At 70.4% G+C, this 57,671-nt stretch carries 23 protein-coding genes and 5 pseudogenes (1 of these 28 running past the window's edge); 14 read left to right on the forward strand and 14 right to left on the reverse strand.

Features of this window, described 5'->3' with window-relative positions; translation table 11 throughout:
• Positions 1-452: 452 nt before the first annotated feature.
• Together ACWD4J_RS35735 and ACWD4J_RS35740 are read left to right on the forward strand one after the other, a co-directional pair.
• Positions 453-25,373 (forward strand): hypothetical protein, encoded by a 24,921-nt coding sequence (locus ACWD4J_RS35735; RefSeq protein WP_451399672.1) that lies wholly within the window; start codon positions 453-455, stop codon positions 25,371-25,373.
• 242 nt (positions 25,374-25,615) lie between these two features.
• Positions 25,616-26,168: pseudogene (locus ACWD4J_RS35740) on the forward strand (Tn3 family transposase); the annotation flags it as partial.
• Between the two features lie 6 nt (positions 26,169-26,174).
• Here the strand turns inward: ACWD4J_RS35740 and ACWD4J_RS35745 are convergent.
• Both ACWD4J_RS35745 and ACWD4J_RS35750 read right to left on the reverse strand, forming a co-directional pair.
• On the reverse strand, positions 26,175-26,399 hold the full coding sequence (locus ACWD4J_RS35745) for a hypothetical protein (protein ID WP_451399673.1): 225 nt from the start codon (positions 26,397-26,399) through the stop codon (positions 26,175-26,177).
• A 174-nt stretch (positions 26,400-26,573) separates the two neighbouring features.
• The gene (locus ACWD4J_RS35750; protein WP_451399702.1) at positions 26,574-27,551 is read right to left on the reverse strand and encodes an aldo/keto reductase; all 978 of its coding nucleotides are present in this window, start codon (positions 27,549-27,551) and stop codon (positions 26,574-26,576) included.
• A 349-nt stretch (positions 27,552-27,900) separates the two neighbouring features.
• On the opposite strand from ACWD4J_RS35750, the gene ACWD4J_RS35755 reads away from it, so the two are divergent.
• Together ACWD4J_RS35755 and ACWD4J_RS35760 are read left to right on the forward strand one after the other, a co-directional pair.
• On the forward strand, positions 27,901-28,779 hold the full coding sequence (locus ACWD4J_RS35755) for a helix-turn-helix domain-containing protein (protein WP_451399674.1): 879 nt from the start codon (positions 27,901-27,903) through the stop codon (positions 28,777-28,779).
• Between the two features lie 141 nt (positions 28,780-28,920).
• Positions 28,921-29,766 carry an aldo/keto reductase gene (locus tag ACWD4J_RS35760; RefSeq protein ID WP_451399703.1) on the forward strand — a complete coding sequence of 282 codons (846 nt, stop codon included), beginning with the start codon at positions 28,921-28,923 and terminating at the stop codon, positions 29,764-29,766.
• 286 nt (positions 29,767-30,052) lie between these two features.
• Here ACWD4J_RS35760 and ACWD4J_RS35765 read toward each other — a convergent pair whose 3' ends face one another.
• Together ACWD4J_RS35765 and ACWD4J_RS35770 are read right to left on the reverse strand one after the other, a co-directional pair.
• Positions 30,053-30,331, reverse strand: a complete 279-nt coding sequence (locus ACWD4J_RS35765; protein ID WP_451399675.1) for a hypothetical protein — start codon at positions 30,329-30,331, stop codon at positions 30,053-30,055.
• The gene (locus tag ACWD4J_RS35770; protein WP_451399676.1) at positions 30,325-30,501 is read right to left on the reverse strand and encodes a hypothetical protein; all 177 of its coding nucleotides are present in this window, start codon (positions 30,499-30,501) and stop codon (positions 30,325-30,327) included. The genes ACWD4J_RS35765 and ACWD4J_RS35770 overlap by 7 nt, the downstream gene beginning before the upstream one ends.
• 544 nt (positions 30,502-31,045) lie before the next feature.
• Between ACWD4J_RS35770 and ACWD4J_RS35775 the strand changes: the two genes are divergently transcribed.
• A complete protein-coding gene (locus tag ACWD4J_RS35775; RefSeq protein WP_451399677.1) occupies positions 31,046-32,530 on the forward strand; it encodes an aldehyde dehydrogenase family protein in 1,485 nt (494 codons plus the stop codon).
• Between the two features lie 130 nt (positions 32,531-32,660).
• On the opposite strand, the gene ACWD4J_RS35780 is transcribed toward ACWD4J_RS35775, so the two are convergent.
• The 4 genes and pseudogenes from ACWD4J_RS35780 to ACWD4J_RS35795 form a co-directional block, all read right to left on the reverse strand.
• Entirely contained in the window at positions 32,661-32,954 is a 294-nt protein-coding gene (locus ACWD4J_RS35780; protein ID WP_451399678.1) for a hypothetical protein, read from the reverse strand.
• Positions 32,955-33,269: 315 nt separating this feature from the next.
• On the reverse strand, positions 33,270-33,719 hold the full coding sequence (locus tag ACWD4J_RS35785) for a carboxymuconolactone decarboxylase family protein (protein ID WP_451399679.1): 450 nt from the start codon (positions 33,717-33,719) through the stop codon (positions 33,270-33,272).
• Between the two features lie 37 nt (positions 33,720-33,756).
• Entirely contained in the window at positions 33,757-34,227 is a 471-nt protein-coding gene (locus ACWD4J_RS35790; RefSeq protein ID WP_451399704.1) for an NAD-binding protein, read from the reverse strand.
• Positions 34,213-34,692, reverse strand: a pseudogene (locus ACWD4J_RS35795) (NAD(P)-dependent oxidoreductase); the annotation flags it as partial. The pseudogene ACWD4J_RS35795 and the gene ACWD4J_RS35790, both read right to left, overlap by 15 nt.
• A gap of 369 nt (positions 34,693-35,061) precedes the next feature.
• Here ACWD4J_RS35795 and ACWD4J_RS35800 point away from each other — a divergent pair.
• The 4 genes and pseudogenes from ACWD4J_RS35800 (at position 35,062) to ACWD4J_RS35815 (ending at position 39,307) form a co-directional block, all read left to right on the forward strand.
• On the forward strand, positions 35,062-36,249 hold the full coding sequence (locus ACWD4J_RS35800) for a CaiB/BaiF CoA transferase family protein (protein ID WP_451399680.1): 1,188 nt from the start codon (positions 35,062-35,064) through the stop codon (positions 36,247-36,249).
• A 148-nt stretch (positions 36,250-36,397) separates the two neighbouring features.
• A pseudogene (locus ACWD4J_RS35805) lies at positions 36,398-36,556 on the forward strand (alcohol dehydrogenase catalytic domain-containing protein); the annotation flags it as partial.
• 58 nt (positions 36,557-36,614) lie between these two features.
• Positions 36,615-38,087, forward strand: a complete 1,473-nt coding sequence (locus tag ACWD4J_RS35810; RefSeq protein ID WP_451399681.1) for an iron-containing alcohol dehydrogenase — start codon at positions 36,615-36,617, stop codon at positions 38,085-38,087.
• A gap of 44 nt (positions 38,088-38,131) precedes the next feature.
• Positions 38,132-39,307, forward strand: a complete 1,176-nt coding sequence (locus tag ACWD4J_RS35815; RefSeq protein WP_451399682.1) for an FAS1-like dehydratase domain-containing protein — start codon at positions 38,132-38,134, stop codon at positions 39,305-39,307.
• A 225-nt stretch (positions 39,308-39,532) separates the two neighbouring features.
• Here the strand turns inward: ACWD4J_RS35815 and ACWD4J_RS35820 are convergent, their stop codons facing one another.
• The 6 genes and pseudogenes from ACWD4J_RS35820 to ACWD4J_RS35845 form a co-directional block, all read right to left on the reverse strand.
• On the reverse strand, positions 39,533-41,977 hold the full coding sequence (locus ACWD4J_RS35820; RefSeq protein ID WP_451399683.1) for a SpoIIE family protein phosphatase: 2,445 nt from the start codon (positions 41,975-41,977) through the stop codon (positions 39,533-39,535).
• 8 nt (positions 41,978-41,985) lie between these two features.
• Complete coding sequence (locus ACWD4J_RS35825) at positions 41,986-42,234, reverse strand: hypothetical protein (RefSeq protein WP_451399684.1); 249 nt, start codon at positions 42,232-42,234, stop codon at positions 41,986-41,988.
• Between the two features lie 484 nt (positions 42,235-42,718).
• Positions 42,719-44,554, reverse strand: a complete 1,836-nt coding sequence (locus ACWD4J_RS35830; protein WP_451399685.1) for a PEP-utilizing enzyme — start codon at positions 44,552-44,554, stop codon at positions 42,719-42,721.
• Between the two features lie 42 nt (positions 44,555-44,596).
• Complete coding sequence (locus ACWD4J_RS35835) at positions 44,597-45,676, reverse strand: PEP/pyruvate-binding domain-containing protein (protein ID WP_451399686.1); 1,080 nt, start codon at positions 45,674-45,676, stop codon at positions 44,597-44,599.
• Positions 45,677-45,966: 290 nt separating this feature from the next.
• Positions 45,967-46,183 (reverse strand): annotated as a pseudogene (locus ACWD4J_RS35840) (alcohol dehydrogenase catalytic domain-containing protein); the annotation flags it as partial.
• A pseudogene (locus ACWD4J_RS35845) lies at positions 46,179-46,566 on the reverse strand (DeoR family transcriptional regulator); the annotation flags it as partial. The pseudogenes ACWD4J_RS35845 and ACWD4J_RS35840, both read right to left, overlap by 5 nt.
• A gap of 1,241 nt (positions 46,567-47,807) precedes the next feature.
• On the opposite strand from ACWD4J_RS35845, the gene ACWD4J_RS35850 reads away from it, so the two are divergent.
• The 5 genes from ACWD4J_RS35850 to ACWD4J_RS35870 form a co-directional block, all read left to right on the forward strand.
• Positions 47,808-48,425 carry a response regulator transcription factor gene (locus tag ACWD4J_RS35850; RefSeq protein ID WP_451399687.1) on the forward strand — a complete coding sequence of 206 codons (618 nt, stop codon included), beginning with the start codon at positions 47,808-47,810 and terminating at the stop codon, positions 48,423-48,425.
• A 46-nt stretch (positions 48,426-48,471) separates the two neighbouring features.
• A complete protein-coding gene (gene eccCa, locus ACWD4J_RS35855; protein WP_451399688.1) occupies positions 48,472-52,434 on the forward strand; it encodes a type VII secretion protein EccCa in 3,963 nt (1,320 codons plus the stop codon).
• 88 nt (positions 52,435-52,522) lie between these two features.
• Positions 52,523-53,929 carry a type VII secretion integral membrane protein EccD gene (gene eccD, locus ACWD4J_RS35860; protein ID WP_451399689.1) on the forward strand — a complete coding sequence of 469 codons (1,407 nt, stop codon included), beginning with the start codon at positions 52,523-52,525 and terminating at the stop codon, positions 53,927-53,929.
• A 10-nt stretch (positions 53,930-53,939) separates the two neighbouring features.
• On the forward strand, positions 53,940-55,283 hold the full coding sequence (gene eccB, locus ACWD4J_RS35865; RefSeq protein ID WP_451399690.1) for a type VII secretion protein EccB: 1,344 nt from the start codon (positions 53,940-53,942) through the stop codon (positions 55,281-55,283).
• Between the two features lie 10 nt (positions 55,284-55,293).
• Positions 55,294-57,671, forward strand: the 5' portion of a protein-coding gene (locus ACWD4J_RS35870; protein WP_451399691.1) for a hypothetical protein. It continues 622 nt past the right edge of the window; the window shows 2,378 of its 3,000 coding nt (coding positions 1-2,378); its start codon is at positions 55,294-55,296; its stop codon lies beyond the right edge, outside the window.

Raw genomic sequence — 57,671 nt, forward strand, 5'->3', positions numbered from 1 at the left:
TCTGGACCTGGACGCGCTTCGGTGCCGACGGCACCGAGCGGCTTTCCGGCACGCGGCGCTGGAACTGGATCCGTTCCGGCTACAAGGACGTCCACGTCGATCCGGAGACGGGCCGGGAGGTCGTCGCCCGGCGCAGCGACGACGCGTGGCCGTTCGTCGCGAGGACTGAGGAGCACCCCGGCCTCTCGGCCGACGATCCCGCCGAGCGGCATGTTGCCGAACAGGCCGGCGACAGTTCGGAGCAGGAGCAGGAGCAGGAGCAGGAGCAGGAGCAGGAGCAGGAGCAGGAGCAGGAGCAGGAGCAGGCCGGACAGCCGGATACGGCGGAGGACCTCGAACTCACCGCAGAGCAGCCCGCGAGCGCGCCGGCCGCCGGCGCGCCGCCCGCCAACCGGACGCCCGGTGCTGGACGCGACGGCCGCCGGCGCGCCGCCCGTCGTGGATTCCGCCCGGTGCTGGACGCGATCCCGGAGAATTCCGAGGACCCGTCCATCGAGGAGACGCGGCTCTCCGGTGTCGACCAGGTTCCCGAACTCGTCGGGGCGAAGGTCGAGTTCAGGTATCCGCAGGGCTTCGTCCTGGTGGACCGTGAGGGGGAGCCCCTGCCCGGCGTGGTCGTCACGTCGCGCGAGGAAGGCGGTTTCAAGGTTGCCGGGCTTCGGACGGGCACGCTGCACTTCTCGGCGGCCTGGCAGTTCCAGTTCCGCACGGTGCGGTTGCCGGGCACGGACCGGCTGCTGCGGTTCTATACCCCGGTGGGGGCGGACGGCGGGGTTCGCCCGGCGGGTCCGGACGGCGCGCCCCTGATGGACGTGCCCGGGCTGGAGATCGCCGCCGGCGCCGACCGTGGCCTCACGGTGCGGATGCCCGCGGCGGGCGGGCCCGACGAGGCGGTGCTGGAGTGGCACCTCGACGCCAACGTGGAGGTGTACGCGCTGGAGGTCCCGCTGCGGGGCGACGGGATCGACGGGCTCTCCGGGGTGCGGGTGCGCACCGACTTCCTGCCGGGCGCGGACGGGGTCGCTTGGACGCGCACGCTGAAGGGCCGGTTCGGCGCTCTCCGCAAGTTCCAGCTGGAGGAGCCGGCGTCCTCGTCGGCGGAGCGGCTGGACGGCGGCATCACCATGACGGAGGTGGTTGGCGGACGGGCGCATCACTTCGACGCGCTGGGTGTGCTTCGGGAGGTTACGCAGGCGACGCAGTCGACAATGGCAGCGGAGCCGGGCGCTGGGCAGGAGGTGGTGTCCGAGGTGCCATCCGAGGGGGCGGTTGGCGTCGGGCTGCCGCTCCGCGAGGACCTGCCCCGTGAGACTTCCGGTGACGCGCCGGACACCGAGGGCGTGCACGTGGAGACCTCCGCTCCCGAGGAGCCGCGCACGCAGTCACCGATGGCTGACGCGGCAGTCCCGCTGCTGGAGAGGCGAGGGATCGGCTCCGAGTCCATCTCCGTACAGTCGTACGGGCTCGACGGGGCAGGGGAGACCCTGGACATGGCCCACGTCGAGCAACTGGTCGTGGACTCCAGAGCGGGGCTGGCCGGGACCGGCGTGGATTCAGGTGACTACGTCAGGGCGGTCGAACAGAGGGATGCCGCCTACGACAAGCTGCTCCAGGACGCGGCCGCTGCGGCGCGGAAGTGGCTCGATTCGTCCGGGCAGTCGCAGGGGGCGCACGTCGACGGCTTCACCATCGCCTCGCTGGAGGCGGGCGGCGTCGCCGCGGTGCGTGACGCAACCGGGCTGCGCACCACCTTCGACCTGGTCGACGGCAGGCTCGAGTGGACGTCGCGCGAGTTCCGGCTGGTGGACGCGCCGGCGGAGATGGCCTCGCTGAAGGTCGTCGTCCACCGGGAGTTGGACGAGGACGGGGGGGAGTCGCTGTGGAACGACCTGGCGGGTGAGCCCGGAGCAGGGGCGAACGCGCGGTTCTCTGCCCACGTATCGGAGGAGACGAGCGGGCTCCCGGCAGGATGGCTCGAGATCGTCGACGGCGTGTACGGCCACCGCTACACGGTCGACGCCACCGCTGTGGTGATGGAGCGTCAGGTCAGGATGGGCGGAGGACTGGGCCGTCTCTGGTACGACGCGACGCGCCCGGGCGAAGCCCCCGAGGTGCTGGAGGCGGACGGTACGCCGTCGCAGGACAGGAGCGCGAGTCTCTCGGACGGCGGCCGGGTGAAGCTCGTGCGTTCCGGTGCACCGGCCGGCTCGATCGAGCACCTGGAAGTCGACGGTCTCACCGGCAAGCTGTTGAAGGAGACTGTCGCGATCCGCGGCAAGCGAGGAAAGATCACCGGCATCTGGGAGATCGACCACCAGCGCTCTCGGGCCGTGCGCATGGATGAGGCGGGGCACCCCGTCATGGAGGACGGCTCCTCGAATGCTTCGGCGGTCACAGAGCAGGATGGCGGCCTCAAGCTGCTGGGTGTGCCGGAGGAGGACATCCTCTTCGAACGACCTCCGCTGGGAGACGTCACCGCGGAACGCAGTCTGCCGGTCGGTCCGGGATCGTTCGGCTTCCATGCCGGGTTCCCGGGCGGCGACCGGTTGGTGCGGATCGACGCGCCCCTGGGGGCGTCGGAGGCGTTGCGCCTCGTGGACCAACACAGCGGCGAGCGGATCGACGTGCCGGTGGAGTTCTCGCGGGCGCACGTTCTGACCGTCTCAGTCGACGTGCCCGGCGCGAGGAGCGGCGCGAAGGCGCTGTACCAATTCGGCCTGGACGGCGAGCCGCGCTCGGAGAAGCTGCCGCTGTTGGTCGGCGGGGACGCGGAGGCGCTCGGCGATCTGTGGCTCGTCGTACGGCACACCTCAGGGGGGACGAACTTCACACTGGGCGGCTCTGACGCCGCGCTGGAGCGGTTCAGTATCGGGCCGGTGCCCGAGGACATGGAACGTGACCCGGGGGTCGAGTTCACCGTCACCGACTCCCAAACGGGCATGCGCTACCACTACAGCCGCGGTGCCTGGTTGGTGGCGCAGGACATGCCGCTGCGTCTGGGGGCGGCCGGCGAGCGCGTGCTGGACGGCCGGGAACCGCTGTTCCTGCGGCTCGGTGAGAACGCGGAGGCGAAGCTCGTCGGCTCTCGCGGGCCACTGCCTGGGGACCTACGGCTGAGGACCGAGACGCTGGGCGGCGGCCGGATGGCGGTGATCCGCACGGACCGGTCGGGGCGGGAGGAGGCCCGGCTCACGGTCGACACCGGGAGTCAGCGCGTACTGGAGGAGACCGTCGCAGGTCCGCGCGAGCGCGGCGAACTCCTCGGTTACCGGCTCTGGAAGTTCGACTACCAGTCTGGGACCGCCGTGCGTCTGGGCGACGAGGAAAGGCCCGCGGGCGGTGAACTCGACCACGGCCTGCTGGAGGTCGCCGACGACGGCAGGCTGAGGGTGGTGCAGCCGGGCGGGAGCGGCGGGGCACCCCGGGTCTTGTTCGAGCGGCCCGGTACGGTGGGCGGCTCTGTCGCCTGGCTGCAGTCCGAGCACCTCAGCGCGCAGGCTTCCGACGAGGCGGTCGCGCACGTCCCGGAGAGCCGGGCCGACCGGGAGCGACTGGCCTTCCAGCGGGAGGCCGACCGCTTCGAACGCAGGCTGGGCGCCTATCTGGTGCAGCACCCCGAGGTGCGGCGGCAGGTCGAGAAGTTCGTCAAGCTGGCCTGGGAGCACGCGGATCCCTCAGAACGGTTCAAGTTCGCCACCGAGCGTCGTACATCGGTCGGTGCCGTGGGCCCGGGTGAGGAGAGCGCAGAGGAGGTCATGCACCACGGCAATATCCGTGAGCGCATGGGGTTCCTGATGAACGGCAGCTACAACGGCGTCATCCCGCAGAGCCTGGACATCGACTTCGAGGACATCCGGGGTGGGAAGGAGGCCGAGGAGCGTTGGGAGGACAAGAACCCCACGGTTCCGGATCCAACCCATGCCGCATACAGAGAGACCGTCCCGCTGAGCGAGCAGGAAAACGCCTGGTCGGACGGTGGAAAGTCGTGGAAGAGCGGCGCCCAGAAGCTTGGCATACGCTTCCTGCCGTCTGGCGATGACGGCGAGCTGGTGCCGTTTGATGACAAGGCGTTCGGTGAGGGGCTGCACGCAGAAGCCCAGCGCACCGGAGGACTCGTCGCGTCCGGGATCTCCGGTACAACCCAGATCTTCTTGAAAGAGGCCGATGCGGCCAACCGTGTCTGGGACGCGGGACTGGACCTGCAATGGATTCTGCTTGCCATCGTCGGTGACATGCTTTCGGCCGGTCACCACACGCTGCACGAGATCCTCCGGGGGGCGGACAAGTGGGCGCGTCGGACGGGTCACCGCGCGCTGGGCTTCCGGTACCACGACAACTGGGAGCGCTACCGTCACCTGGCCCCGCTGACGGAGCAGGAGCTGCGCGACCAGATCACGCCGGATGGGCTTTTCCCCGACGAGCTGGTGCGCGGCCAGGGGGTTGCGGCCTATGACCCGGTGGACGACGCGCGTCAGGCCCTCACCGACCACCTGGGTGCGCGGCGGCGGAAGCGTTCGAACCGGGACTTCACGATCACGGCGGTGGACGGCGGCCATGAGGTCGTTCACCGGCCCACGGGCCTGGTCACCCGGTTCAGTGGCGAGCGGCACGAGGTCGTGTACCACGAGGCCATCCCGGGCTTCGGATCCAGGGTGCTGCGCGGGCTGAAGGTGGCCGTTGAGCACCTCCGGCAGGAGGACGGCCGGATCGCCATGCGGTACCGACTCTTCGGCGACGGCGCGGCGGTTGACCGGTTCACGATCCGTGAGACCCCCCGTGACCTGCGGGAGGATCGGCAGGCGGCGTTCAGCGTCCTGGAGAAGGACACCAGCCGGTGGCTGCACTACTTCGCCGACGGCAGGGTGATCGCCAAGGACCAGCCACTCGAGGACGGCCTTGGGTATCTGCGGTTCGACATGTTCCGGCCGGGCGGGGAGCCGAAACTGCTGGACGCGGCGGGCAGGCCGTCGGCGCAGTACCGGGTGGAGGGCCTGGGTGGCGAGAGGGTGGCCCTGGTACCCACCGGGTCCGGCGCCGCTCCGCTGGAGCGGATCGTGGTCGGCGCCGAGACCGGGCGCCGCCTGGAGGAGATGGTCGCCGCGCCGGACAGTCACGGCGAACTCCCTGGCAGCTACTGGAAGTTCGACTACCAGGCGGGAATCGCCCTGCGTGCCGGCGACGATGGCAGGACGGTCGCCTTCGCCGGCGGCTGGTTCGACCACGCCCTGCTGGAGATCGCTGACGACGGCGGCGTGCGGGTGGTGGTCCCGGGGCAGGACGGCGTGGCCCCGCGGACACTGTTCGAGCGGCCCGGCACGCAGCAGCCGCCGGGGCACGCCGCCGCCCCGGCGGTGCGGCTGGTGGAGGAGCCGGTGCACGGCGTTCCGCAGCTTGCCGGGTACCGGCTGCGGCGGACGGCGGGTGCCGAGCAGACGGAGGTGCCTGCGGAGCCGGAGGCCGACCGGTCGGCTCCGGAAGACCTTGCCGTGCTTGACGGCGACGCGGTAGACCTGTTGCCGCCGGTGGTTCTCGGCGCGAACCTGACGCTGCAGCCGCTCTATGCGGATGTGTCGTATGCCGCGAAGGCGGAGGAGTTCGAGGCGCGGCTGGGCTCGTTCGCGGCCGGCCACCCGCGGGCGCTGGCGGCGGCGCGACAGAGCGTCGAGCGTCTGTTCGAAGTACTTTCCCAGGCGCATCCGGACCTGGTCCCGGAGGAGATCGAGCGGGTCCTGCTCCCGGATGACGGTGCGTCATCCCCTCTCCAGGAGTTGCTGGAGCGGGGGAACGTCGGCGAGTTGATGACGGCGTTCGCCAAGGCGGCGTTCCTCGAGGACTCCCCGCTGACGCTGACGGCGCTGGTGCGGGGGCTCGTGGAGTCCGGCGACTGGACCACGGCGGAGCGGCTGGGCCTCGACGAGGGGGCGGTGCGCGATCAGGCGTCGTCCGCGCAGGGTGCTCCGCACGCTGGTGTCTCTGCCACGGCGGCGGAGACCGGAAAGGCGTTCAAGACGCTGAACGCCGCAGGGGCGGACGCGGAGGGCCTGGCGCTGTCCTTGCTGGGGTGGCTGCTGCCGACGCAGGAGCACTCGGTCTATGAGATCCTCTCGGGTCTGCAGACGGCGGATGTGGTGCCGTCGCTGGCGGGCAACCCGCTGGACGACCCGGCTCGGATGTACCGGTCGATTCCCGGTGTGCGGCTTGCGGAACTGCGTGAGCAGGTGCAGAGCATGCTGCCGCACGAGGCCGTGTACTGGTCCAGGATCAACACCGCGCCTGACCTCGACGGTTTCCGCGAGCCCGGCGAGGACACCCTGGACAGGGCCGTCCGGCGTTACGAGGACTTCCAGCGACGCGTCGACCAGCCGCTGAGCAGCGCCGCGGCGAGCAACTCGCCGGTCGACCGCTGGCTGCGGGAGAACGGCATGACGGCGCGGCAGGTGCTGGAGCGGCTGAGCCCGGGCCACTTCGCCGTGCTCATGAGCTACGCCGGTTCGGTGTACCCGCTGATGAACGTGCTGCTCAGGTTCAAGTCCGGCGGCACCCGCATGGCGCTTCGCATCCAGGTCAGACGGCTCATCGACAAGTACCTCGACGTCACGGACTTCAAGCCGCTGCCGGACGAGCTGAGCTCGGACCCGACGGTGGAGGCGCTGACAGCAGCCGCGCCCGTGGGCGACATGACGTCCAGGGAACGGGCGCGGCTCAAGGAGCGGCTCTACGTTGCCGTGGAGCCGCTGCTGCCGGCCATCGAGAAGGAGATGGCGGTCCACTCCGCGATGCTGCTGGACGCTCTTGCGCAGCTGCCGCCCGCCCGGGGCGTTGCATGGCGTGGCACGCGTTCCGTGGGCGATCTCACCTCGGGGATCGGGCGGTTGATCTCTCCCGGATTCGGCGGCTCGAAGCTTTCCTTCAGCGAGTTCTCCAGCTTCAGCTGGGACCAGGGAATGGCGCAGGTGTTCATGGGGCTCCCGGCTCGCCTGCCGATGACCCACCCCGTCCTGGTCCGCGCCGAACTCACCGGGAACTGGGGCCGGGACATCTCCGCCTTCATGTCGGTCCCCGACGAGCGGGAGGTGCTGCTGCTGCCCGGGGCCCAGATGAGGATCACCTCGCGTCGGATCGTCGACGGCAGGAACGAGAGGCACCACCAGGTAACCAAGGTCGACAGGTATGAGCTGATCGAGGCCGTCGAGGAGCGGCCGGAGTTCTCGGACCCGGGCGTGGCGGATCCGGTGGCGGCGCAGGTCCAGGCCGCGCCGCTGAGGAACGCCCTGCAGCGGTTGTCGGGCTCCGGTCCGGTGGTGAAGCGTGGTGATCTCAAGCCGCTGGCGTCGCGGATCGGTGCGGTGAACGGGCTGGAGGTCTGGCGTCTGGCCGGTTTGGCGGGCGAGGTGTACGGGGGGCCGGAGCGGCTGACCGTCGAGCGTCTGGCGACCGTGCGCCGCGCGGCGGACCTGGCGCGCCGGGTCCTGAGGCTCGGTTCCCGCGAGCCGGTGGCCCTCGAGCACCTGGATGCCCTGGTGCGTCGTCTGGACGGTGCCGCGGTGGACATCCCGGTCGAGCAGGGTGAGCGGGTGCGGCTGCTGGATCTGGTCGCGGCTCTGAAGACGCCCGGCCGACGGGTCACGTACACCCGGCTCTCGGCCGCGTGGCCGACGCCCCCCTCGACGGAGGACCTGCCGGCCGCCTCGGAGTTTTCTGCTACTGAGGCGGTGGACGCCAGGCCGTCGGAGGCCGCGTCGTCGGTCTACGAGGACGCATTTGGCAGCTTCACCGTGCTCGATGGCGATGCGGTGGATTTGGTGTCGCCGGTGTCTGTGGGTGGAGACCGGTCGATGCGGGCGCTGTACGCGGATGCGGGGTACTTCTCGAGGGCGCAGGCGTTTGAGGCGCGGTTGGGCTCGTATGTCTTCCATCACCCGCGGGCGCTTGCGGCGGCGCGGGAGAGCGTGGCGCGGTTGTTCGAGGTGCTTGCTCAGGCGCGTCCGGAGCTGGGCCGGGAGCAGATCGAGGGGGTCTTCTTCAAGGACGAGGTGACGTCTGCGGGTCAGGTCGGGGAGCGGGCGCGGTCGTTGGGGCTGGAGGTGTTGCTGGAGCGCGGGAACGTGCGGGAGTTGATGACGGCGTTCTACAACGCGGCGTGGTTCAACGACTCTTCGTTGACGTTGAGGTCGCTGCTGCTGGAGATCGCTGATCGCCGTGATTGGGCTCGGGCGGAGCGGCTGGGCCTGAACGTGGAGGCGCTGCGGGAGCAGGCGGCGTTCCTGCGCGGTGGATTGCGTTCCTGGATCAACGGGGTGTTGGGCGTGGTGGCGCCGGGCAAGGTGAAGGCGTTCGAGAAGGACTTCTTCGCTGTCGGCAATGTGGTGGCGCAGTCGGCGTCGTGGAAGCGGGAGGCGGTCAAGTACGGGAGCGGGGCAAGGCGTTGGCGTGCGGAGGGGGAGCGGCTGGCGTCGGAGGTTGCCAGGACGCCGGGTGACTGGGAGCGTGCGGGCGTTGCGCTGAGTGAGCGGGAGGCTGCGTTCCTGGCCGCGCCGGAGAACCGGGTCGCGTTGCAGGTGCTGGGCTTCCGCACTGAGCAGGTGCCGTTGGAGCGGGTGCGGTTCGACGAGCAGGGTGAGCCGCTGCTGGAGGAGCTGCGCCGGGAGCCCGGGGTGCTGGGCGTGGAGGTGCACTACAGCGCCCCGGAGGGCACCGAGAGTCGGACGGTCACCGGGATCACCCGGATCGTCGAGGAGCCCGCGGTCATCGAGGACCCGCGTGCGGGTGACCTGGCTGCGGGTGAGGAGGGTCCGGAGCTGCCGCTGCCTGTGGTCTCGGGCCAGGCCAACTGGGCGTTGAAGCCGGGTTCGTCGCTGTATCGGGAGATGCACGACAGGCGGGGTATGCCGCTGGTGGCGGGTGTGTCGGCGCATGCGGCGAAGATGGGCAACGCGTTCAAGTTGCTGAACGTGCCGGGCGGGGACGCGGACGGGCTGGCGCTGTCGCTGATCGGGTGGATGCTGCCGGGCGAGGATCACTCGTTGTACGAGATCCTGGCGGGTCTGAAGACTGCGGATGTGGTGCCGTCGCTCATGGCGAACCCGCTGGAGGACGCGGCGCGAATGTACCGGTCGGTTCCGGGGCTGCCGCTTGCCGAGCTGCGTGAGCGGGTCGGCGACGGCGGCATGCTGCCGCACGAGGCCACCTACTGGTCCAAGCTGAACACCCCACACGAGCAGGGCGGATTCCGCGACCCCGGCGCATCGCTTCGGCAGCAGGCCGCAAACCGGCGGCTGGACTTCTGGCGCATCGTCGACCAGCCAGTGGACAGCGACAGCGACAGCGACGTGGAGAGCGAGCTGCCGTCGATCAAGCGCTGGCTCCGGGTCAACGGCATGACGGCGCGGCAGGTGCTGGAGCGGCTGAGCCCCGCCCACTTCACCGCCCTGATGACCTACACGGGTGCGGTGCACCCGCTGATGAACGTGCTGCTCACATTCCAGTCCGGTGCCACCCGCCTGGCGCTGCGCATACAGGTTTGGCGGCTGCTCAGCCGATACGTCGATGACACCGAGGAGGAAATCCTTCCGGCCATCCTGTGGGAGGACCCGGCCATCCGCGCGCTGCTCCGCAGCCACCTCGCGTCGCCGTATGAGACGTCCAGGGAGCGTGCGTGGCTCGTGGAGCGGCTCTACGCTGCCGCGGAGCCGCTGCTGCCGGCCATCGAGAAGGAGATGGCGGTCCACTCCGCGATGCTGCTGGACGCTCTTGCGCAGCTGCCGCCCGCCCGGGGCGTGGCATGGCGTGGCACGCGTTCCGTGGGCGATCTCACCTCGGGGATCGGGCGGTTGATCTCGCCCGGATTCGGCGGCTCCGAGCTCTTGTTCAAGGCGTTCTCCAGCTTCAGCCGGGATGACGAACAGGCAATGTTGTTCATGGAGGGGCTGGCGCGTCTGCCCTTGACCCACCCCGTGCTGGTCCGCACCGAACTGACCGGGAACTGGGGCCGCGACATCTCTGCCTTCGCGCATGATCCCGGCGAGGAGGAGGTGCTGCTGCTGCCCGGGGCCCGTATGAAGATCACCTCCCGTCTGATCGAAGAGGGCGAGGATGGAAGGTACGAGCTGATCGAGGCCACGGAGGAGCTGCCGGACTTCCCCGCTGCGGACGCCGGGAACCCGGCTGAGGCGCGGATCCGCGCCGCCGCGCTTCGTAACGCCCTCCAGCGGCTTTCTGGCTCCCGCCCGGTGGTGAAGCGTGCTGATCTGAGGCCGCTCGCCAGACGGGTGGGTGCGACCGGCGGGCTGCACGTCTGGCAGTTGGCCGGTGTGGCAAGTGAGGTGTACGAAGGCCCGGAGCAGCTGACAGTTGAGCGTCTGGCGACGGTGCGCCGGACCGTGGACCTGGCGCGCCGGGTCCTGAAGCTCGGTTCCGGCTCTCCGGTCGCCGTCGGCAACCTCGACGCTCTGGTGCGTCGCCTGGATGGCGCGGCGGCGGACGCCCCGGTCGAGCAGGATGAGCGGGTGCGGCTGCTGGATCTGGTCGCGGCTCTGAAGACGCCCGGCCGGCGGGTCACGTACACCCAGCTCGTGGCCGCGTGGCCGACGACAGCCCCGGCCCCCCACCCCGCTGCCACGGAGCCTTCGCGGGCGCCCGGTGAGGTCTCGGCCCCGCTGGCCTCCCTCGACGACTCGTCTCCGCACGGCCTCTCGCAGGCGCCACCCCGACAGGGTTCCGTCGACGGGCAGGTCCAGCGCACAGAGCCGTCCGATTCGGCAACACCGAGCCAGGACCGGCCTTCCGACGGCGAGCGCGTGCTGCACGGGTCATCTGGGCCGGACGCCCAGGACCCGGCGGCGTGGGTGCTGGAGGAGCCGGTGTACGGCGTTCCGCAGCTTGCCGGGTACCGGCTGCGGCGGACGGATGTTCCGGTGACGGAGACGTTCCCGGCCTCCTCGCGGCTGGAGTTGGTGGATGCCGCGGGTGAGGTGGTGCCGGATCGGACGGTGCTGCCGCGTGAGGGTGGCGGGTTCGTCGTCGTCCAGGGAGCCGAGGGCAGCCTGTACTTGGATTCCCGTGTCCGGTTCGAGTTCCGTGAGTTGGGGCTGCCTGGCGTCGACCATGTCGTGCGGTTGTGGGAGTCGGTGGGTATCGGCGGTCCGCTGGAGTTGCTGGACCGCGAGGGGCTGCCTGTCGAGGGTGGGCGGCTTGCCCGCTTCCCGGCCGGTCTGACTGTCGCGGTCCCGGTGGAGGTCGCGTTCGAGGGTGCCGTGGCGGAGTGGCGTTTCGACGCGCGGGGTGTGCTCGTCCGCCAGGTGTTGCCGCAGGTCGGTGAGTCGTCGGGGAGCGCGGTGTCGGGACGCGGGAAGGCGCCGATGGTCGAGGCCGAGGTGCCGTCGGCTGACGTGCAGGCGCAGGCGCATGCCGAGCAGGAGGCGTCTGCCGGCCGGCAGGCGGTCCAGGAGGAGTCGGGCCAGGCGGAGGTGCGGGAGGAGCCTGGCCAGGACGAGGTGTCGTCGTCCGGTGGAAGGCAGCGGGCGCGGTGGCGGCCGGGGTTGGAGACGGTTCCGGAGCGGAGCCCTGGGACGCGGTTGCCTGTTCCTGAGTTCCGGGTGCGGCTGCTGTCGGCCGCGGCGGCCGCTCATTACGAGACAATGGGGATGCCCGCTCTCCCGAAGGTCGTGGACAGAGACGGGAAGCTGCTGCCGGGTTGGGTGGTGGCGCAGCGGGCGGGCGGCGGTTACACCGTTGCCGATGCCGCCGGGGACGTGCGGTGGCAGTTCGGCGAGGACGGGGCGCCGCTGGCGCTGGATGTGCGACTGGCGGGGACAGAGGTTTTCCTGCGGTTCGCCGCCGGCGAGGACGGTCCGGTGCCGTCCCTGGTGAGGGCGGACGGGGGCGCGGCGTCGGGCCGGTACCAGGTGCTGGAGGTCCGCGACGAGGAGGGTGCGCTGACCGGGGTGTCGGTCGGTGCCCCTGGGGATGAGCTGGGCTGGCACTTCGACGGGAACGGCAAGCCCCGGGACGTCGAGGTGCCGCTGTCGGGCCGGGGGCTGCCCGGCCACCTGGCGGGTGCGCGGATACGCAAGCGGCGGGTTCCGGTTTCGAAGAGTGCGCCCAGGGAGTGGGTTGCCGAGCTGGTCAGCGACGATCCGTGGGCGGTGGCGTCCCACGACCTTGAGTGGGGATCGGCCGGATGGCAGGGTGAGCGGTTCGTCCTGACCGACCGTGTGACCGGGGACGTGCTGCGGTTCCGTGCGGACGGAACGTTGGTGTCGGTGCGCCGGGGCGGTGAGGCGCCCTGGCAGGCGTGGCTGCGCCGCATGGGCGACGTCCTGTTTCCGGCGAGTACGCCGCGACTGGACCCTGCTGAGCAGAACTCGGCGGGCACGGTGGGTGCCGAGTACGACCCGGAGTTGGCCCGCATCTTTGAGGAGACGCTGCCGAAGGCGTCGCGGGTGGCCGAACCCCCGGCCCCTGCGCGGCATCCGGCTCTCATCCCGCTGATTTCCCGGGATGCGACGGACTTCCTGATTCGTTTGGGGATGGATCCCTTCGCGGAACAGAAGCCGTCGGCGGAGGAGGCCTGGGCGCTGCCGGGAGAGTCGCCGGCTGAGCTGCGGGCCGCGGTGCATGAGTGGTTGTGGACGGACGCACGGCGGGCGTTGGAGGCGGCCGGGGCCGACGCTGCCGAGACGGGGCGTTCCGTGGACGGGTTCACGGTGCAGCCCCCGGAGGCGGACAGACGTGGGGTGGTGCACGAGGCCACCGGTCTGCGGACGGTATTCGGGCCGACGGGCGCGATCGTCTCGCACGAGGTCTACCTGCATGAGGTACCCGCGGAGCTGAAGGGACAGCGGGTCGAGGTCACCCACGGCTCCGACGGCAGGTTTCTGACGTTCCTGTGGGCGGATGGGACGCCGACGCAGATCGAGGAGCGCTTCCACATCGCCTCGAGGGACGGCGAGTTCGAAGCGGGCGATGATCCCCGCTGGCAATTCGGCATCGACGATCTCCACACCCGTGACCAGTTCTTCCTCAGTGCCGACGGCACGCTCACGAAGGCCGTGTTGCGGCCGCGGCGCGACTCGTCCGCGTCGCAGCCGGACGAGCGGGCGGAGTCGATCGAGGAATCCTCTTCCGAGGCGGCGGCGGGTTCGGACGCCGATCGGCAGGTGCCCGAGACGGCTGCTTCCGATCTTCCGGCGGAGGCCTCAGCCGGGGAGGCCGCCGCGGACGCGGTGACCCGCGAGGCCCGGGACCTCGAAGCTACCGACAGCGTGCATGTGCCCGAGCAAACGGAAGCGGCCTCAGCGCAGGCGCAGCCTGAACCGCAGAGCGACGACCGCACGGCGGAGGCGTCCTCCGCGCCCTCGACCGCCGCGACGCTCGACGCCACGACGCCCGCCAAGACCTCCGCGCAGGCGCAGCCGCCGCACGCCGAACGCCCCTGGTACATGGGCCAGGACGGCGTGGACGCGCACGGCGAGGTGAACGTCGCCGCCGTCGAGTCGGCCACCGGCCAGGCCACTGACCGGCGCGGGGTGAAGCGTCCGGCCGATGACGTGGGCCCCGAGGACGAGCAGCCTTCCAAGGGCATCGTCGTCAACGACGCCGACGACGCCGCGGCCGACATGGTCGTGACGGAGGAGCCGCTCCACGGCGCCCCGCAGTTCGCCGGGTACCGGCTGCGGCGGACGGACATTCCGGCCACCGAGACGTCCGCGGCGGCCACGCACCTGGAGCTGGTGGACGCCCAGAGCCGACCGGTGCCCGGCTGGACCGTGGCGCCGCGTGCGGGCGGCGGCTCTGCCGCCCGCGGAGCCGTGGACCATCTGTACTTCGGCTCCGGCGGCCTGTTCGAGTTCCGCGACCTGGTGCTGCCAGGTACCCATCACATGGTGCGGCTCGAGAATCCGACCGGCATCGACGGCTCGTTGAGGCTGCTGGACGATGAAGGCCTCCAGGCGGAGGGCGGGCGGCTGGCCCGCTACCCGGACGGTCTCGCCGTCAGCGTTCCAGTGGCGGGTGCCCAGGACGGCGCTGTGGCGCACTGGCGCTTCGACAGGCGCGGCGTGCTCACCCGCCGGCTGGTTCCGCTCACCGGTCACGATGCTGTCGCCGGACTGCAGGTGGTCGTGGAGCACACCCCGTCCGGGCCGGTGCCGGGGCTGGAGGGGTCCTCCGGCCGGACAGGCGCGCTGACGTTGGGTCGGCTCGAGTACGGCGGCTTCACACTGACCGACGCCGGGCGCGGCTTCACGCTCCGCTTCGACAGCGCCGGCCGGTACACGGGTACGGAGGGTGCGCTGACGGACCGTCTGAAGGCGCCGATGGTCGAGCAGCAGGTGGCAGAGCTTCCGCCGACCGGCGAGTTCCGTCCGCCGCTGGACGCGCCCGCGCGGGAGGCCCTGCCTGAGGAGACGCCACAGGAGGACGACTGGTCCGCGTCGTCGCTTGAGCAGGTATTCGAGGACACCTTGCGGGAGGCCAGGGAGTTCCAGGCCGCCACGCAGCCGGCGCCGCCGGCGGAGCCGCGGACCGTGGACCGGACCGCCGTCGAGGCCCTGGCCGAGTTCCGCCATCTCCTGCACACCCTCGACGACGCATCCGTTCCCGCGCCGGGCGTGACGCAGGTCGAGCGAGTGATCGAGCGGGCCCGGAACAGCACGCGCGTGCTGGGGCAGGACCTGAACGCGCTGCACGAGGACGTTCGGACGCTCCGTGCCCGTGCCCTGACGGGCCTGGTGGACGGCGCGCGCCGGGTCCTGCGGTCCTACCGGGAGGCGCTGGAGTCCGGTGTCGCCGCACCGATGCAGGACGCCTTCACCGTCACCGAGGGCTGGGGTGGACGCCACGTGGTCGTCCACGACCTCATCGGGCTCCGGATGGAGTTCGACGCCGGGGACAACCTGGTGTCCAGGGAGGTCTTCCTGCACGACGTTCCCGGCCGGCTGCTCAGACTGCCGAAGGTCGTGCTGGCCGATGCGGTGACGGCCGACGGGACGACGCAGCGGACCTTCGGGTTCGCCGAAGCCGACGAGCGCGCCGGCCACTTCGTCGTCGGCCCGGCCGACGACGCGTCGGACGAACCGCTGGAGGCCGCCGGCTTCGTGGTCACGGCCACTCGCACCGGCCACCGTTTCCACATCGGTGCCGAGGGCACGCTGATCCGCACCGAGACGCCCCGTCCCCGGTCGGCGTCGCAGACCGCCGCCGCAGGCACCGACCGGCCGCCGCTGTCCGCGCTCTTCGCGGAGACCGACCTGGAGGACGTGCTCGGCCGGGGTCCGTTCCCGCTGGACCCCGTCGGCATGGTGCAGCAGGCACGGGTCGACCGGCCGAAGGTGACCGGTGAGCTCGACGGCGCCGAGGTGCGTGCTGCCATCACCCGGATGCTCGGAGATGACTCCGCTGACCGGACCACCCCCGCTCTGGTCGAGAACGCCTTCTCGGACGAGAACCTCAAGGCGAACTTCCACCGCACCCTCGACGGCGGGTACACCGCCGATTTCAGTCCCCGGACGAATGGCGGACCGCAGGTGACGGTCGAGGCGGTGGGCCTCGGTACTCCGCACGGGCTGACTTCCGGGACCACCGAGTTCGGGTTCGGGCGGAACCATGCGGCGGCGGACCACAGCGCGTCGGTCGCACGTAAGCCGGTGTTCCTCGAACCGCGAGCGGCCCGGATACCCCTGCCGTTCCTTCAGATCGCCGGGAAGATCGCCGGGATGATCAACGTCCGGGACACGAGTCTGGCTGCGAGCGCCAAGCGCGGCGTGAAGACGGAGGTCGTTGAGACCGGGGTGCCGGTCACCACCGCCGGGCACACGGTGACCTACCGGGTCTCGGTTCAGACGCCTGGCCGCTGGCCGTGGAGCAAGCGGAAGACCAGGGTGGACACCGTCCATGTTCCGGTGACGCTGGCCTGGCGCCGCCCCGAGGCGGCCGCGGCGCCGCAGCCGAGTGACGCCGTGCGGGAGCCCCAGCAGCGTTCCGAGGAGATCGTGCACGCCGAGATGAACCTCACAGGTCGCGGCACTGACGTGTTGCGCGCCGTCGAGGAGGCGCTGGGCAGGCGACTGAAGGTGAACGATCCCGCTGCCAGGGAATTCCGTGAATGGCTGAACGGAATGTCCGAAAAGGCGCCGGAACTGTTCGGCGGCCAGGTCGTGCGCAAGTCCTTCTCCTTCGCGGACAAGGGGGGGATGACGTGGCCGTGGGGCAGGACCCAGGTCGCCGTGGCCATCGCCAAGGACGTCGTCGTCGAGGATCTTCCGGCAGCTGAAGGGAACATCACCCGTACTCACGGGATCAGCGGGGAGAGCACGTCCGGACAGGCACTCATCCGGCGTTGGGGCGCAGGCGTCGTCGCAGGGGTGGGTGGTACCACCCACCTGACCGGTGTTCTCGGCCCCGCCGTATTCGGCTACGGAATGACCAAGACCGGCAGCGACACGACCGAGCAGTTCGAGCACACGTCGGTGGAGACCTACACCGGTCCGATCGGCAAGCGCCGGGTCGGGTTCAGCTACGTGGTGCGGGTGGGTTCGGGCCCGAAGAGCGTGCTGGTGAAGGTGGACGGCGGCACCGCGACATTGTGGACGCGCGAGCGTAACGCGACGACGGCGGCCGTGCAGGATCCCGCGGTGCAGGAACCTGCGGTGCAGGAACCTGCGGTGCAGGAACAGGAACCCGCGGTGCAGGAACCTGTTGCCGCCGAGCCGGCCGGGGTGAGCCGGTTCGATGTGCCGGATCGACTGGATGCGGACTACCGGATCTCGGATGAGACGGTGGAGGACATCGTCGGCCGGGTGCTGCACCGGTTGGAGGCCGAGGGGCTGCTGGTCGCCGAACGTCTGCCGAAGGTGGCGGTGGAGTTCCGCGTGTTCCTGCGGGACCAAGTGCGGGAGTTGGCGCACGGCGCGGACGGTGTGCGGTTCCCGTTGAGCGCGTGGGTCAGCGGGGCCCCGGACGTGTTCATCCGCGGGGTCATGAAGGCCGCGGACGCGCGCTATCTCGGCGAGGCCGCGGGGGAGACGCTCGGCGGCTCGATCGGCGCGAGCCACGCGCAGAACGTCGCGGTCACCAAGCGCAAGGACACCTCCCTGGGCGTGGCAGGTGCCGGCTTCCTGGTCAACCAGGCGGAGGACGTCGAGTACGGCGGCACCCAGATCGCCTACAAGTCCAACCGGGTCGGTACCGGCAAGGTGCGGCATCGGACGGGATCCGAACTGTCGCTGGGCGGTGTGGGGAAGGTCCACCGTTTCGACTACCCGGTGGACTTCGAGGTCCGGGTGGGCGGTCGTTGGTCGGTGCCGGGGGAGGTCGCGCGGTGGCGTGACGCGGAGGGTTCCGCCGGCTACACGGCCTCGTCGGTTCCCGGCCGGGTCGAGGTGGCGGTGCCGCAGCGTTCTGCGGTGGTGCTGGCCGGGCCCTCGGAGCGGGGCGGCGCATCGTCCACTGCGGAGTGGCAGGAGGGCTCGGCGCCGCAGCCGGATGAGCGGGCGGGGCATCTGCCGGCGGGCTTCGCGTTGGAGTCGTTGAAGCCGGTGCCCAAGCTGCAGAGCACGGTGACGGGAATGCTGGCGATGCCCGGGGGGACGCGTTGGCGGGAGTGGTACCGGCGGCCGTTGATCGGTGCCGCGCCGGTGGCGTTCGACCAGCACCAGGGCAAGAACTGGCTGGAGCGGAAGCACGACGCGTTGAACGAGCGCAACGCGGCGCTGGACGTGCTGGAGCTCTTCACCAGTCCCGACGCGAGGGCGGCGAGGTTCCAGCGGACCGCGGTCTATCAGGACACGGTGCGGCTGAAGAGCCACAACCGGCCTGGTCTGGCCGGCACCCGTGAGCTGTTCGCGCGGCTGGATCTGTCGGCTCGGCTCGGTGATGCGCAGGTCCTCGCGCGCGATGAGGAGCACCGGTTCGGCAGTGCCCGGTTCGGAGAGGTCGAGCAGGAGACGGGCACGCAGCAGGGGTGGGGCGTCAAGGCCAAGTTCGGCGCGGGAATTCTGATACCGGACACCAACCTCGAAACCTCATTCGGGCCGGAACTCGACATCGGCGTGCTGTATTCGCAGACGCATGGAGCGTCGATCGCGGATACGGCGAAGGACGTCTCCGCCGAGGGGTGGGTGGAGCGCGGCTACCTGATCAGCTTTGGCGCGACGTATGAGGTGCACACTGCTACGGGCCGGAAGTGGCAGGACATTTCCACGCTGGTCCATGAGGGGCCGGCGGAGAAGCGGTCGAAGTGGGTGCGGGTACCCGACGCGGTCAAGGTGTGGGTGCCGGCGAGTGAGATCCACCGGATCGGCGCGCTGACCGAGGCCGACGTCGCGAAGCTGGAAGAGGCCGATGCCGAGCGTTACCGCGCGGCGGCGGTGGACTCCGAGCCGGATGCGCGCGTGGAGGAGTCGCAGACGCCGGTCGGGGAGTCGTCGGCGGCAGCGGAGCCCCCGCCGGTGGTCGAGGTGCCGCGTTCGCTGCCGTTGGCAGTGCGGCCGCCGGTGAACGTGGGGCGCGGCAGCGGTCGGGTGGAGCTGTACCGGCTGGAGTCGGCGGGTGAGCTGGTGCAGCAGATCGCGCGGCGGCTGGATCAGTGGTCGTTGGAGAACGGCCGGGTGAGCCGGAGTTGGCTGGACCTCGCGTACCAGGTGCTGGGCAGGCCGGCGCAGCCGCAGGAGCCGGCGCGGGTGGCGAAGTTCGATCGGATCCATGACCGGTTGGTGCACGATGTGCTGGGTCCGGTGCTGACCTCCTCCGGATTCGGTGCCGCGCTTGAGGAGATGCTGAACGGCGGGCGGCCGATCTTCCTTGAGGGGGACACTCCGTTCGGCAAGGTCGAGCAGTTGGTGATGCTGAAGGCCAGACTGGGTCGGGGCGACTACCACCGCACGGTTACCGGCCACACCTTGCAGGCCGGCCTGAAGTCGACCCGGCGTAAGGCCGAGACGGAACGGTCCGGCTGGGACACCGATTACGCGCTCATGGCCGTCGCCTATCCCAGTGCGTCGCACCGTCCGGCCTCCTGGCTGTCGGCCGGTCCCGGGGGTGTGCAGAGCTGGACGACGAAGTGGGAGCTGTCCCGGGAGCACGAGGAGTCGGTCACCAGCATCGGATCCCAGGAGAGTGTTCAGTTCCTGCATGACCTGGTGGTGACGATGGACGTGTATCCGTATGCGCGGCCGGGTCACTACAGCCAGCATCTGCCGGAATGGCTGCCGAAGTTGGGTGGGCGCCGGTTCGGTGGGAAGTGGAGTGAGGAGTTCCCGCTGGCGGGTGCGGTGCGGTCGACGGTGCCGGTGGAGGAGGTACTGCCGGCCGAGGACGAAGCCGGACCGTCGGTCGAGCAGGCCGGGCGTGTCGATGGCTCGTTGGTGGAGTGGCAGCAGGGCGCCGGGCTGCCTGTGGGGCTGCCGGCGAAGGCGCTGGTGCGTCCGTTCGACGCGCCTGGATTGCAACAGTTGTTGGACGAGCTGGCGAACCCCGGGGCCGAGTCGACGCGGCCGGTACTGCGGCCTCGGGCGGGCTTCCAACTGCAGGCGCAGACGGGTCCGGTTGTGCTGCGTGCGATGCTGCGGGAGGCGATGTCGCCGCAGGGGTACTCGATCGAGGTCGCGGGGGACGCGCTGGCCAAGGTGACGATCGGGGTCGACTTCGTGGCGCGGGAGCTGGTCCGGGTGATCCAGGGCGGCTCCCTGACTCGGACCTCGGCGGACACGTCGCACACGGAGCTGGGCTCGGACATCGCAGGCGGGGCCGGCCCTCTGTGGTTCGCTGATTTCCGGGAGCCGGCAGCTCACATCCACGACCACACTGCGGCGAACCGGCCGTACGTGCTGGCCGAAGACTCCTACAGCCACTGGACGGCGTGGGGCGGCGAGAAGTCTGTCGCCTTTGGCACCGAGAAGCAGGCTCAGCAAGCCGAGGCGCAGGGCGCTGCCGTTCCCCGGTACTTGGTCAGGTTGACCCCGCAGTGGACGGTCAAGGCGACCTACCGGCAGAAGAAGCTCCTGTTCGGCCTGCGCGGGAAGCCGATCCCCGAGGAGTGGCAGGCGCCGATCACGACCGGACCGGACGAACCGATCCTGCTGGAGGTCGACCGCGAGGGACTCGCCGATCTGGATCTGTCCGCCCCGGGCGACGAGATCGGCCAAGGGCCCTGGAGCGGTCAGGACGGTCCCAGCGGGGGGCGGCCTCCGGGGCAGCAGGGGCTCTCCATCATCCTGGAAGAGCTGGAGGAGCCGGCAGAGAGGTCAGGCGATGATCGGACTGACTCGGACAGCGCCGAGCCGCCGGTCCACGACGATGTGGCGATGGTCCTCGCCCGTATCCAGGAGGACGCGGTGCCGCCCCTGTCCGCGTCGGCCGCCACGGAAGACGCCACCGCGGAGAGCCGCCCGTCGGACGCCCCCGAGGGCGTGCTGCCGTTCGACGAGCAGGTCCGGGCAGTGTCCGCCGACTCCGCCACGAGCGACCTCGCCGAGCAGTGGCCGCTGCCGACCGATCCCGGCGCACTCGCCCGGCAGGCGCGGGTGGACCGGCCGAAGGTCCTGAACCACATCGACGGCGCGGAGGTGCGTGACGCGATCGTCCGGCTGCTCGGCGCCGCCGCTGCCGACCGCACCATCCGCGAGCTGGTCGAGAACGCCTTCTCGGACGGGAACCTCGAGGCGAACTTCCACCGTGCGCTCGACGGCGGGTACGTGGCCGACCTCAGCCCCGGGGTGAACGGCGGACCGCAGATCGTCCTGGAGGCCGTGGGACTGGGAAGCCCGCACGGACTGAGCTCGGGAAGCACGGAGTTCGGGTTCGGCCGGACCCACCAGCCGGCCGGCCAGGGCGTGTCGAGCGGACGTGCCCGGGCGCTGATCGAGCCGCGTCTGATACGGGTGCCCATTCCGTTCTTCCTCTTCTTCGGGAGGATCGCCGGGCTGGTCAACCAACGGAGTTCGGCGCTCTCCTCGGCCGTCGAGCGCGGTGGGGAGACGACCGTCGTCGAGGCGAACGTGCCGAGCACGGCCGCCGGGCACACGGCGCTGTACCGGCTCTCCATCCGCGTGCGCGGCCGCTGGCCCTGGAGCGGGGCGGTGACCCGGGTCGACTACGTCCCCGTGGATGTCGCGCTGGCCTGGCCCCGGCACGATCTCGCCGAGGGGACCAGCGCGGACGCCGGTGCCGTGGCACCGGCGCGGCAGCCCGAGGCGATCGAGCACGCCGTGCTCGCCGGCCTCGGCGAGGTCGACAAGGCCGTGCAGAGCGCGCTGGGCAGCGACTTCAAGCTGAACGACCCGGCGGCGAGGGAGTTCCGCGCCTGGCTGAACCAACTGGCCGACAAGGCGCCGGAACTCTTCAGCGGTCAGGTCGTGCGGAAGTCCTTCCCCTTCGCGGGCCGGTGGGGGAGGACCCCGGTCGCGGTGGCGATCGCCGACCCGGCCGTGCGGGACCTCCCGGACGCGGAGGGGAGCATCGCCCACACCCGTACCGTCGGCGCGGAGAGCACGTCCGAGCAGGGCTATGTACGTCGCTCGGGCGGCGGCGTCATCGTGGGTGTCGGCGGCACCGAGGCCCTGACCGCCAACATCGGTGTGGTCCACATGGACTACCGCCTCACCAAGACCGGCAGCGGCACGACGGAACGGCGCGAGCACGTCTCGGCGGAGACGTACGCCGGTCCGGTCGCCAAGCGCCGGGTCGAGTTCACCTATGTGGTGAGGGTGGGTTCGGGCCCGAAGAGCGCGGTGCAGCGGGTGGACGGCGGTGCGGCGACGCTGTGGACCCGGAAGCCCGACGAATCGCCTGCGCCGGTGGTGCCCGTGGCGGAGCCGGCCGGGGTGAGCCGGTTCGACGTCCCCGACCGGGTGGACGCCGCGTACCGGATCTCGGATGAGACGGTGGAGGACATCGCGGGCCGGGTGCTGCACCGGTTGGAGGCCGAGGGGCTGCTGGCCGCCGAGCGTCTGCCGAAGGTGGCGGTGGAGTTCCGCGCGTTCCTGCGGGAGCACGCGCGGGAGTTGGCGCACGGCGCGGACGGTGTGAGGTTCCCGTTGAGCGCGTGGGTCAGCGGGGCACCGGATGTTTTCATCCGCGGGGTCATGAAGGCCGCGGACGCGCGCTATCTCGGCGAGGGCGTGGGGGTGACCCTCGACGGCTCGATCGGTGCGAGCCACACGCAGAACGTCGCGGTCACCAAGCGCAAGGACAGGTCCACCGGCATCGCCACTGCCGGCTACATCGGCGATGAGGACATCGAGTTCGGCACCTTCCAGATCACCTACAAGAAGAACCGGGCCGCCACGGACATGGCCGGGCAGAAGGTGGGCTTCGAGCAGTCGCTGGGTGGCGGCGAGCGCATCCACCGTTTCGACTACCCGGTCGATTTCCAGGTGCTGGTGGGTGGCCGCTGGTCGGTGCCGGGCGAGGTGGCGCGGTGGCGTGAGGCGGACGGTTCCGAGGGCTATTCGGCGTCGGTGGTTCCCGGCCGGGTCGAGGTGGTGGTGCCCGAGCGCGGCGCGGTGGTGCTGGCGGAGCCGTCGGACTCGGCAGGCGAATCGTCGGCGGTGGTGTGGCAGGAGGGTCCGGCGCCGGAGCCGGATGAGCGGCCGCGGTATCTGCCGGCCGGCTTCGCGTTGGAGGCGTTGAAGCCGGTGCCCAAGCTGCAGAGCACGGTGGCGGAGATGCTGGCGGCCCCCGGCGGGACAGGCTGGCGGGAGCTGTACCGGCGGCCGCTGCTGGGTGCCGCTCCGGTGGCGTTCGACAGGCACCAGGGCCGGAACTGGTTCGAGCGGGTTCCGGACGAGCTGAACGAGCGCAACGCGTCGTTGGACGTCCTGGAGAGCTTCACCAGCCCCGAGGCCCGGATGGCCGGGTTCGAGCAGACGGTGGGATTCAAGGACACCGTGCGCCTGAAGAGCCACAACCGGGCCGGTCTGGCCGGCACCCGTGAGCTGTTCGCGCGGCTGGACCTGTCGGCTCGTCTCACCGGTGTCCGGGTGCTGGCGCGCGACGACGCGCACCGGTTCGGTGGTACGCGGTTCGGCGAGACCGAGCGGGGGGCGGACGCGCAGCGGGGGTGGGGCGTCAGGGCCAAGCTCGGCGGCGGGATCATGGCAGTGATCCGTCATGTCCTCGGCTACTTCGGGCCGGACTTGGACACCGCGGCGATGTACTCACAGGTGCAGGGCGTGTCGGCGGCTGACGCGGCGAAGGACATCTCCGCCGAGGAATGGGTCGAGCGCGGCTACCTGGTGAGCTTCGACGCCACGTACGAGGTGCACACCGCCACCGGCCGGGCGTGGCAGGACATCTCCACCCTGCTCCACCGGGGGACGGCGAAGGAGCGGTCGAAGTGGGTGCCGGTGCCCGACGCCGTGAAGGTGTGGGTGCCGGCGAGTGAGATCCACCGGATCGACGCGCTGACCGAGGCCGATGTCGAGAAGCTGGAGGATGCTGACGTCAGCCGCTACCTGGCCGGGCAGGCCGATGCCGCCTTGGAGACCGAGCAGGAGCTGGGCGCGTCCGAGCCGGAGCTGGCGATCGTGGAGGTGCCGCGCTCGTTGCCGCTGGCGGTACGGCCGCCGGTGAACGTGGGCCGGGGCAGCGGCCGGGTGGAGCTGTACCGGCTTGAGGCGGGCGTCGAGCTGGTGCAGCAGATCGCGCGGCGGCTGGACGAGTGGTCGGTGGCGAACGGCCGGATGGCGCGGAGCTGGATGGACATCGCCTATCAGGTCCTGGGCAGGCCCGCGGAGCCTCAGGCGGATGCGCCACCGGCGCGGGTGGCGAAGTTCGACCGGATCAACGACCGGTTGATCCACGATGTGCTGGGTCCGATGCTCAGTACGTCCGGCTTCGGAGCGGTCATCGAGGAGATGCTGAACGGCGGGCGGCCCATCTTCCTTGAGGGTGACACTCCGTTCGGCAAGGTGGAGCAGTTGGTGGTGCTTCGGGCCCGGCTGGGCCAGGGCGGCTACCACGGGGTGATCACCGGGCACACGTCGAGCTCCGGCCTGGAGTCGACACGGCGCACGGGCAAGACGAAGCGCACCGGTTGGGAGTACGAAGTGATTCCCACGGCGTTCTGGTATCCCGCGGTGACGGGGAAGCCGGCCCCGATCTTCCTGTTCGGGCCCCTCTCCGGAGTGCACGCCCGGACCAAGGAGTGGGAGTTCACGCAGGAGTTCGAGCAGTCGGTCACCAGCATCGGATCCCAGGAGAGTGTTCAGTTCCTGCATGACCTGGTGGTGACGATGGACGTGTATCCGTATGCGCGGCCGGGTCACTACAGCCAGCATCTGCCGGAATGGCTGCCGAAGTTGGGTGGGCGCCGGTTCGGTGGGAAGTGGAGTGAGGAGTTCCCGCTGGCGGGTGCGGTGCGGTCGACGGTGCCGGTGGAGGAGGTGCTGCCGGCCGAGGACGAAGCCGGACCGTCGACCACGGTCCCGGTCCGGGGCTCGCTGCTGGAGTGGCAGCGCGGTGCGGGCGTACCGGTGGGACTGCCGGAGAAGGCCTTGGTGCGTCCGTTCGACGCACCCGGATTGCACGCGGCGTTGGACGACGTGGCGCACCCCGGGGCTGAGGACGGGCGGCCGGCGCTGCGTCCGCGTGCGGGGTTCCAGTTGCAGGCGCAGACCGGTTCGGCACTGCTGCGTTCGAAGCTGCGGGAGGCGATGGCGCCGCAGGGCTACACCGTCGAGGTCGCCGGGGACGCGCTGTCCCACGTGACGGTCACGGTCGACTTCGTGGCGCGGGAGCTGGTGCGGGCCATCGAGGGCGGCTCCCTGACCCGGGCCTCGGCGGAGAAGTCGCACGCCGAAATGGCCTCGGAGCACGTGAACGAAGCCGGTCCGTACTGGTACACGGATCTGCGTGCGCCCGACGTCCAGGCGGGACACCAAACCGCCGCCTACCGCCCGTTCGGGATGGTCGCCGACGTGGCCGCCAACTGGCTGGAACGGGAGCGCAAGGAGGACGTTTCCTTCGCCACCGAGCGGCATGCGCCGCATTCCGGGCCGGAGGCTGCCGGCGGCCGGCGGTACCTGGTCCGGTTGACACCGCAGTGGACGGTAACGCCCGCTTATCGGGAGAAGAAACTCTTTTTTGGACGGCGTCAGGAGGTTCCCGCCGAGTGGCAGGCGCCGATCACGAGCGGCCCGGACGAGCCGATCCTGGTGGAGGTCGACGAGCAGGGACTGGCTCAACTGGGCCTGCGCGGCCCCGGCGGCGACCCCGGCCAGGAGCCCGGGAACGGTCCCGGTGGCCCCGGTGGTGGCGGGACTCCGTTTCCGCCCGTACTCCCGACCATCCCGGAAGAGTCGGTACCGGTCGAGGACGTCCACCAGGCAGGCGTGAACGCGTTCCTGGCCCGGATCGCGCAGGGGCCTGGGCGGTGAGCCGTCCGCGAGGGCTCAGCGGCTACCGCAGGGGGAGCCTGAGCATAGGGCGATGTCAGCCGGCCTGGGCGTGAGCCATCGCCGGGTACGTGCACCGTTCGACCAACTCGCTCAAGCACATGGGTCCGTCTGCAGCTGCCTTTATCAACTGCTCCTGAGTACCCAGCACATCAGACAGAGCCGGGCGTTCCGCAGAGAGCACGTCTACCGCCCCGAGAACGTGCTGTCGCCACCCAACTGCACGCTTCAAGGACCTCGAAGACCAGCGGTTCTGGAAGGCCCAGATGCCCGGCGCCGAGACGGCGGGCGGGTACGGGCCGCTGGAGGCACTGGCCCGCAACAATGTCAACGTGAAGAAGGCTCACGGCCTGGCCGGACATGCTACGGGTGGCCGGCTCCCTGGTCACCAACCAGGTCAGGGCGCACAAGCAGCTCACCGTCCAGGAGTCCCGCCACAAGCTCGCCCGCGACATCTGCCACGGCAAGAAGGGCACCATCCACCAGGCGTACCGGGACGGGATGGAGGACCAGCTCGACTCACTCGGCCTGGTCCTGAACGCCGTCGTGCTCTGGACGATCTGGTACATCGACGCCGCCGTCGCCCAGCTCCGCGCCGAGGGACACGAGATCCGTGACGAGGACGTGGCCCGGCTGTCCCCGCTCAAGCACCGCAACCTCAACGTCCTGGGCCGCTACAGCTTCACCGCCACCCAGCCGGCGGGCGAGACCCTGCGCCCGCTCCGGGACCCAGAAGCGGCCGGGCTCGACGACGACGAGGACGGCGCGGAGGGCTGACGGGCGTCAGGTACCAACCAGGGCGCCGATCAGCTTGTGAGCCGACGCCTTGGTCAGCCGCTTCGACGCCGTGGCGGTCCGCTCCCTGGGAGCCCGCGGCTTGATATCGGTGCCCTTGACCGCCTTGACGAACTCGGCGTCGAACCGCTCCTTGCCCAGCCGCTCCACGAGACGGGTGAGGTACTTAGCTGCGCGGCCGTGATCCGGTCCTTCTGTGCCGCGGTCTTCCACTTCGAGCTCTCCTCGCGAATGCGCCCGTAGTACTTCGTTGGCCACCTTGCGCTTCGCCTCCGCCTCCGGGCTGCGGCAGGTGACTTGCACGCCCTCGTGCCAGGTCTGGGGTCGGCGACGACGCTGGGCGCTCGACGGCGGCCCCACGCCGCGGGGCCGGCCGTGGTTGGCCGATCAGAAGTAGGTGGGCAGGCGCGGGGTGTAGGGGTCTTCCAGTGCGGCGATCTCGTCCGCGGTGAGCGTGAGGTCGAGCGCGGCGACGGCGTCGGTGAGGTGGTGGGTCTTGGTGGCACCGACAATGGGCGCGGACACGACAGGGTTCTTCAGTACCCACGCCAGCGCGACCTGGGCCATCGGGACACCGTGCGCGTCGGCGATCTTCTGGACGGCGTCGACGATGGCCTCGTCGGTGTCGACGAACAGGGGGCGGCCGGCGTAGTCGGTGTCGGGGGCGGCCTTGGCCCGTGCCGTGCTGTCCTGGCCCCAGGGGCGGGCGACACGGCCGCCGGCCAGGGGGCTCCAGGGGATGGAGCCGACGCCGGAGTGGGCGAGCAGGCCGAACATCTCCCGCTCCTCCTCCCGTGCCAGCAGGCTGTACTGGTCCTGCATGGAGATGAAGGGCGTCCAGCCGTGGCTCTGGGCGGCGTGCTGCATGGTGGCGAACTGCCAGGCCCACATCGAGGAGGCGCCGAGGTAGCGGACCTTGCCGGCCTTGACGAGGTCGTGCAGGGCTTCCATGGTCTCCTCGACCGGGGTCTCGGGGTCGAAGCGGTGGATCTGGTAGAGGTCGACGTAGTCGGTGCCCAGCCGGGTCAGGGAGGCGTCGATCTGCTCCATCACGGCCTTGCGCGACAGGCCGGACCCACCGGGTCCGCCGTGCATGGGGTTGAACAGCTTGGTGGCCAGGACGACGTCGTCACGCTTCGTGTACTTCTTGATCGCGCGGCCCACGATCTCCTCGGAGGTGCCGAAGGCGTAGATGTTGGCCGTGTCCCAGAAGGTGATCCCTGACTCGACGGCCTGGCGGAAGATCGGCTCGGCGCCGTCGTCGTCCAGAGCCCACGGCATCTGCGAGGTGTCACCGAAGCTCATGCATCCCAGTGCGATGCGGCTGATCTTCAGGCCGGAGGTACCCAGACGGGTGTACTGCATGACGCGCTCCTCATCGTCGGCGCAGCCGGGCGACACCGGCTGCTTTGTCATCGAAGCTAGGTAACCGACGGTGGCGGTGGGAGATGCTGCCAGCACCCCCTACCGAGCAGGCGACATGCCTGCCGTCGCGGTATGGCCGCTGGGGGTGCGACGCTTCCTGGCCACCCGACAGGCGCGGATCACCCCCCCCCGGACCAGGTCGGCGGGCGCTGTGGGCAGGTGCGCGAGACGACCCGGTAGCGCGGCGTGATCGTGCGGTGGTGAAGCGGACGCCGCCGGGCGGGATGCCGCTGAGGGGGGTGCTGGCAGCATCTCCCACGTCCGCGGTGGGGCCCGTAGCGTGAAGGGCATGAACAACCGCAGCGAGGTACGGGACTTTCTGATCTCACGGCGCGGGAAGGTCACCCCCGACCAGGTGGGCCTCGTCGATCACGGTGGCACGCGCCGTGTGCCCGGTCTGCGACGTAGCGAGGTGGCCGACCTGGCAGGGGTGTCCGTGGAGTACTACACCCAGCTCGAACGCGGCAACCTGCGGGGAGCCTCCGAGAGCGTCCTGGACGCCGTGGCCAGGGCGCTGCTGCTGGACGAGGCCGAGCGGGCACACCTGTTCGACCTGGCGCGTGCGGCCAACAGCGGCACGGCGGTACGCCGCCGCCCGGCGGTGCAGCGGGTACGTCCGGGCATCCAGGCGATCTTGGACAGCCAGCTGTCCCCGGCCTATGTCACCAACGGCCTCGGGGACGTCATGGCCACCAACGCGCTGGGAAAAGCCCTCCTGTCTCCGCTGTACGAGGACCCCGCTCGCCCGGTCAACGCCGCACGGTTCCGCTTCCTGAACCCCCGCGCGGCCGGCTACTACCTCGACTGGGACGCCACCGGCCGCGACAGCGTCGCCGGGCTGCGCCTCCTGGCCGGCAGGAACCCCTACGACAAGGCTCTTACCGATCTGATCGGGGAGCTGTGCACCCGCAGCGAGGAGTTCCGCACCCGGTGGGCCTCACAAGACGTCCGGTTGCACCGCACGGGAGTCAAGCGGTTGCACCACCCGGTCGTCGGTGACCTCGAGCTCGCCTACGAAGCCCTGGATCTGCCGTCCGATGCCGGTCTCGTGCTGCTCGTCTGCACCGCAGAACCCGGCTCACCCAGCCGCCACGCCCTCGATCTGCTCGCCAGCTGGGCTGCCACGTCGGACCCCGTCGAGCCCGCTGCGAGCGACCGCAGCCAGTAGCGCCCGGCCCACATTTCCCAAAACCGTCGTGCCCGCCGCCGGCCACCGGCTGAGCACGGGCGACGAACCGCCGTTCCCACACGTGCCGGTGCGCACCCTCGCGCCGTTCAGCACCACCCCGAAAGGTTCACCATGCCCAAGATCCCCCATGTCACGCTGGACAACGGTGTCCAGATGCCGATCCTCGGCTTCGGCGTCTTCCAGGTCCCCGCCGAGGAGACCGAGCGGGTCGTCACCGACGCCCTCGCCGCCGGCTACCGCCACCTCGACACAGCCGCCGCCTACGGGAACGAAGAGGCCGTAGGCAAGGCCGTCAAGGCCAGCGGCATCGCCCGTGACGAGCTGTTCATCACCACCAAGATGTGGGTCAACGAAAAGGGCGAAGAGGGCGCCAAGGCGGCCTTCGACACGTCCTTGCGCCTGCTCGGGCTGGACTACCTGGACCTGTACCTGATCCACCAGCCTTTCGGTGACTACTACAGCTCCTGGCGCGCCATGCAGGACCTGCACCGTCAGGGTCTGATCAAGGCGATCGGCGTGTCGAACTTCTACGCCGACCGCCTGGTCGACCTGATCGACCACAACGAGATCGTCCCGGCGGTCAACCAGATCGAGACCCACCCGTACTTCCAGCGCGCCGACGACCAGGCCCTCATGGCCGAGCGAGGCGTGCAGATCGAGTCGTGGGGTCCGCTGGCCGAAGGCCGCAACAACATTTTCAGCGACCCGACGCTGAGCGCCATCGGTGAGGCGCACGGCAAGTCCGTAGCCCAGGTAGTACTGCGCTGGCTGACCCAGCGCGGTGTCGTGGTGATCCCCAAGTCCTCGCGACCGGAGCGCATGGCCGAGAACATCGCGGTCTTCGACTTCGAGCTGACCGGCGACGAGATGGACCGCATCGCCGCGATGGACACCGGCGCAAGCATCGTCTTCGACCACCGCGACCCGCAGATGGTCAGCGCCATCGGCGGGCACCGCCTCGGCTGAGAACGCACTTCGTCTTCCTCCCCTGGACGCTGGCCCGAGGTGCCTCCCGCACGCTGGGAGCACCTGAGTGTCGGGAGGGGATCGCGGTCGCCTTCGACCCGCCTGCCGGAACCCCCGATTACGACGCCGTGGTCCTCCTCGACCAGGCGGAACAAGTCCGTGGCGCGCCCTCCACCGAGAAGTCCCCGGGCTGAGCAGCGGGTGTTCCAAGTCGATGGTGCCGACCCTGAACAGGGCCCATCGGTAGACGCCGGGCGCAGTGGTCTGACGCCGCGGTGTGAGACCTTCACCGCCTCTGGGCCGGGCGCAGAAGCAGAGCCGTCACTGCCGTCGCCAGCACGGCCGCGCCGGTCAGCAGGCTGATGCGCATGCCGTCCAGGAAGTCCGCCTGGTTGGCGAGGAGGGCTCCGAGGACAGCGACGGGCAGTGCGCCATCGATTTGACGGGAGGTGTTCAGTACGCCGCTGGCGGTGCCGGTGCGTTCGGCCGGCACGCGGTCGAGAAGCATCGCGGTCACCGCAGGCACGCCCATGGACCCGCCGGCACCGACCGGCACCATCAGCACGACCAGGACCCAGGTGGGTGCGGATCCCGGACGAGGTAGAGGACGGCCAGATCTGCCGCCATGAGCACCTGCCCGATGGTGATCGTCGTCCGTGAACCGAGCCTCGCCGAGACCCGGGCGGCCGACAAACTCATGAGGCCGGTCATGAGCGCCATCGGCAGAAACGCCATGCCGGGATGACGGTGCCCATGAAGCTGGCCAACGCCACCTTGCGCATCTTCACCGGCGTCGCTGCCGTGGATGCGGGCACCGAGAGGGCCTCTGCGGGCTTGGGGGCTGGGGGTGCCAGACCCTCGGGGGGAAGTTGTGTGGACATCGGACCAACTCCTCGAGTGCTCATCATTGAGAGCGAGGCGGACGCGGAGCGGTTCGTCCGTCGTCGGCTGCGAGCGCACGGCTCGCGGATTGCCCACGGCAGATTGAGTTCGTATATAAGAACATGTATCTGAAATTAGGAACCGCTCGTGGGAAGCCAGCCGCGTCGGTCACTTTCGGTCAAGAGCGTGTCGGGCGGCTTGGGGCGGGAGGGGGTGGGTCGGCCGGCGACGTTGACACTCCTCGGTCGGGAGGGTTCATAATGGCGATCGATCGTTCTGAATTGGGAACGAGCATGTCTGGTCCGGATGGTGCTGTGCGCGTTCCTTCGCACCGGGACGATCGCTGACGTGGCCATCAATCCGGCCGCGGTGACATCTGGAAGGTTTGGCGACAGCGATGTCCGTACCCACGACTGCCTGGCCCCGACAGCTGCCTCAGGGCGACGACCCCGTCGCCATGCTCATCGACGGGGAGTGGACGAGTTCGTCGACGTCCACCACTCCGGTGTTCGACCCCAGTACGGGCGACGTCATCGCGTCTGTGCCCGATGGCGGTGCGGAAGCCGTCGACGAGGCGGTGATGGCGGCCCGACGCTCCTTCGAAGAAGGGCGATGGCGCGGCCTGTCCGGGCCCGACCGCGGCGCCGTGCTCTGGCGCGTCGGCGACCTCATGCGTGAGCAAGCCGATGAACTGGCGCAACTGGAGAGCCTGAACCTCGGTCTACCGGTCGCGCAGGCCAAGAGCATGGTGCTCGAGGCTGCAGCGCAGTTCCGGTACTACGCAGGCTGGGCGGACAAGATCCACGGCCGCACGGTGGACCTCGGACCGGCGGACCGCCGCGTCCAGGGGTACACCCTGCGGGAGCCGATGGGAGTCGCCGGGCTCATCACACCGTGGAACGCGCCATTGAGCATGGCGGCCAAGAAGCTCGCTCCGGCGCTTGCGGCGGGGTGCTCGTGTGTGCTGAAGCCTGCCGAGGAGACGCCGCTGACCTCTCTCTGGCTCGGGCAGCTGCTGCTCGAGGCGGGTGTCCCGGCAGGCGTGGTCAACGTCGTCACCGGAGTCGGTGAGCGTGCGGGCGCTGCCCTGGCAGAGCATGCGGACGTCGACACGGTGTCGTTCACGGGGTCGACCGAGGTCGGCCGGCTCATCGTGCAGGCGGCCACGGGCAACATGAAGAAGCTGTCGCTGGAGCTCGGTGGCAAGTCCCCGGTCATCGTGTTCGGCGACGCCGACCTCAAGACGGCGATCCCGGGTGCGGCGTCGGCGGTCTTCTGGAACTCCGGTCAGGTGTGCGCCGCCGGGACGCGGCTGTTCGTGCACGAGTCCGTGTTCGACGAGGTCGTCCGGGGCGTGGCGGAGATCGGTCGCTCGATGCGGCTGGGCGCCGGCCCGGATCCCGCCGCCGACCTCGGCCCGCTCATCTCGCAGAAGCAGCTCGAGCGGGTGTCGGGGTACGTCGGTCGTGGCATCGAGGACGGCGCCCGGGTTGTCAGCGGCGGCAACCGCGTCGGGGACCGGGGCTTCTTCTTCGAGCCCACCGTCCTCGTGGACGTCGACCAGTCGATGACCGTCATGCGAGAGGAGATCTTCGGACCGGTGCTGGGCGTGATGCCCTTCTCCGACACCGACGAGGCCGTCGCGCTGGCGAACGACAGCTCCTACGGTCTCGCCTCCAGCATCTGGACCCGCGACGGCGCGCTGGCTCACTCGGTGGCCCGCCGACTGCGTGCGGGACGAGTCGGGATCAACGTGCACCGTGCCGGCGGGGCCTACATGCCCGCCGGCGGCTACCGTCAGTCGGGCTGGGGGCGTGAGAGCGGGCCGGAGGCCCTGGAGAACTACCTCGAGACCAAGTCAGTGGTGTCGCAGCTCTCCTGACCACCGCATACGAGACGACGGCGGCGGGCCCACCGGGACCCCGCCGCCTCGTCGTGGCTCAGCTCAGGGCGTGTAAGGGATCCGCGCGATGCGGTCGGAGCAGTACGAGGTGGGCCCCAGCGTATTGCCGTCATGGAGAGGGCCGGTATCGCCGCCTCGCCCAGGACGGTGGGCCCGGTGACCGGTCTCTTCTCCATCGCCGTCGGTCCAGCTCGTCGACGGCGAAGTGGATGTCGCAGTTGACGGCCGGGGCCCCCGTGCAGGCGAAGCCCTGCTCGATGGTGTCGGTCTGGCCGCCGACGAGCGCCTTGGTATGGCCCGCGTTCCAGGCGATGTTGTCGACCAGCGTGCCCATGTTGACGTTCGCCGTTTGCCCGGTGCGGCGGTCGAACCGTGTGACGGGCTTCCCCGACCAGTCGGCCACGCAGAGGGGTTGGTGGTCCTACGGCAGAATCACCCACCGGCAAAGGTGCCCGGGTAGATGTCGGTCCAGCCGGAACCCGCATGCCATTTGGCGAGGCCGCCGTAGGGATGAGCCCGCGCGAGCGATGCGACGCGTGGTGTGTCATGACCGGGGGCAGTGGCTGTCGCCCCCGGCTGGGACGAGATTGACTTGCTCCTAGACGTCAGCCGTCGCCGGTGTGTCCTCACGGTCGAGGTCGAGCTGCTTGGTGTCACGACGCATGGTTCGGTGAGCGTCGTTGTATCCCGTTGATGTCGATGCAGGCTCGTGTCCGCGTCAGGTGGGACGGCCGCCTTCGCGCGGCCGCCAGCTGGGTCGGTCAGTGTGGTGGAAAGTGCGGTCAGTCGAGGTGGCCGCCGGCCTGCAGGACGCCTTCGGCGACCTTGAAGGCCTCACCGGCCGCGGGCAGGCCGCATACACCGCGGTCTGGAGGAGGACCTCCTTGATTTCGGCGACCGTCGCGCCGTTGTTGATCGCACCCTCGACGTGATGGGCGAGCTGGGCAGGCCGGCCCAATGCGGTCAGCACCGAGAGATTGATGATGCTGCGGGTCTTGCGGTCGATGCCGTCGCGGGCCCAGACCCGGCCGAAGCAGACCTCTTCGGAGTAGTCCTGGATGACATCGTTGAAACTGTTCCGGTTCTGGTCCTTCTTCTCCACGTAGCCGTCGCCCATGAGTTCGTTCATGATCCGGCGGCCAGTGGTCTTGATGTCCGTGGTATCCACGTGGTCGTTTCCTCGTCGTCGGTGGAGTGTGAGCTGATCAGCCGCGGTCGAGAACGGCCTGGACCTCGTCGGCGGAGAGCTTGATCGTCACGCCCGCTCGCTCGTTGTGCAGGAGCAGCGGGGTTTGTGAGTCCCGGTTGCCCCAACCGCGGTCGAGGGCCTCCTGGAAGTCCTCCTGGACCAGTCGGGCAGCGCGCATCGGGACGTCGAACTGATCGGCCAGCTCCAGAGCCAGCCGGAGGTCCTTGTTCGCCAGCGCCAGCGCGAACGACGGCGGGTCGAAGGCCTCCTGCAGATACCTGTCACCGACCCGGTCGAAGGTCCGGGCCCTGCCGATGGCGCCCTGGCGCAGTGCATGCCAGAGGGCGGCAGGCTCAACACCGGCCTTGACCCCCATGGTGAATACCTCGGCGATCCCGGAGCGGATGATCATGCTGGCGCAGTTGTGCACGAGCTTGGCGGTGTTGCCGGCGCCGATCTCTCCGACGTACAGGATTTGGTCACCGATGGCGTCGAGGAGAGAGCCGAGGCGGTCGAACGCCTCGCGGTTCCCGCCCACGTAGATGGCGAGCTTGCCGGAGCGCGCACCCTTGGGCCCGCCGCTGACCGGGGCGTCGAACAGCTCGACGCTGTGCTCGCGGCAGGTTGCGTGCACCTCACGCACGACCGTGGGGGAGTTCGTGGTCAGGTCGAACCATGTGCTGCCCGGCTGGAGCGCACTCAACAGCCCCCCGTCGCCCAGGCCGATCTGCCGCATCTCCATGGGGCCCGGCAGGGAGGTGAACACCACGTCGACCGAGCCCGCGAGGTCGGCGACGGAGTCTGCCCAGGTCGCACCGGCCTCCTCGAGCGGCGCGCCGCTCGACCGGTTGAGGTCGTGCACGACGAGGTCGTAGCCCGCTCGACGCAGGTTGAGGGCCATGCCCTGGCCCATAGCCCCCAGCCCGATGAAGCCGACCTTCATGGTTGTCCTTTCGTCGGTGAACGGACAGCGGCGGCGTCTCGAAAGCCGCGACTGCCCACCCGGTCTAGATCGTAATTACGAACCGTTAACCGCATGGGCGAATGAACGGTAGGGCGTGAGTGCACGGGTGTCAACGCCGTCGGGCGCTCTTCCGTCCGTTGATACGTCCGTTGACATCGCCAGAGGCGCGATCGTAGCCTCGGATGTAAATACGGACTATGGTTCGTAATTCCGAACCAGCGACTTGAACAACGGGCATCTCGGTGTGGAGTGAGCCTCGACCTCGCCGCTGGTGCTGCAACCCGGGAGGGCTGCCGTGATCGAGCGACGTGACGTCCTCCACGACCTGAGTGACGCCCCAAGTGACGGAGGCTCTGTATGACCGCCCTCGAAGGCGTGAAGGTGATCTGTGTCGGACAGTTCTACTTCGCCCCGTACTGCACCATGCTGATGGCCCGCCTCGGTGCCGACGTCATCAAAATCGAAGCACCCCAGGGTGACCCTTACCGGCGCCTGCCAACGGTCGACGAGGACGGCTACCCGATCCAGTTCCGCTTTCTCAACTCCGGCAAGCGCAACATCCGCCTCGACCTCGCCAACCCCGCCGGACAGGACGTCCTGCGGGGGCTGGTCCGCAACGCCGACGTGCTGGTGCAGAACCTCTCGCCCGGGGCGATGGACCGCTTCGGGCTCGGCTACGACCAGCTCAGCGAGATCAACCCGCGCCTGATCATGGCCTCCGGCACCGGTTTCGGGTCCTTCGGCCCCTACGCCGGCGAATCCGCCATGGACCTCACCATCCAGGCGCGGACCGCGATCATGAGCACGACCGGCTTCGCCGACGGGGCACCAGTCCGCACCGGACCTTCGGTCGTCGACTTCATGGCGGGAACGCACATGGTCGCAGGTGTCCTGGCTGCACTGTTCCAACGCACCCATACCGGCCGCGGCCAGCATGTCGAGGTATCGCTCCAGGACGCCATCGTCCCCTCGCTGACCTCCAACATCGCCGGCCTGCTCAGCGAGAACACCGCGAACTTCGAACGAACCGGCAACCGGCACGGGGGGATGTCGGTCGCGCCTTACAACGCGTACCCGGCTGCGGACGGCTGGGTGACAGTGCTCTGCCCGACCGACAAGCACTGGAATCGGCTCTGTGAGCTGATGAACGACCCGGCGGCCGACGATCCGCGGTTCGCCACGATGCCCGGGCGCTGCGACCACATGGATGAGGTGGACACCGTCGTCGCCCGCTGGACCCGAAATCGGAGCAAGGGCGAGCTTGCCGCGACGTTGAAGGATCTCAAGATTCCGTGCGCACCGGTCGTGACCCTGCCGGAGCTGTTGGAGGACCCGCACGTCCGCGAGCGCGGGGTGCTGCGCACCGTCACCGACGAGCAGGGGTCGTTCATGACCCTGGGCAGCCCGCTGTTCCTCTCCGACTCGCCGATGGTCGAGCCGACGCGGTCCGGCGGGCTGGGCGAGCACACCGACGAGGTGCTCAGCGAGGAGCTCGGCATGTCCGCCGACGACATCGCCAAGCTGCGCGACGCAGGAGTCATCTGAGCGTCGCTCACCAGGCAGCACTGGACGACTCGGACACCGAGAAGGGGCTAACAGACATGACAGTGGACGCCCGCATCGTCCTGCCTGCGGGGCAGGAGGTGCTCGAGCTGCGTGACACTACCCTGGCCCCCTCGACCCGCACGAGGTCGTGGTCCGACAGCGGGCGTGCGGGGTCTGCCACAGCCAGCTCGACCGGATCTTCGGCCCGAGCCGGACGACGTCCCTGCTGTTCGGGCGCGAGTCGACCGGAACCGTAGTCGAGGTGGGGCCGGACGTCACTTACGTCGGTCCCGGTGACGAGGTCCTGGCCACCTGGATCCCGCGCACACCGGTGGTGGGCCGCCCGTCCATGCCGTGGCAGGGGCGTGCTTTCCGGCGGCGACGAGGCCCGCACCCACAACACGTTGACCTGTGGCACGCACGCCGTGGCCGACGAGCAGTGGGTGGTGAAGGCGCCCGAGGAGATCCCGCGGGACCTGGGTGCGATCACCGGCTGCGCGCTGATGACGGGCGCCGGCGCGGTGATGAACACCGCGGAGGTCCGGCCGGGACAGAGCGTGGCGGTCTGGGGTGCCGGGGGAGTGCGTCTGTCCGCGACCGCGGGCGCATCGGTCTCGGACTCGGGAAGAACGCATGGCGACGCGACACGACGAAAGGAGCGACAGCACGTGAGCGATGAACCCGATCTGAGGATCCGGCATCTGAGTCCGGCCTTCCGCACCTTCTGCGGTGAGGGTGCACTGGAAGCTCTGCCGCGCGAGCTGGCGCGGGTGGGGGCACGCCGCGCGGTGATCATCTGCATTCCCGCAGTGGCGGCGCACACCGAGGCGATGGGCCGTGTCCACGAGGTGCTCGGTGAGCGCCTCGTCGGGCAGTTCGACGGGGTCGAAGAGCACAGCCCGCTGCCCTCGGTCGAACGGGCCCGGGCCTTCCTGGCCGATCACGAAGCGGACGCGGTGATCGCTGTCGGCGGCGGGTCGTCGGTCGTCACCGCACGCGCAGCCACGATCCTGCTGGGCGAGAACAAGGACGTGCGGCAGCTGTGCACCCGGCGGGAGAGCGGCCGGCTCGTGAGCCCGAAGCTGGCCGCACCGAAGCTGCCGCAGTGGGTGGTGCCGAGCTCGCCGACGACGGCCTACGCCAAGGCCGGCGCCGCCGTGCGCGATCCGGAGACGGGAGAGCGGCTCGCGCTGTACGACCCGAAGGCACGCGCCCAGGGTGTCGTCCTCGACGCGAGGATGGCGCTCACTGCGCCCCCGCGGCTGAGCTGGTCGGCCGCCCTGAACATCTTCTCGATGGCGGTGGAGGGCCTGCAGTCACGTCGGGTCGATCCGCTCGCCGACGCCCTGCTGGCGCATGCGCTGCGCACCGTCGTGACGTGGCTGCCTCAGGTCATGAAGGACCCGAACCAGGCGGCCCCGCGGCTGCAGTTGATGCTTGCGGCGATCATGAGCGGCCAGGGAAGCGATCACAGCGGCGGCGGTCTCGCGCAGGCTCTCTCGCACGCCATCGGGCCGAAGTCGTCGGCTCCCAACGGCGTCGTCGAAGCCCTGCTGCTGCCGCACGCGATGCGTTTCAACGCGGACGTGGTTCCCGACCGTCTTGCGGCCGTCGCGGACTATCTGGGGCTCGCTGACCGCAGTGCGGATGCGGTCATTGCGGAAGTCGAGCGCCTGCTGGAGGTCTTCGAGGCGCCTCATCGCCTCCAGGACATCGGTGTGGCACAGGAGTCGCTCGCCGAGACCGTTGCCCACGCCATGGACGACTGGGCCATCACCGCCGGACCGCGCCCTCCCGAGGAGCAGGATGTTCGCGACCTGATCACCGGGGCTTGGTAGAGGCGTACCCCCGAACCACCACGACGATTACCGAAGGAAGTGCGATGACGACGACCGAGACCCCGCAGAATGCGGCGTTCGGCAAGGAACTGGCCACCGGCAAGTTCACCGACGAGATGCTGACGAGCATGCGGAACCTGATCGGGACCGAACTCCGCACGGACGCGTGCGTGAACAACGAGTACGCCACCCGACTGGCCATCCTGCGGTTTGCCGAGGGCATAGGCGACGACAACCCGCTGTGGACGGACGGGGAGTACGCCGCGGCAGGTCCGTTCGGCGGGATCGTCGCCCCGCCGAGCTTCATCTTCGCCTGTCTTGGCTCGGTCCAGGTCGGGTGGCGCGGTCTCGGTGGGTTCCACGCCGAGACCGACGTGACCTTCCACGCCCCCATCCGAGTCGGCGACAAGATCACGGCACGCGTTTGGTTCGACGGCTTCGACAATCCGGTCGAGAGCACCTTCGGTGGCCGCCGGATCAAGGACTATCTGCGACAGGAGTACTGGAACCAGGACGGCCGGCTCGTCGCGAGGTTCATATGCTCGCGGATGCGCTTCGAGCGCAGCGAGATGCAGAAGCGTCGCAGCTCGCGCACGATCGAGCTCCCGCATCCGTGGACTGATGAGGAGCTCGCGAAGGTCGAGGAGGACATCCTCGCCGAGACCCCGCGCGGTGCCGAGCCGCGGTACTGGGAGGACGTGCAGGTCGGCGACGAGCTCGACACCCTGACCAAGGGGCCGCTCGGGCTCACCGACGAGATCGCCTACGTCGCCTCCGGCGCCGCCCCGATCCCGCGCCTGTCCGCGCACGGAGTCGCGCTGCGCCGGTACCGCAAACACCCGAAATGGGCCTTCCGTGACCCCAGCACCCACGCCCTCGAGCCGGTGTACTCGGTGCACTACAACGACTACGCCGCTCGGCTGCAGGGCGCGCAGATCGCCTACGACGTCGGCATCCAGCGCACCTGCTGGCAGATCCACAGCCTGACGCACTGGATCGGCGACACCGGCTCGGTGAAGGCGATCCACGGCCAGTACCGGGCGCATGTCTACCTGTCGGACGTCGTTCGGCTGGGTGGCAAGGTTGTGGGCAAGGAGATCGACTCCGACGGCGACGCCGTGGTGCACCTGGAGACCTGGGCTTACAACCAGCGCGAGCAGAACTGCATGCCGGGTACGGCGACGGTCGTCCTCCCACGACGCCCGGGGGAGGCGTCGTGACGCCGGCGTAGCCTGCCGGTCCGCCAGCACCTCCAGCAAGCCGAAGGCCTTCGAGCTCTCGCACCGTCCGCTGCTCGCGGGGCGTACGAGGTGGTGTGGCAGGCGATCAGCCCGCTGTATGTGCTCGACGACCTGTCACCCGACCGCCTTCAGCTTCGGCGTGCCGCAGGCGACCACGACGTCCAACGGTCCTGATGCTCCGGTCCGCCGACCCACCCGCCCCTGTCATGCCGCCTCGACCGACTCCGGCTCGTCGGGCCGGCCCGGCCCGGCCTCGGTTGGCAGGGCCTGCTCGCACCAGATCGTCTTGCCTGTCGAGGTCTGCCGCGTCCCCCACCTCTGCGTCAGCTGTGCGACCAGCAGCAGACCTCGGCCGCCCTCGTCGAACACCCGCGCCCGCCGCATGTGCGGCGCGGCACTGTTCGCGTCCGAGACCTCACAGGTCAGCACCTGGTCATGGATCAGTCGCAGCTGGATCGGGGAACCGCCGTACCGGATGGCGTTCGTCACCAGCTCACTGACCACCAGTTCGGTTACGAACGCGGCCTCCTCCAGGCCCCAGGACACCAGCCTGCGCACGCTCTCCGAACGCACCCGCGACACCTCCGCCGCGTCCGCCGCCACGTCCCACGCCGCAACTCGCCGCCCGTCCAGCGCCCGAGTCCGCACCAGCAACAACGCCGCGTCATCGGCAGGTCCGTCCGGGAGCACCGTCCTCACCACGTGTTCGCACACGTCCTCCAGAGAGTCGGCAGGCGCGGTCAGTGCCCTTCGCAGCACCTCCAAGCCCACATTCAGATCCTGCTGCCGGGACTCGACCAGGCCGTCGGTGTACAGCGCCAGCAGACTCCCCGGCGGCAGCGCCACCTCCACCGACTCGAACGGCACACCTCCCAGGCCGAGCGGCGGCCCGGCCGGAAGCTCCAGGAACCCGGCCGCCCCGTCCGGTGCCACCAGGACAGGTGCCGGATGAGCGGCCCGGGCCAGCGCACACCGCCCCGACACCGGGTCGTACACCGCGTACAGACACGTCGCACCGATGTCCGCCGCCGGATCGCCGCCCGGGTCACCCCCCGACTCCGCGGACAGCTGGATCACCAGGTCGTCCAGCCGGGTCAGCAATTCGTCCGGGGTCGGATCGACGTCCGCGAGCGTACGCACGGCAGTCCGCAGCCGCCCCATCGCCGCCGCCGCGTGGATCCCGTGCCCCACCACGTCCCCGACCACCAGGGCCACCCGCTCACCCGACAGCCGGATCACGTCGTACCAGTCGCCCCCCACTCCTATGCTCGGTGACGCAGGCAGATAACGCGAGGCCACCTGTACCGCCGACTGGTGCGGCAGCCGCTGCGGAAGCAGACTTCGCTGAAGCGCGAGTGCCGCCGTGCGCTCCCGTGTGAACCGCCGCGCGTTGTCCAGACACACCGCCGCCCGCGCCACCAGGTCCTCGGCCAGAGCGAGGTCATCGGGCTCGAAAGGCTCGGGGGTGTCGCGGGTTCGGGTGAACATGACCACACCGAGAGTCGTCCCCCGGGCCCTGACCGGCACCAGCATCCACGAGTGCGTCCCGAACCGGGCGATCTTCGCCTGCCGGGCCGGACTCTCGGCCTCCCAGGCGTGGATCACCGGGTCCGAGGTCCGGTACACCGCCGAGCGCCCGCTGGCCAGGCACAGCGCCGCGGGTGAGGACGCGAGATAAACGTCGGAGTCGCCGGCGGTGGTCTGCGCCTCCAGGACACCCTCGAACAGGTTCAGCTCCGCGATCCGGCGCAGCCGGACGGCCCCGGCGATCGGCCCGGGGGCGGGCTCCTCGCCCCTGAGCAGGACCTCCAGCAGGTCGACGCGGGCGAAGTCGGCGAGCCGGGGTACCACCACCTCGGTCAGCTCCCGGCCGGTCCGGGTCAGGTCCAGGGTGCTGCCGATGCGGACGCTCGCGTCGTTCAGCAGGGCCAGGCGCTCTCGATCACGGCTGGCCTGGGTCACGTCTGTCACGGTGGTGCAGACGCCGAGCGTCTGACCCCGATCGTCCTGCAGCGGTGTCGCGGAGACACTGAGGATCCGGGAGGCGGACGTCGCCAGGATGCTGCCCTTGATCTCGCCGACCTGCTCCTCGCCCGTCAGCAGGGCCAGCCGCATCCGCTCCTCCCAATCCACGGCGTCCGGGCCGGTCATGACGTCGGTGAGGCGGAGCCCGCGCCGTTGCTCGTCGGAGACGCCGCTGAGGCGGCGCATCCGGTCGCTCTGCCACACGCAGCGCAGGTCGGTGTCGTAGACCGTAAGCGCCATCGGCGAAGCTTCGAGGGCCCAGGCGGACAACGCCTCCCGCTCCCGGAGCGCGGGCCCGGTCGGCGGCGGGCCGACCACCAGGACCGAACCGGGCCCGGTTTCGCACCCGGCCACGTCGCCGGCCAGGGGATAGCTGGAGACCGGTAGCGTCAGCAGGCTGCCGTCCCTGTGCCGCACCGGGAGCGCCATGTGCCGTTCCCCGGGGCCGTCGGCGTGCTCCAGCCCCAGCAGCTCCGCGACCGGCTTTCTCACGGCTTCCGCGGCCGTGTGTCCCAGCAGGCGTTCCGCCCCCGAGCTCCACCCGGTGATCAGACCCCGCTGGTCGGTCACGACCAGTCCGAGGAGGTGCGACCTGCCCATAGCGTCCAGCGTGGTGCGCGCCATGCCCATAATCAACCCGGGTGGCCACCGCTCACCCATGGGGCCTGGCCGCTGATCGCCAGCCGCTGCGGGCTGTGGTCGAGCCCTGCGCAGGCGGCCGGCGCACGGCCGATCGCGCGTGCCGTTTCGGTGAGCAGCCGGTCGTAGGTGTGCGACAGGACCAATCGCAGCGTCTGCTCGGCGTCGAGGCAGAACCAGGGGCCGACAGTCCGCAGCCCGTGCGGGGTGAGCCGCCACAGCTTGTCGGTGTCCTTGACCACTGCGTCGTCGGCGTTCAGGGCGTGCCGCCGGGTGTCGTGGCCGTCGAGACGTGATCCGCGCCGTGTCCTCCCGCGGGTACCCCATGTCGGTGAGGATGCGAGCGGCGATGGCGGCGCCCTCGGTCTCGTGTCTGCGGACAATCTCGGGGTCGCGGGAGCCGGGGGCGATGGCGGGCAGGATGCGTGCCGGGTCGATGGTCTTCCACCCGGTGTCGTGCAGCAGGATCGCCGGGAGCACAACGTCGACACGGGCCTGTGGCACCGCGTTCAGCAGCGCGGCGGCAAGGCCGTAGGCGTAGAGCGAGTGCGCGTCGTTGTCTCGCACGTCGAGATAGGGCAGGGCGCGGTCCCAGATCTCCTGCTCGACCCCGGTCAGGCGCACCAGGGCGGGCACCTGGTCCGCCGGGGGGATCTGCGACGGGGCGAGCGGGAGCACGGGAAGCGGTGCGGGGGGCATGCCGGTCTCCTTTCGGTACAAGCACGCTCAGTCGAGGAAGGTGACAGTGCCGGCCGTGCCGTCCACCCGGATCCGCTGCCCCGTCCTGATACGGGTGGACGCCGCCCCGGTCCCCGTGACAGCGGGCAGGGAGTACTCGCGGCAGACGATGGCGGCGTGCGACATCACCCCGCCTATGTCGGTCACCGTTGCCCGTATCCGGCCGAACACTGGAGCCCAGCTGGGCGCGGTGACCGGCGCGACGAGGATCTCCCCGTCCCGTACCAGGTCCAGCTCGGCGGGACTGTGGATGATCCGGGCCGGGCCGTCCGCGCGCCCGGGCGAGGCGGCCAGGCCGGTCAGGTCGCCGGTGGTGGCGCAGTCGGCCAGCCAGGACCGGACCCGTTCGCTGGTGATGCCCCACAGCATGATGCTGAACGGTTCCGTCACGGCAGCGGGCGGCCGGTTCAGCGCCGGTTGCGGGCGCCGGGTCGCCAGGGCGCGCACGATCCGCCTCCGCCGTTCCACCTCGGGCGGCCAGAAGTCGGGGCCGACCGGCGCGCAGCCCCGCGCCCAGCCGGACGCGAAGTCGAACAGTGCGCCGCGGGCCTCGTCGCGCGTGAGGTACAGCATGTCGCTCTCGCCGCGCCAGAAGCCCGCCCGGTGCAGCAGTGCGGACAGCTGCCGCACCTTGCGCCAGAAGACGCCCATGGACCAGTGCTCGATGTAGAAGTTGTGGTTCTCCACATACGGGTAGACCTGTCGGGCGAGCCGCAGTTTGGCCTCGAGGTCCGTGCGCTGGGCGGGGTCGAGCAGGGCGGCGTACTCGCCGGTGATCCGGTCTCGTTCGGCGACGAGCTCGGTCACGTGCCGGTCGACGTTCTCGCCCCGGCGCAGCCGCAGGACGTAGTCGCGGATGTAGCCCAGGGGCAGCGCGGGGTCGTCCCGCCAGTACCTGTCGTCGGCGTAGAAGCCGTTGCCCGAGGTGAAGTTGAACCACGGGTCGCGGGCTGCTTCCCAGGCATCCAGCCAGTCCCGGCCCCGAGGCGCCAGGGCGACGGCGTCGAGGGTGTCCGGTCCGGGGTCGGGGGCGGTCAGCAGGTGCTCCAGGCCCAGTTCGACAGCGAGCTTCGCCAGCCGCTTCAGCTCGTCGTCCGGGCGGAACAGCTCCATGTCCACGCCCTGGACCATGGTCGCGACGGCCTGGTCGGGGATGCCGGGGAACCACTGTCTGCACGCCTGGAAGAGGTCCAGGTAAGCCGCGTAGCCGAGGTTGAGGAACTCGAAGTGGTACTGCCAGGCTCGGTGGCACAGCGCCAGGAGCCGGTCGTACCCGCCGAGCAGGGCGTCGGTCGCGTCCAGCCCGACGCCGCGCTCGATCTCCTCGTACGGCTGGACGTCGGGCAGTTCGGTGAACCGGAGCGCCTCCAGCTCCCGGATCGTGGCGAGGACCTTGCGCTTCCAGTTGTCCACAAGCGCGTCCCAGTGCTCGAAGTAGTACCCGGCGCGCCGGAGGAACTCCGGCACCCGCCCCGCGACCTCGTCCCGCGGCACCGCCACCGGGCTGAGGTAGACGTAGCCCTGGTGGACGCGGCACTCCATGCCGTTCGCGGGCGGCATGAGGAAGTGCCGGGTGTTGAACTGGCCCAGGCACTTCGTCGCCAGTTCGGGGCCGATCGTCTCGAACGGTTTGAGCACCGTGGGCCAGTGCTGGTTGTCACAGAACCAGAACTTCGCCTCCTCCACCGCACGCCGTTCGGGGTGGAAGAGCACGGTGTACGGATACAGGCTCTGCCAGTTCTCGGCCCCGGCGGGCGGCGGCTGCTCATAGGGGCTGGGGAAGCTCGTGCGCGGTCCGGACGACGTACGCGACTGGGGCGCCATGCGAGGTCCCTCCGTCGGGCCCCGTAGTGACGGGGCTGAGGCTCAGGTCGGGAGAGTCCCGAGGCCGAGCATGGTGTCGGCGATGCTGGAGACGCCCGCCCCGGGCACCACCGCGGCTCTCGCGCGTGGCCTGCGGCTCCAGACCGTCTCGGGCCGCGCCTGGAGCAGCAGCACCCGGGGGCCGCCGTCCGGGGCGGCCGTGGCACGGTCGATGGCCCACTCGATGTCCTGCGGGCAGCCGTAGTGGCGCTCGACGTTCTTGGCCAGTCTGGCGACCGCGGTGACCTCGGCGGGCCCCAGGCAGGACGCCCCCCGGCGGGCGTACTCGACCTCACGCCGGACGAGCCCGCGCCCGTCCGGAGCGGCGACCAGCTCGTGGTGCTTCGGCGACACGGTCGTCCGTACGGGGACGAACAGCACCTTGTCCACGACGTAGTTGTCGGGGGTCATCTCACCGGACGCCACCGGTCCGCCGAGTCCCCAGCCTGCGTCGATGACGATCTTCGACCGGTCGCCGTCGACCGGGTTCACGGTCAGGGCCACACCCGCCGTGCGAGCGTCGACCATTCTCTGCACGCCGACTCCCATGCTCAGCCCCCGTTCGGGCACACCGTTGACGGCTCGGTAGGTGATCGCGCGCGCGGTCCACAGACTTGCCCAGCAGCGGCGTACGGCGTCGAGGACAGCGTCGGCGCCCCGGACGCACAGGTACGTGTCGTACTGCCCGGCGAAGCTCACGGTCGGCAGGTCCTCCATCGCGGCGCTCGACCGTACGGCCACCGGGACGTCCCCGGCATCCCCGAGGACCCGGTAGGCCGCGGTGACGGCTGTCGCGACCGAGGACGGCACGGGCCGCTCGGTGACCAATCGGCGGATTTCGGTGGCGCGCGTCTCGGTGTCGGCCGTGTCGGAAATGTCAAGCCCGGCGAGGACGGAGCCGATCTCCGAACGGAGGCCGCCGCCGTCGAGCAGGGCGTCGAAGGCGTCGGCGGTCACCGCGAACCCGGGCGGTACCGGTACCCCGGAGACGGTCATCGTCAGCAGACCGGCGCACTTGCCCCCGACCCGGGCGGTGGACGGATCGGCACCGGAATCGAATGCGACGGTGTACTGGTAGGTCATGGGAGGTCTCTCCGCACTGGCACTGCTGCATGGCACATCCCCTCCCCGAGCCTACGGCGTCCTGTGTGGCGACGGCAGTCGGCCACCGGCGGACTTCGTGCCCGGTCGACGGGGGCGGGTGGTGTCCCGGCGGCGCTGCCAGGCCGCTCCCGTCGCGACGGTGGCCAGCAGGCGGCAGCGCGCGGTGTCGTACGGCGGACCGCCGGGCAGCACTACGGGGCCAGATCGCGGGGACGTCGTAGGCCGCCGATGATCCGGGTGGTGCGTTTCGGATCACCGCAAGGGGTCTACGCGACCCGGTCGCCGAATGCGAGTTCGGTCACCTCGCCGCCGATGCCAACAACCTCCCTGGCGAGCTCGTGGCCTGGCACGACCGGCAGGGGTCGGCGCGAACTCGCCCTGCAGGATGTGCAGATCGGTCCTGCACAGCCCGCAGGCCGCCACATCGACCGCGGCCTCGCGCGGCCCGGTAGTGGGGTCGGGCACGTGGCGACGGTGACCTTGCAGCTGCGGTGGCCAGCGAGGAGGTGACCACGGTCAGTGGCCGGTCGCGGGGGAGTGCGGCGGCGATGAGTTGCGGTGTGTAGCCCTCGTCTATGTAGACGGTTTCGGCGTTCTCGAGCAGTTCGGCCGCGGCTGCCGCGATCCGGGACTTCTCGGCGGACGTGCATGGTGGTACGGAAGGCGAGCGTGGTCTCGAGGCCCGCGATCTCCACGGGATGGGCACTGCCGTGGGTACGGCGTACAAGCCCGTGCTCCTCCAGTACGTGCAGATCGCGCCTCACGGTCTCCTTGGAGACCCCGGGGCCGGCAGCGAGCTTTCCGACGTCCACGGATCCAGCACGGCGTGCCCTTTCCAGGATTCCGCGTCTACGCTCCTCGGCGTCCACGGCGACACCTCCGTTTCACGGCTCCGCGCGTTGTGTCCGCGCCGACTGAATTCCCGAAGCCCTGGCCGCTTCCGGCTGCGGTGGCAAATTTCTACAAGGCGCTTGCCGCCACTGACCAGATTCGTCGTAGAACAGTTCATGACCGAATGTGCCCGTCTTCCGGAGTACGGATCCCCTGGATGACGCGGTGGAGGCCTCCGGGGCGCGGGAAGCTGCTGCCCGCTCGCCGACTAGGCGTGCCCCTGTGCTGCCCGTTTTTACGGACGGATCGCGATGACCATAGGAGGCATCACCTTGAGGGAGCGGTTCAAACTTGCCGCATCGGTCGACGGCGAGGGGGCGGTGGGCGACATGCCGCTGCCGCGGTATGCGGTGAGGGCCGCGGTGCGGTACTGGGAAGGTCGCCACCAAGCACACCCACTGGTGCTGGCTGCTATGGACGTGGCGTTGTGGCAGCTGGATTGCGCCCCCACAGGCGATGTGTCGGGAAGCCGATGCGTCGCTCCGACGCGGGGTCGGACGTTGAAGCCCTTCGGCTGTAGGTCGGTGGTGGCCACCTGGATACCGGCGAGGGCCGGGGTTGTCATCAACGCGAGCGGCACACGGGGCGCGGAGGGTATGAATCCGGGGCGGTGCGGGGCACGAGTCGGTAGAGGCATCGGGCATCCTGGCAGGGCCGTGCGGTAACCGGAACCTATCCTTCAGCTCGCTGCGATGTGCAGGTTTTTTTGTGCGTGAATGGTGAACACAGGGTGAACTTCAGGCTCTTCAGTCGAACTTCATTGCCGTAGTCGTGGCCTCTTGTGCACCGTACCGCCGGGTGATCGCCCGGTCCTTTGCGTGAATCAGGCATGCCTCGCGGAGTCGTCGAATTGCCCACTCTTTGCTTGACTGCTGCGAGTCGAGTGCTTTAGAAGTAAAGCACTTCGCCTGGTGTGAAAGTCGTACACATCGCTCTCGCGGCTTAGGGGCCAGTGTGTCCCTCTATGTCGTTCGGCATCGGGAGGCGCACGTCCATCAAAGGTTCGCAGTGGCCGGAACGGCCGCTGGAGCACCGAGGCGGGTCCCACGAGAGCGTGTGGGCAGCACAACCTGAGTATTGGAGCGTCTATGACCAGTGTCCGTTTTCCCGAGGTGCGCGCCGTCGCTGATGTGTGCCACCCCGTCGACGCAGGCTGGTCGGTATGGCCGCCCGCGCGGTAGAGGCGCCGGCGGTAAGGGAACAAGGCGCGGTGATCACCGTGGCTGTACACGCCGGTGACCCGGTCAGCGGCGAGGGCGCCGTCGCCTCCCTGCGCGGCACTCCCGGGATCACGCTGCTCCCGCCCGACCGGAGGGGCGAAGCCGACGTACTGCTGGTCACCGTCCACCAGACCACTGAGGACGTCGTCCGGTGGATGGAACGCGCCGCCACCGAGTCGACCAATCCCGAGATGCGGATCGTGCTCATCGCCGAGACCATCAGCGAGCACTACCTGATGCGCGCGGTCACCAGCGGGTTGGTGGGTTTCGTCTCGCGTGAGGAGGCCGACCGGGACCGTGTGGTGAAGACCATCCGGGACAGCAGCCGCGACCGCGCGCTCGTCCCCGAGCAGATGGTCGGATGGCTGCTCGAACAGGTCAGGACGATCCAGCGCACCGTGCTCGTGCCCAACGGGCTGACCGTCGGCGGTCTGCAGGACAGGGAGGTCGAGGTCCTGAGGCTGCTCGCCGACGGCCTGGACACCGTGGAGATCGCACAGCAGCTGAACTACTCGGAGCGGACCATCAAGAACATCGTCAGTGGCATGTTGACGCGGCTGAACCTGCGCAACCGCTCGCACGCGGTCGCCTACGCGATGCGGTGCGGGGCGCTGTGAATCATTGGGAGCGCTCCCCTCGTGTCATGCCCATGGGGGGACGCGGATGACGAACACGGTGCCGGTGAAGCGCGGCTCGCGCGCGACCGCTCCTGAGATGCCCGAGGGCGAGATCGAGCTGGCCGAGCCGCCGGTGCTCGGTGAGCCGGCGAGCGCCGACTTCGGGTCAGCGCTGGCCTTCCTCCCCATGGGCCTGGGCTCGGCGGCCATGGCGGTGGGGCTCTCGCTGGGCAACGGTTCGCCCACCACCTACATGATGTCCGGGATGATGGGCGTCTCCATGATCGCGATGAGCCTGACGCAGCTCGGGCAGTCGGGCAAGGAACGCAAACGCCGGATGCGGTCCGAGCGCCGGGACTACCTGCGCTACCTCGCCCAGCTGCGCAAGCAGGCCAAGGATGCGGCGGCCGAGCAGCGTGCCGCCGTCTCCTGGGACCACCCCGAACCCGAGGACCTGTGGTCGCTGGCGATGGGCCCCCGGCTGTGGGAACGCCGCGCCAGCCACGACGACTTCGCCCGGGTCCGCGTCGGGCTCGGCTCACGGCGGGCCGCGCTGCACTTCATCCCCCCGGAGACCAAGCCCGTCGAGGACCTCGAACCCCTCACGGCGATCTCGCTGCGCAGGTTCATCAAGGCCCACCAATCGGTCGAGGGCATGGCCGTCCCGGTCTCCCTGCGCAGCTTCAGCAGCGTCGAGTTCGCCGGGGACGGCACCGACGCGTACGGCATGGTCCGGGCGATGCTCTGCCAGCTGGCCGTCTTCCACTCGTCGGACGAACTGCGGATCGCCGTGCTCACCGACGAGCAGGGCCGGGCGGACTGGGACTGGGTGAAGTGGCTGCCGCACAACGCGCATCCGCGCGAGCGTGACGCCGCGGGCGCCCTGCGGCTCGTCGCCACCGACCACGACGCACTGATGGAACTCCTGGGCCAGGACGTCAGCGACCGCCCCGACCACGACAAGTCCGAGGCGCCCAGCACCTCCGAGCCGTTCATCGTGATCGTCGCCGCCGGAACACACATCCCGCCCGGCTCCCGGCTGCTCGGCGCCGGGCTGCGCAACGTCGTCCTGCTCGACCTGACCGGCGACATGACCGGCGGCCCGAAGGTGCTGCGCCTGACCACCGAGGACGGCCGGGTGACATTCCCCTCCGGCGACTCGACGGCGTCCGCTCAGGCCGACGAGCTGAGTGTGGCCGCGGCCGAGAACCTGGCCAGGTATCTCGCGCCCATGCGCACCAGCGGGATCGTGGACCTGGTCGACGAACCGTTCGAGAACGACTTCGACCTGACCGCCCTGCTCGGCATCCGCGATCCGCGGGCGTTCGACGTGGCCTCCCAGTGGCGGCCGCGCTCCCCGCAGCACGCCCGCCTGCGGGTGCCCATCGGAGTGACCGAGGACGGCGAGATCGTCGAGCTGGACTTCAAGGAATCCGCCCAGAGCGGCATGGGACCGCACGGCCTGCTGATCGGTGCCACCGGGTCCGGCAAGAGCGAACTCCTGCGCACCCTGGTCATCGGGCTCTGCGCGACCCACTCCTCCGAGATACTCAACCTGGTCCTGGTCGACTTCAAGGGCGGCGCCACCTTCCTCAACATGGAGAAGCTGCCGCACACCTCCGCGGTGATCACCAACCTGGCCGACGAGCTGCCGCTGGTCGACCGGATGCGCGACTCGCTGCAAGGAGAGGTGATCCGCCGCCAGGAACTGCTCCGCGAGGCCGGCTACGCCTCCCTCTTCGAGTACGAGAAGGCCAGACTGGGCGGCGCGCGGCTCGCCCCGCTGCCCTCCCTGCTCCTCATCGTCGACGAGTTCTCCGAACTGCTCTCCAGCAAGCCGGAGTTCATCGAGCTGTTCGTGATGATCGGGCGCGTCGGCCGAAGCCTCGGCGTGCACCTGCTGCTGGCCTCACAGCGACTCGACGAAGGCAGCATCCACAAGGTCACGGGCCACCTCTCCTACCGGGTCGCCCTGCGCACCTTCTCCTCCATGGAGTCGCGCAGCGTCATCGGCATCACGGGAGCCTACGAACTGCCCTCGACGCCGGGCCACGGCTACCTGAAGATCGACACGACCAATCTGGTCCGGTTCAAGGCCGCCTATGTCTCCGGGCCCTGCCCGGAACCGCAGACCCGCGCGTCCGCGGGCGAGAGCCGGACCGGGCCGGCCGCCGAGATCGTCCCCTTCGGCCTGGAGCAGCGGCCGCCGCTTCCGGCCGATCCGGCACTCTCACTGGAACCGGACGAGCCGTCGGACGATGAAGAGCAGTCCGAGAGCTCCGAGAGCCTGCTCGAGGTGCTGATCGACCGGCTCACCGACGCCGGCCCGCCCGCCCGCCAGGTGTGGCTGCCGCCGCTGGACGAGTCGCCGAGCCTCGACCAGCTGCTGCCGGGCATCGTGCCCGATCCGCTGCGCGGGATGAGCGCGAGCGACTACCCGGCGCTCGGCGCCCTGAAGGTACCGCTCGGCATGGTGGACCGGCCCTACGAGCAGCTGCGCGAACTCCTGGTGGCCGACCTCTCCGGGGCCGACGGGCACGTCGGCATCGCGGGAGCACCGCAGACCGGCAAGTCCACCCTGCTGCGCAGCCTGATCCTCTCGCTCGCCCTGACGCACACCCCGGATGAGGTCCAGTTCTACTGCCTGGACTTCGGCGGCGGCGGCATCGTCTCCATCGCGGGCCTGCCGCACGTCGGCTCGGTGGCCACCCGCCTCGAGCGCGACCGGGTGCTGCGCACCGTCGAGGAGATGACCCAGATCCTGGAGACGCGGGAGGAACGCTTCACCAGCATGGGCCTGGAGTCGATGGCCGCCTACCGCGCGCTGCGCCGCAGCGGCCAGATCGACGACCCGTACGGCGACGTCTTCTTCGTGGTGGACGGATGGGGCACCCTCCGGCAGGACTTCGAGGAACTGGAGGACCGCGTCGCCGAACTGGCCGCCCGCGGCCTCTCCTTCGGCGTGCACGTGGTGGCATCGGCGGTCCGCTGGTCGGAGATCCGCCCCAAGCAGCGCGACCTGATGGGCACCAAGCTCGAGCTCCGGCTCGGCGACAGCATGGAGTCGGAGGTCGGAACCCGTCAGGCCGCCGGAGTGCCCTCGCGCCCCGGGCGCGGTCTCACCAGCTCGGGCCACCACTTCCTGTCCGCACTGCCCCGGCTCGACGGCTCGTCGGACATCGAAGACCTGACCAGCGCGACCAAGGCCGCGGCAGCCGAGATCGAGACGTTCTGGACCGGCCGTTCGGCACCGGGCGTCCGGCTGCTGCCCAGCAACCTGCCGGTGGACCAGCTGCCGCCGCCGGAGGGCGACATGCGTGCCTGCCTGGGCTGGGACGAGAAGCGCCTGCAGCCCGTCTGGCACGACTTCGAGAAGGTGCCGCACCTGATGGCCTTCGGCGACGACGCCACCGGGAAGACCAACGTGCTGCGCCTGGTCGCCAAGGCGGTCACCGCCCGCTACACCCCCGCCGAGGCGCGCATCCTGCTCGCCGACCCCAGTCGGGAGCTCCTCAGGGACGTCCCGGAGGAGTACCGCGTCGGCTACGCCGTGGGCACCGAGGCACTGGCCGAACTGGCCGGAAGTGCCGCGGCGTCGGTGAGCGGCCGGGTGCCCGGCCCCGACATCGCCCCCGAGCGGCTGACGCAGCGCGACTGGTGGACGGGACCGCGGCTGTTCATGCTCATCGACGACTACGACCTGTTCGCCACCGGCAGCGCCATGGACAACCCGATGACGCCCATGGTGCCGCTGCTGGCCCAGGCGGCCAACATCGGACTGCACATCGTGGTCGCGCGCAGTACCTCCGGAGCGATGCGCGCCATGATGGACCCGCTGCTGCGCCGGATGTGGGAACTGGGAAGCCCGGCGCTGCTCTTCTCCTACCCCAAGGAGGAGGGCAAGTTCATCGGTGAGGCGAAGCCGCGCACGCTGCCCGCGGGCCGCGCTCAGTTCGTCACCCGGCGCGGTGTCGGGCTGCTCCAGACCGGACTGGCGGCTCCGTCATGAGCCGGCCCTCCGCCGGGCGCCGGGAACCTGGCGCCCGCCGTCCGAGCACCGCAATCACCTTTCCCCGTCCGTGCACCGCAGGAGAACCATGAGCACCGCCGCGTCGTCCCCCTCCCGCACCGGGTCCGGGGGGACCGCCGATGTCTGCCGGCTGACCGTCAGCGCGGCTTCCGGCCGCACCGACCTCGCGGTGCCCGTCTCCGCCACGGTGGCCACCATCCTGCCCGTTGTGGTGAGGCGGGCCGTGGCCGAGGACGACCTCGGCGGCAACTGGGCGCTGCAGCGGCTCGGCGAGGCCCCGCTGGACCTGGACGGCACCCCGGAGACCCTCGGCCTGCGGGACGGCGACGTCCTGTATCTGCGGCCGAAGGACGACCTCCTGTCGGAGCTGCAGTTCGACGACGTGGCCGACGGAGTGGCCACCGCGATCAACACCCAGGGCCACCGCTGGCGACCGGAGCTGACCCGGCAGCTCTGCCTCGGCCTGGCCTGCCTGGCGCTGGCCTCCATCACCGCCCTGGTCGTCGCCGCACGCCCCGACCTGCTGACCGCCTTCACCTGCGGCGTGCTCGCACTGGGCCTGATTGTCGGCTGCGCGCTGGTCACCAAGGCGCTGGAGGACCGGACCATGGGGACCGTCACCGGCCTGGGCGCGTGCGTGTTCGCCGCGCTGGCCGGACTGTCCGCGGCGGCCGGCCCGGCCGGGCTGTTCGCGCCGGGCCGGCTGGACGGGCTGGTCACCGCCGCGTTCACCGGGGTGGCGGCCGCCGGGGTCCTGGCCACCGGCAGGGTGCCGATCGCGGTGTTCGGCACCCTGCTCATGCTGGCGGGCACGGTGGAGTTCGCGTCGTTCCTGTCGATCGTCCTCGGGTGGGACGCCACGCGGATCGCCGCCGTACTCGCGGCGGCCATGTTCGCCGTGTCCCCGCTCGTCCCGCGACTGGCGCTGTTCGCGGCCAGACTGCGTGTCGTGGAGCTCCCGCACAACTCCGAGGAACTGCAGCAGGGCATCGACCCGCTGCCGGAACCCCTGGTCACGCGCCGCGTCGAAGCGGCGGACGGCTACCTCAGCGTGTTCTTCCTCTCCGCCGCCGCGGTCTTCACGGTGGCCTCCGCACTGCTGGTGCAAGCTGCGAACTGGTCGGGATGGGTGTTCACCGCGGTGTTCAGCGCGGCGGTGCTGCTGCGCGCACGCGGCGTGGGCAACGCATGGCAGCGCATCGCGCTGGTGGTCGCCGGCGGGCTCGGAGCGGTCCTGGTCCTGCTGTCCTTCGCGCTCCACGCGACCCCGGCGGCGCAAGCCGCGGCCATGCTCGGGCTGTTCGCTGCCGCCGCCCTGCTGCTGACGGGTGCCTGGCGACTGCCCGGTGCAAGGCTGCGGCCCATATGGGGGCGCTTCGGCGAGATCCTGGAGGGCTGCACGGCGCTCGCCCTCATCCCGCTGCTGCTGCAGGTCCTGAACGCGTACGCGTACTTCCGCTCGCTGGCCGGCTGAGGGGGCGGCGGTGCAGAATCGACGCGATCACGTCCAGGCACACCGGTTCGCCACCGGTCGGCTTGTGTCGGCACTGGTGGCCGGTGATCCGGGCCCCGTCGAGGTCCCCATGCGGCGGGGGAACCTGGGCATGCAGTTCGGCGCGCTGGTCGCGGTCCTGCTCGCCGCGGGCTGCGCGGTCTACGGCCTGATCAGCCCCGGAGCGAGTACGGCCTGGCGCAGTCCGGGGGCGATCATCGTGGAGAAGGAGACCGGCAACCGGTACCTCTACCTCGGCAAGCAGCTGTACCCCATGGCCAACTACGCCTCCGCGTTGCTGGTCGCGGGGGACCGCGCCAAGGTCGTGTCCGTTTCACGCGACTCCCTGGCGGGCGTCCGGCACGGCCCGCAACTCGGCATCCTCGGCGCACCCGACGTCGTGCCCCCCGCTGCCGAACTGCTCTCCGGAGACCGTTCGGTGTGCATGCCGCCGGGCAGCGGAAGCACGCTGGTGGACCTCGACCCCATCGGCCGCACCACCCCGGTCCCACGCAACCAGCGGGTCCTGCTCGCCGGGCCGGGCCACGCCACGTACATCCTGTGGAACAGCCGGAAGTACCGGTTGAAGTCCCACGCCGAACTGGTTGCGCTCGGCCTGGTGGCCGAGCAGCCCGTCGCGGCCTCCGCGGCATGGCTGGCCCAACTGCCGTCCGGCGGGACGCTGACCGCCCCGCGCATCCCGGGAGCAGGCTCCGCGGGCCCCTCGGTGGCCGGCGGTCCGGCGAAGGTAGGGCAGTTGTTCGAGACCACGGCCGCCGGGGCCCAGGAACTGTACGTGCTGCGGTCCGACGGCCTCGCCCCGATCAACCGCACCGAGTTCGCCCTGCTCAGCGCCGTACCCGGCGGGGCCGCGCCGAAGAAGGCGACCGCGGCCGACATCGCGGCGGCCAGGGTCTCGCCTGACCGCTCCCTGCTGACCGCTGTGCCGGACGTGCTCTCGGGGCCGGCTTTCAGCCCGGGCGGCTCAGCGCTGTGCGTGCTGCAGAAGGCCGGCAGCTCCAAGGGCGGCTCGATCGTGACCGAGCCAGTCGCCGCCGGCTCGCGAACTACCGGTCTGTACGTGCCGCCGAACAAGGCCATGCTCGTCGAGGCGCAATCCGCGCAGACGTCCGGCTCCGCCGGCTCCGCGGCGCAGCTCTTCCTGATCACCGACAGCGGCAAGAAGTACCCGCTGGGTGACACCGCCGTCGCGGCGCTCGGATACGGCCAGGTCAAGGCGAGCGCGCTCCCCCAGGAGTTGCTCGACCTGGCACCCACCGGTCCGACGCTGGACACCACCGCCGCCAAGACTGCTGTCACGGCACGTGCCGGTTAGGGGGCGGGACATGGTGCAACTCGAGCGCAGTCCGGGCAGCGCAAGCCGTGCGCGACTGGAGTGCCAGAGCATCGGCGGTGCGCTGCTGGTCCATCCCGAGGGGGAGATCAACCCGCAGGTGCGCGCCTTCGTCGGCGGACTGGCCCAGGACCCTGAACACACCCTGGTCGTCGTCGACCTCCCCGAGGATCCGCCGACCGAGGACTGGGAGTCGGTCGCCAAACTGCTCAAGCGCCGTGGGCGATCCTTCCGGGTGGTCATCGGCCGGCCGAGCCGCGAGACCGCGATGACGGTCGGCCAGCTCCTGGCCGACCGTCTCGAGCGGACCGTGCTCACCCCGGACGGCTGGGTGCTCCCCGCCGCCGGGGGCGTGCTCTTCGTGCCGGAGGCTGCCGGCTCCGGCTGGCTCGGCTTCCAGCCGCGCCGCCCGTCCACCTGGACACGGCTCACCCCGCACCGGCGCGCCCCCCGTGTGTCGCGCCGCTTTCCCGTGCCGGACTGGGATGAAGCCGTGCCGGAGGGCTCCTTCGCGACCAGCGCCGAGGGAACGGCCGAACCGTTTCCCGGCGGCTTCTGGATCAGGCGGACGGACCAGCCGGCGGGCGACCAGGACGTCCATCGCAGGCGGCTGGTGAACTCCCTGCTCTTCCAGTCCGCCCGGCTCACCGTGGTGCTCGGCTGCCCAGGTGGCCCACACCTGCCGCTGGGGGACATCGAACGGTTCTGGGAACGCGTCGCCCCGGACGCCCGGCCGCGGGTGCGTTTCGCCCCGTACGGGCCGCTGGGCGTGCCGAAGGGCAGCGCGCTCGGGCAGATACTGGCCGACCGGCTCGGTCACGAGGTCATCGTCTACGGCGGGCTGCCGACGGTCGGTGAGCCCGGCGCGGACGGCGCGCTGATACGCGTCCCGGGCGAGGACGGCACGCCCGGCCCGGCCGCCTTCGTGCGCGAATTGGTGTACCGGCCCACCCGTGCAACCGGCTCCGTGGCGCCGCCGCCCCTGCTGCTCGACCGCCGTGCGCCGGTGGACGGCTTGCCGGAGGTCTCCAAGGGCGTGTACGAATACGCGCCCGACGCCGTGCTGGAGGTGACCCAGAGCGGACTGTGGCTGCGGCCACCGGCGGCTCCGGCCGACGCCACCGCGGTGCACCGCGTCCCGGCCGGCCCGAGCGGGATGGTCATCCACTTCGACGCGGGTACGCCAGAGTCCGTGGAGCGGATGCGGTCGCTGGCCGAAGAGGTGCGGCAGAAGCTGGATCCGGTGCTCGCCGGGGCATGCCGGGTGCTGCCTGCCCCCAAGGATGCGGCCGAGAACGTCTCCGGCGGTGGCTCCGCCCAGGTGCCTGGGGCCGGTGAGCCCGGGTCGGTGTCGGGGCCTGCGCCGGTGTCTGTGGGGGGTGAGCCCGGGCCTGCGGCTGGGGTGGTGATGCCTTCGGTGGGCCGGCCTGGGACTGCAGCCGGGGTTGCGGAGCCCGGGTCGGTGTCTGCGGCGGGCGAGCGTGGACCTGCTGCCGGGGTGGCGGGGTCTGCGGTGGGAGAGCCCGCGCCTGCGGCCGAGGTACCGGAGCCTGCGCCGGGCCGGCCCGGACCGGCAACCGGGGTGCCCGGATCCCCGGACGGGGTGCCCGGGCCTGCGCCGGGGCCCGTGGTGGGGGAGTCCGGGCCTGCGGCCGAGGCACCGGAGCTCGCGCCGGTGCCTCTCGTCACCGAGTCCGGGGCTGCGCCTGCCGTGTCGGGTACAGCGCCTGCTGGCCCCGCAGCGTCCGACACAGGGGAAGCGCAAGCGACGCCGTCCGTACCGGCGCCCATGCGCCCGCGATCCCTTCGCCTGGAATCCGCCCCGCCTTCCGAGGCTGTGCCCGCCGAACCGGGGGAGGCCACTGCCGGCGGTGCCGACGCCGTGGATCCCGAGCCCGTGGCAGACCCGGCGCCGCGGACGTCTCCGCAGCCGGCGCCGACGTCCGCCCCCGCGCCTGCTCCGGCGGCTGACCCCGCGCCGTCCTCGGCGCAGCCCTCCGCTCCCTCGGGAATGCCGTCCCCGCCCTCTGCCTCCGGCCCCTCGGAAACGCCGTCCTCCTCCCCGGCCCCCGAGCCCTCGGGAACACCTGCTCCCGCGGCGGCTCCCGCGCCTCCGGCGCGGCCGAAGGCCCGGCGGCCGGCGGTGCGCGTGCAACCCGTGCCCATCCCCGAAGCCTGCGCCGCACCCCCGGAGCGCGGGATCGAGCAGGAACGCACCTGGTTGCGACGGACGTTGAAGGAACAGTACGACTCCGCCGCGAACCACGTGGCGCGGGTGCTGTCCGAGTCCCCCGGGCTGCGCGCCGCCTCCAAGCAGTCGGCCGACGACGTGGTGACCGACCTGGTCGCCGTCCGGATGTATCTGTCCGG

This window comes from Streptomyces sp. NPDC002577 (genome assembly GCF_053594815.1).

What these genes read in the sequence shown, in the direction of transcription:
- eccD (WP_451399689.1), top strand. Translation starts at nt 52,523, where the DNA reads ATGAGCACCGCCGCGTCGTCCCCCTCCCGCACCGGGTCCGGGGGGACC.
- ACWD4J_RS35820 (WP_451399683.1), bottom strand. Translation starts at nt 41,977, where the DNA reads ATGGCGCGCACCACGCTGGACGCTATGGGCAGGTCGCACCTCCTCGGA.
- ACWD4J_RS35830 (WP_451399685.1), bottom strand. Translation starts at nt 44,554, where the DNA reads ATGGCGCCCCAGTCGCGTACGTCGTCCGGACCGCGCACGAGCTTCCCC.
- eccCa (WP_451399688.1), top strand. Translation starts at nt 48,472, where the DNA reads ATGACGAACACGGTGCCGGTGAAGCGCGGCTCGCGCGCGACCGCTCCT.
- ACWD4J_RS35750 (WP_451399702.1), bottom strand. Translation starts at nt 27,551, where the DNA reads ATGCAGTACACCCGTCTGGGTACCTCCGGCCTGAAGATCAGCCGCATC.
- ACWD4J_RS35800 (WP_451399680.1), top strand. Translation starts at nt 35,062, where the DNA reads ATGACCGCCCTCGAAGGCGTGAAGGTGATCTGTGTCGGACAGTTCTAC.
- ACWD4J_RS35770 (WP_451399676.1), bottom strand. Translation starts at nt 30,501, where the DNA reads ATGGCGTTTCTGCCGATGGCGCTCATGACCGGCCTCATGAGTTTGTCG.
- ACWD4J_RS35775 (WP_451399677.1), top strand. Translation starts at nt 31,046, where the DNA reads ATGTCCGTACCCACGACTGCCTGGCCCCGACAGCTGCCTCAGGGCGAC.
- ACWD4J_RS35755 (WP_451399674.1), top strand. Translation starts at nt 27,901, where the DNA reads ATGAACAACCGCAGCGAGGTACGGGACTTTCTGATCTCACGGCGCGGG.
- ACWD4J_RS35835 (WP_451399686.1), bottom strand. Translation starts at nt 45,676, where the DNA reads ATGACCTACCAGTACACCGTCGCATTCGATTCCGGTGCCGATCCGTCC.
- ACWD4J_RS35815 (WP_451399682.1), top strand. Translation starts at nt 38,132, where the DNA reads ATGACGACGACCGAGACCCCGCAGAATGCGGCGTTCGGCAAGGAACTG.